Here is a 57,671-nt window from a genome sequence, read left to right on the forward strand (position 1 = left end):
GACCGCCGGGTCGCCGGCATGCAGTTCGCTGAACCGATCCTGGTCGCGTGCCCGATCCGTGTCAGTCAGAGGAACAGAATGTGCGGTGGCGTGATGCGTGGGCTTGATCACACGGACGCAGACGGTGATGCCACTCGTGGTGCGGATCATCTGCGAGATCGAATCACTCCTCAGGAGGTGCTCCAGTGATCCCTCGAACAGGGCCTCGAATCCGGTGCCCGGCGCCAGGTCGGCGAAATGCGAGCGTGCCACGGCATTCAGCGCGAGCAGCCGACCGTCACCATCCACCGCGGCAATGCCCTCGCCGAGAGTACCCAGGAGCTCCGGCCGGGCATGGAAATGCAGATAGATGGCCTCCGGGAACTCCGCCGCCAGCATCCGGTTCTCGATCATCCGGGCACCCATTCGAACGAGTCCGAGGGCATGCAGCTGACGCGCCGGCTGATCACCCGAGACGTCAAGCAGTCCGATGATTCCGCCGGCCGGATCACGGATGGGCGTTGCCGCACAGGTCAGGAATGTATTGCACTCAAGAAAGTGTTCCGGCCCATGAACGGAGGCACAGCGGCCTTCGGCCAGGGCAACGCCGATGGCGTTGGTGCCACGCGCCCCCTCGCCCCAGCACGCGCCGGGCGAGAGCGCCACCTGCTGGCTGCGCTCGCGGAAGCCCGGATCCCCCTGGCGCTCGAGAATCACGCCGTGGGCATCCGCCAGGAGGACCGCGCTGCCACTGCCGGCGATCTGCTGGTGAAGGTTTTCGAGCTCCGGGAGGGCAAATGCGATGAGCCGTTCGTTCTCGGCCCGGACGAGTCGCAGGGCGGCGGCATCGAGCACGGCGTCAGCGGCGCAGAGCCCCGGCGAGAGACCCGCACGCTGAACACGCTGCCAGGAGGCTGCAACCCCATCGGCGGCACCGGGCGGCGACAGGTCGCCCGCCAGCAGCTGGCGTCGGACATCCACCAACTCATCACGGCCGCTCAATGGCCGATCATCCATGGCCTCCTCCTCTGTCGCATTCTGCGACAGGTTGTCTCAACCCGGCACATTGGCCGGCGGACTCTGGCGGTCCGCTTACTGATCAGCATCGCCCCAAAAAACGCTCATGACAAGGGTAGGCGCGTTGGCAGGCCATGCTGGCCCGGATCTTGCCATACCGGAGGGTGTCGGCCCATTCATCGGTGCGACAACACGAACAACGGAGGAGAGAGCATGATCTACGCAAATCCCGGTAGCAGTGACGCCATCGTCAGCTTCAAGACCCAGTACGGCAACTTCATCGGTGGCGAGTGGAAGGCCCCGGTGGATGGCGAGTACTTCGAGAACCCCACACCGGTCACCGGCCAGACCTTCTGCAGCATCCCCCGCTCCAAGGCCGCCGACATCGAGCTCGCCCTGGACGCCGCCCACGCCGCCAAGGACGCCTGGGGAAAAACGCCGGTCGCTGAGCGCGCGGTCATTCTCAACCGCATCGCTGATCGCATGGAGGAGAATCTCGAGAAAATCGCGGTCGCCGAAGCCTGGGAAAATGGCAAGCCTGTGCGTGAAACGCTGGCCGCCGACATCCCGCTAGCCATTGATCACTTCCGCTACTTCGCTGGCGTGATCCGCGCCCAGGAAGGCACGCTCGGCGAGCTGGACAACGACACCGTGGCCTATCATATCCATGAGCCACTGGGCGTGGTCGGGCAGATCATCCCCTGGAACTTCCCGATCCTCATGGCGACCTGGAAAATCGCACCGGCGCTCGCCGCTGGCAACTGCATCGTTTTGAAGCCCGCCGAACAGACACCGGCCAGCATCCTGCTGCTGGTGGAGATGATCGCCGATCTGCTGCCGGCCGGCGTACTCAACGTGGTCAACGGCTTCGGCGCCGAGGCAGGCAAGGCCCTGGCCTCGAATCCGCGCATCGCCAAGGTCGCGTTCACCGGCGAGACCACCACCGGGCGGCTGATCATGCAGTACGCCTCGGAGAACCTGATCCCGGTCACCCTGGAGCTGGGCGGTAAGTCGCCCAACGTCTTCTTCGAGGACTGCTTTGCCGCGGACGACGGCTTCCGGGAGAAGTCGCTCGAGGGCTTTGCCATGTTCGCCCTTAACCAGGGCGAGGTCTGCACCTGCCCGTCGCGGGCGCTCGTACAGAAATCGTTCTACGGCGATTTCATGGACGCCGCCCTTGATCGCGTCAGCCGTATCAAGACCGGCAATCCGCTTGACACCGACACGATGGTGGGCGCTCAGGCGTCGCGTGATCAGCTCGAGAAAATCCTCGCCTACCTCGATATCGGTAAGCAGGAGGGCGCGAAGGTGCTGGCCGGTGGCGAGCAGCTTCACCCGGAGGGTGATCTGGCAGGCGGGTTCTATGTCCAGCCCACGGTTTTCGAGGGCCACAACCGCATGCGGGTCTTCCAGGAGGAGATCTTCGGGCCGGTCGTCTCGGTCACCGACTTCAGCGACATGGATGATGCACTGGCGATCGCCAATGACACGCTCTACGGCCTGGGCGCCGGGGTCTGGTCGCGCAGCGCGCATACCACCTACCGCATGGGCCGCGGCATCCAGGCCGGTCGCGTCTGGACCAACTGCTACCACCTCTACCCGGCGCATGCCGCGTTTGGCGGTTACAAGCACTCGGGTATCGGCCGCGAGAACCACCTCATGATGCTGGCGCACTACCAGCAGACCAAGAACCTGCTGGTCAGCTACAGCGAGGCACCGATGGGGCTGTTCTGAGTTCTGCACGCGCTAGGATAAGGCGTCGGCCGCGACAAGCGGCCGGCGTCTGCTCAACAGTCGGAGGAGAGTCTCATGGTGGAAAAAGAAGCCAAGGTCAGCGCCACACCGGCTGCGGAAGCGCTGGTCAGGGAGCTGCGGCAACGCCACGGCCCGCTGGTCTTTCACCAGTCGGGCGGCTGCTGTGACGGCAGTGCGCCGATGTGCTACCCCCGCGATGAATTTCGCATTGGCGCCCGGGACGTTCACCTGGGTGACATTGCCGGTGAGCCGTTCTACATCGGCGGCGATCAGTATGAACTATGGGCCCACACCAACCTGATCATCGATGTCGTCGAGGGAAGAGGCTCGGGCTTCTCGCTGGAGGCGCCCGAGGGCAAACGCTTCCTGACCCGCTCCGAGGTGTGTGGCGTGCCCGCTTCGCGCTAGCTGCCGGCGGCAAAGAAGGCGCGGATGCGTTCCACGGCCTCGGCGAGGCGGTCAGTGTCGGTGGTGTAGGCAAAACGCAGGTGGCGTTCCGGGGCAGTGCGCTCGAAGTCGAGTCCCGGGGTCACCGCGACGCCAGCCCGCTCCAGTAAATCCTCGGCCAGGGTAAAACTGTCATCGCACAGCGATGAGACATCGGCGTACAGATAGAAAGCGCCGGCGGGATCTCCCGGGATATGAAATCCCAGCGATCGAAGCGCTGGCAGGAGGAAGTCCCGGCGCTGACGGAACGCCTCGCGCCGGGATTCGAAGATCTCCAGCGCCCTGTCACTGAAGCAGGCAAGAGCGGCATGCTGCGCCGGTGTCGAAGCGCTGATGAACAGGTTCTGCATGAGCTTCTCCGCGACCGGCACCCATTCGGACGGAACCACCATCCAGCCCAGCCGCCATCCGGTCATGCCGAAATACTTCGAGAAGCTGTTGACCACCACCGCGTCCGGCGCATGCGCCACGGCCTGCGCCGGGTCCTCTCCATAGTGGAGGCCGTGGTAGATCTCGTCGACGATCAGACCGATGTGGCGGCGCCGCCCAAGCGCTGCAAGGCCCTGCAGGTCAGCCGCACTGGCCAGCGTGCCGGTCGGGTTGCCCGGCGAGCCAATCACCATGGCGGCCGTCGCATCATCGCAGGCTTCGGCCGCCAGACCCGGCGTGAGCTGGTAATCGGTCCCGGCATCCACCCGTACGGCTCGGGGCACAGCGTCCACCAGCTCGACAAAATTGCGATTGCAGGGGTAACCCGGGTCGGGCAACAGGACATTGCGGCCGGGATCGGCCAGCATGGCGAGTGCCACCACCAACGCGCCGCTCGCGCCCGGAGTGATCAGAATACGCCCGGCATCCACGTCCAGCCCGTAGCGTGACCGATAGTGGCCAGCGATGGCCTCCCGTAACGCCGGCAGACCCGCCGCCGGCAGATAACCGGTATGCCCGTGGGCCAGGGCCTGCTCACCGGCGAGTCGAACCGGCCCGGCGGTGGGAAAGTCCGGCTCGCCGATTTCCATGTGCACGATATCGCCGCCACGCGCCTCAAGCTCGCGGGCGCGGGCGAGCAGCGCCATGACATGAAACGGCTGAATGCGATGACTGCGGGCGGAAAGCGGCGGGAGCGACACGATGACCCTAAAGGTTGGCCCAGAAAACCGCAGTGTAGCAACCGTGGCAGCGGGATGACGCGGATGCGCTAACATGCCCACCATGAGCGGTGAGTCCTACATCGGGCGGTTTGCGCCGAGCCCCACGGGTCCGCTGCACCAGGGTTCGGTCATCGCGGCCCTGGCCAGCTACCTGGATGCCCGGGCCGCCGGCGGTACATGGCGGCTGCGGATCGATGACGTGGACAGCGGCCGTGCCCGTGACGATGCCGCAGCGGACATACTCCGTACGCTTGAGACACTCGGCCTGCACTGGGACGGCCCGGTCCAGTACCAGGCGCCGCGTCGTGACCACTACCAGGATGCCCTGGAGCGCCTGCGAGACGCTGGCCTGGCTTACCCCTGTGCATGTACCCGCCGCGAGATCGCTGCGGTCGCTTCGGTGGGCCCGGCCGGGATGATCTATCCGGGCACCTGCCGGGATGGCCTGCCGGCCGGGCGCGGCGCCCGTAGCTGGCGATTCGCCATGGCGCCCGGCGAACTGTCCTTCCACGATCGCCATGCAGGCGAGCAGTCACTGGAGCCCGCCTCCTGCATTGGCGATTTCGTCATTCGCCGGGGCGATGGCCTGCATGCCTACCATCTCGCCATGGCGGTCGATGACGGCGACCTTGGGGTCACTGACGTGGTCCGCGGCGGCGACCTGCTACCGGCAACCTTCCCGCAACTCGCCCTCCAGCGATCGCTTGACCTTCCGACACCCCGTTATCTGCATCTGCCGATCGCCGTCGGCCCCGGCGGCCATAAGCTGAGCAAGACCAATGGTGCTGCGCCGGCCGATCTGACCGATCCGGGGGGCACGCTCATGGACGCATTGACCTTTCTCGGTCAGGCGCCGCCAGCGGAAATCGCCGGCGCGCCGGTTGGGGAAGTGCTCGCCTGGGCAGTCGCCCATTGGCGGCCAGCGCATATCCCCCGATCTTCCGAGGTGCGGGTATAACGACAGCCGCGCGGCCTGTGATACCGTTGGTAACAGGTTGGGGAGGAGAGCAATGCCCAAACCGAGTGCGACCAACGGATCGGTCAGCCTTTTTCTGCTGGGCGTGGGGCTCGTTTTATTCGTCTCACCGCTCACGATCTGGTGGCTGGACCGAACACCGCCCTGGTACATGCCCTTCGTGGCATGGTTCGGATTCATCCTGCTGATCGCCCTCAGCATCGGCCGGCGGGGACGACATGACCTTTAGTCTCGCCGGGCTTTTCATCGCCGCGATCGCGTATCTGTCGCTGCTTTTTCTCATCGCCCATGCCAGCGAGCGGGGCTGGATTCCGGAGACCCTCGTCCGGCATCCAGCCGTCTATGTACTCTCGCTCGGTGTCTACGCCACCACCTGGAGTTACTACGGCAGCGTCGGGTTTGCGGCCAACGCCGGCCTCACCTACGCCACGATCTACATCGGGGTCACCCTCGCCTTCGCCCTGACGCCGGTACTGCTGATGCCACTCCTGCGGCTTACCCGCCGCCATCAGCTCACATCCATTGCCGATCTTTTCGCATTCCGTTTCGACAGCCGGGCCGCGGGGATTCTGGTGACGTTGATGCTGCTCACCGGCAGCCTCCCGTATCTGGCCCTGCAGATCCGGGCGGTGTCCGAATCCACGCAGGTGCTCAGTGGCGACTCCCCGCCCCATCTGGTGGCCGTGGTGTTCTGTGTCATGGTCACGGTATTCGCCATCATCTTCGGCGCGCGTCATGTCACGCCGCGCGAAAAACACAGTGGCCTGGTGGCTGCGATCGCTTTCGAATCGCTGGTCAAGCTTGCGGCGCTGCTGCTGGTGGCCTGGCTGGCCATCGAGCTTGCCTTTGGTGGGCCCGCCGGTCTCGGGGACTGGCTGGCGGACCACCCCGACCGGCTGGAGGCCTTCCATGCAGGCGCCGACGCCCCGGAGTGGACCGGTCTGATCTTCCTCGCCTTCGCCGCGGCATTTCTCCTGCCCCGGCAGTTTCACATGCTCTTCACCGAAAACCTCCAGGACCAGGGACTACGCACGGCGAGCTGGGGTTTCCCGCTCTTCCTGCTTCTGCTGGCGACGGCCATCCCGCCCATTCTGTGGGCCGGGCAGGCACTGGGGCTGTCGACGCCGGCGGATTACACCGTGCTCGGCGTTGCCGGCGAGAGCGGATCGGCGGCCGTGGTGCTGTTCACCTACCTCGGAGGCATCTCCGCGGCGAGCGCCATGATCATCGTCTCGACACTGGCGCTCTCCTCGATGTGCCTGAATCATCTGGTGCTGCCGGTGATGCGGATCACCGGTCGACAGGATCTCTACCAGACACTGCGCTGGACGCGGCGCGCGCTGATCGCGGCGGTCATCGCCGCGGGCTATTTCTTCTACCTGAGCCTCGAGCGGACCGAGGGGCTTGTCTCCTGGGGGCTGATTTCGTTTCTCGCCATGGCCCAGCTCGTCCCGGGTGTGCTGGCCGTACTCTACTGGCCCGGCGCGACTCGTCAGGGATTCGTCAGTGGCCTCGTGGCAGGTGGCGTCATCTGGGGCGTGGCAGGTCTGCTCCCGGCGCTCAGCACCATGGGTCCGATCCGCATCATTGGCCTGGATCTGAGCGTCGCCCAGTCGGCAGCCCATTTCGGCGCCCTCGCCTTCTGGTCTGTAGCCGCCAATACCCTGGTGTTCACCGCGGTTTCCCTGATCACCCGCCAGGATCCGCGCGAGAGCGAGGCGGCCTCTGCCTGCCGTGAGGTCAGCACCCGAATCCCCGCGGGTTCGGTGATTGCCGAGTCCCCGACACAGATGGTCGATCAGCTGGCGCCCGTGACCGGTCTGCCGGCCGCACGGGCCGAGGTCGCCAAGGGCCTCGAGGACCTGCAACTGGCCTGGACGGAAAACCGACCGGATCGGCTGCAGCAGTTACGCGAACAGATCCGGCGCAACCTGTCCGGCATGATGGGACCGGTTCTGGCGCGGGATATCGTCGACGAGTGCCTGCGGCTGGATGCCGACAGCCGGGGTGCCATTGCCCAGAACGTACGCATCATCGAAGAGCGGCTCGAACAGGCTCGGGGCGGATTCCGCGGAATCGCCGCGGAACTCGATGCCCTGCGGCGTTATCATCGCCAGATCCTCGAGGACCTGCCACTGGGAGTCGTGGCGGTGACGCCGGCCGGCCGGATCGCCCGCTGGAACCCGGCCATGCACCAGATGACAGCAATCAGCGCCGGTCGCGCACTGGGGCAAGCCGTTGCCGAGTTACCGGAACCCTGGGGTGAGTTACTCAAGGGCTTTGCCGACGAGGATGAAAGCCATGCCTACAAGCGGCCGGTGATGCTCGCCGGCGGCACGCGCTGGATGAGCCTGCACAAGGCCATGATCGGAGACCCGGCGGGTACCCTGAATGGTGACCGGCTGTTACTCATGGAGGATGTGACCGACGTCCAGCGCCTGGAGAACGAGCTGGCGCACAGCGAGCGGCTGGCCTCCATCGGCCGTCTGGCGGCCGGCGTCGCCCATGAGATCGGTAACCCCATCACCGGCATCGCCTGCCTGGCCCAGGAACTGCGCGAGGACCGGGCCGATGATCATGCCCGCCAGATACTCGAGCAGACCGAACGCATCAGCCATATCGTCCAGACACTGGTGGACTACGCGCATGCCGGTCGTGGCGAGGCCTCGACCCGACCCCAGGCCACGGCCCTGCGGCCGGTGGTGGAGGAAGCCGAGCGCCTGGTCCGGCTCAACCCCCGCTCCCGTGGGATCATTTTCAGCCCGGAGTTGCCGGGCGACGTTGCGGTCATGGCCGATCACCAGCGTCTCGTGCAGGTGCTGGTGAACCTCTACAGCAATGCCGTGGATGCCTGCGATCCCGGGGGGCGGATCGCCACGGCGGTCCGGCTGCAGCGCGACGCGGTCACCCTGCGTATTCTGGATACGGGGCACGGGATACCCTCTGGCATCCGCGACAGGGTGCTGGAGCCCTTCTTCACGACCAAGACCCTTGGCCACGGTACCGGCCTCGGTCTGGCGCTTGCCCAGAACATCATCACCAACTACGGCGGCAGTCTGCGCATCCAGCCACGACGCGGCCGCAGTGGCGGCACGGAGGTCATGATCCGCCTGCCACGCGCTCAGATCATCGACACGGAGGTTGAGCCAATCCATGGCTGAAGTACTCATCATCGAGGACGAGACCATCATCCGGGATGCCATCCAGCGCCATCTGTCGCGCCATGGCATGGGCGTGAGCACCGCCGAGTCGCTGGAGGAGGCACTGGACCAGGGCCCCCTCGCCAACCATGACCTTATTCTCGCGGATATTCGCCTGCCCGGGCGCAGCGGCATGGAGGTCATCGACGAGGCCGGGCCGGTCCCCGTGATCATCATGACCAGCTATGCCAGCATCCGCTCGGCGGTGGACGCCATGCGCCGCGGTGCCGTCGACTACATCGCCAAGCCGTTCGATAACGAGGAGCTCCGGCTGACCGTCGACCGGGCCCTGCGGGAGCATGCGCTGCAGCGTCAGAACGCTGCGCTGCGCGCCCAGGTCAATGCCGATTATCCGGTCAACGGCATCGTCGGTCGCAGCCCCGCGATGGGCCAGGTCTTCGAGCGTGTCGACCGCGTGGCGCCCACCAACACCACCGTCCTCATCCTGGGCGAATCGGGCACCGGCAAAGAGCTGGTGGCCCGCGCGCTGCACGAGCAGAGCAATCGCCGCGACGGTCCCCTCATCGCGGTGAATTGCGCCGCCATCCCGGAATCGCTGATCGAAGCGGAGCTGTTCGGCCATGAAAAAGGGGCGTTCACGGGCGCTGACGCCACTCGGGAGGGACTCGTCGAATCGGCAAGCGGCGGTACGCTGTTCCTCGACGAGATCGCTGAGCTCCCCGCCGCTGCCCAGGCACGGTTGCTGCGCGTGCTCCAGGAAGCGGAGATTCGGCGCGTGGGGGCATCCCACTCGCGGCAGGTCGACATCCGCCTGGTGGCAGCCACCCATCGCGACCTGCAGACACTGGTGAGCCGGGGACAATTCCGCGAAGACCTGTATTTCCGCATCAATGTCATGGAAATACGGTTGCCACCGCTACGTGAGCGCGGCGAGGATATACCGGAATTGGCTCGATTCCTGCTTGAAAAGGCGTGTCGACGTCTGAATCGTCCGGCGATGGAATTCAGTGAAGAAGCATTGAGGCAGATCATGGATCATGGCTGGCCAGGTAACGTCCGCGAGCTTGAGAATGTGATAGAACGCGCGGTGATCCTCGCTGATGGCGGAACTGTCACGACGGATGATCTGGCACTGCCGGGTCGGACGGCACCGGCCGATAACAATGCGCTGAACCTCTCGCTTGAGGATTACTTTCGGGAATTCGTGCGCACTCACGAGGGGGAACTCACCGAGACCGAACTTGCCCGACGCCTGGGCATCAGCCGCAAGGCGCTGTGGGAGAAACGCCAGCGGCTTGGAATCCAGCGTCGACGCCAAGCAGGATAGGGGGCGCGCCCCGATACAGGACGTTACATTCGGTAACCTAGGAGGAGAAAACGGCATGGCCGCAGAAAAACAGTATCCGGTACCGCCGGAGACCGCTGAGCACGCACTGCTCACCCGCGCAGAATACGATCGGATGTACCGGCAGTCGCTGGATGACCCGGACACGTTCTGGAGTGAACAGGCGGAGCAGTTCATCACCTGGTTCCGGAAATGGGACCGGGTGAGCAATAACGACCTCGGCAAGGGTCAGATCCGCTGGTTCGAGGGTGCCAGGCTGAACGTCAGCTACAACTGCCTGGATCGTCATCTGGAGACCCATGGTGACCGCAACGCCATCATCTGGGAGGGTGATGAGCCCGGCAACACCCGGCACATCACCTACCGCGAGCTCCATGAGGAAGTCTGCCGGCTCGCCAATGTGTTGAAGGATCGCGGCGTGTCGAGGGGTGACCGCGTGTCCATCTACATGCCGATGATCCCGGAAGCGGTGGTCGCCATGCTGGCCTGCACCCGTATCGGCGCGGTGCACTCCATCGTCTTCGGCGGCTTCTCGCCCCATGCACTGCGCGACCGGATCGAGGATGCCGACTGCCGGACGGTGATCACCGCCGACCAGGGCCTGCGCAGCGGTAAGCCCGTTCCCCTGAAGGAAAACGTGGAGAAGGCCATCGACGGGCTGGATACCGTCCACACCGTGGTCACGGTCCGTCATACGGGCAACGAGGTGAGCTGGAATCCCGATCGTGACATCTGGTACCAGGAGTCGCTCGCCGAGGCGTCACCGGTGTGTGAGCCCGAGGAGATGGATGCCGAGGATCCGCTCTTCATCCTGTATACCTCCGGCTCCACGGGCAAGCCGAAGGGCGTGCTCCACACCACCGGTGGCTACCTGCTCCAGGCATCGATGACCTTCAAGTACGTCTTCGACTACCACGATGGTGAGGTCTACTGGTGCACCGCCGATGTCGGCTGGGTCACCGGACACAGCTATATCGTCTACGGCCCGCTCTCCAACGCGGCCACCAGCCTGGTGTTCGAGGGCGTGCCGACCTACCCCGACGCCGGCCGCTTCTGGCAGGTCATCGACGATCACAACGTCAACATCTTCTACACCGCGCCAACGGCCATTCGCTCACTCATGGGCCAGGGCGAGGAGCTGGTGAAGAAGTACTCCCGGAAGAGCCTTCGCATCCTCGGCACCGTGGGCGAGCCCATCAACCCCGAGGCCTGGGAGTGGTACTACCGCGTAGTGGGCGACCAGCGCTGCCGCATCGTTGACACCTGGTGGCAGACGGAGACCGGCGCCATCATGATCTCGGCGCTGCCCGGCGCCATCGATCTGAAGCCGGGTTCAGCCACCCTGCCCTTCTTCGGTGTCGAACCGCAGCTGGTGGATAACGAGGGCAACATCCTCGAGGGCGCGACCGACGGCAACCTCTGTATCGCCCGTGCCTGGCCCAGCATGATGCGCACCATCTATGGCGACCATGAGCGCTTCATGAACACCTACCTCACCACTTACGCCGGTAAGTATTTCACCGGTGACGGCGCCCGCCGGGATGAGGATGGCTATTACTGGATCACCGGCCGCGTCGACGATGTGCTCAACGTCTCGGGACACCGTATGGGGACCGCGGAGATCGAGAGCGCGCTGGTGCTGCATGACGCCGTGGCCGAGGCCGCGGTGGTGGGTTATCCGCATGATCTCAAGGGCCAGGGCATCTATTGCTATGTCACGCTGGTCAAGGGCGTGGAGCCGAACGATGGGCTCCACAAAGAGCTCACCGACCTCGTGCGCAAGGAAATCGGTCCGATCGCCAAACCGGACGTGATTCAGTGGGCACCCGGTCTGCCCAAGACCCGATCCGGCAAGATCATGCGCCGCATCCTGCGCAAGGTGGCGACCAACGAGCTCGACAGCCTGGGGGATACCAGCACGCTGGCGGATCCCACGGTGGTGGATGAGCTCATCACCAACCGCGCCAATCAGTAGCGGATCCGATGACGGCGGCCGATTCGGCCGCCGTCGTTACCGTCCGTCACACTTCGACGTTACCCTTGGTAACGAATTCATGTCCAGGATCTGCACCGCGCGGGCAAGAGCCGGGACAATCGGGGATCTCGACGGCGACGCGGGATTGCACGATTCTTGCATCAGGTTAAGGCAGACGGACGCGGATTCGTCGTATAACAAGGCGGCAGGTCAATCGGACACTGCCACCGGTGTGACATCTGCAGGAGGAGCTAAAGCATGGCTTCAAGTAAGGAAGAGGCGGCAATCGCCTATTGGAAGGAGAACGTCAGACTGTTGATCACGCTGCTGATCATCTGGTTTGTCGTCTCCTACGGACTGGGTATCATTCTCGCCCCGGCACTCAACAGCATCGTAATCGCTGGTTACCCCCTCGGGTTCTGGTTCGCCCAGCAGGGCGCCATTTATGCGTTTATCGTCCTGATTTTCGTCTACGTGTTCAAAATGAATGCGCTGGATCGGAAATACGACGTGCACGAAGAATAACGAGGGGAATTCGACATGGATCTGGCACTCACTACCTATCTGATCGTCGGCGCCACCTTCGTGCTCTACATCGGTATCGCGATCTGGGCCAAGGCCGGCACCACCGGCGAATTCTATGTCGCGGGCAAAGGGGTCAACCCGATTGCCAACGGCATGGCCACCGCGGCGGACTGGATGTCCGCGGCTTCCTTCATCTCCATGGCCGGCCTCATCGCCTTCCTGGGCTATGACGCGTCGGTCTACCTGATGGGCTGGACCGGCGGCTACGTGCTCCTGGCCCTGCTCCTGGCGCCTTATCTGCGCAAGTTCGGGAAGTTCACGGTCCCCGAGTTCATCGGTGACCGCTTCTACTCCAAGACCGCCCGCGTCATCGCCGTCATCGCCCTGATCGTCGCCTCGATCACCTACGTGATCGGGCAGATGAAGGGCATCGGCGTCGCGTTCTCGCGGTTCCTAGAGACGAGCTACGAGATGGGGCTTTTCATCGGCATGGCGATCGTCTTCTTCTATGCCGTCATCGGCGGCATGAAGGGCATCACCTACACGCAGATCGCCCAGTACTGCGTCATGATCTTCGCCTATACCATTCCGGCGGTGTTCATCTCGCTGGCCATCACCGGCAATCCGCTGCCCCAGCTCGGACTGGGCGGTACCGTCTCGGATGGCACGTACCTGCTGAACAAGCTGGACAACATTCTGGTGGATCTCGGCTTCTCCCAGTACACGGCGATGAAGGGAAGCATGCTCAACATGTTCTTCCTGACCATGTCGCTGATGATCGGCACGGCGGGCCTGCCTCACGTCATCGTGCGTTTCTTCACGGTGCCGAGGGTGCGGGATGCCCGCCTGTCCGCTGGATGGACGCTGATCTTCATTGCCATCCTCTACACGACGGCCCCGGCAGTCGGCGCCATGTCCTTCTACAACCTGATCAATACGGTTCAGCCGGGCCCGATCGGGTCGGAAGACGGCAACCTCCTCTATGAGGATGTGCCGGGCTGGTTCTCGCGCTGGCAGGAGACCGGACTCCTCCAGTGGGAGGACAAGAACGATGACGGCCGTATCCAGTACTACGACTCGAATAACCCGGCCTTTGCCCCGACGGCTGCGGAGTACGGCTGGGAAGGCAACGAGCTGACCGTCGACCGCGACATCATGGTCATGGCCAACCCGGAGATCGCGCAGTTGCCCAACTGGGTGATCGCGCTAACGGTGGCCGGCGGCCTGGCAGCGGCGCTGTCTACGGCAGCAGGCCTTCTTATGGCAATCTCTTCGTCGATATCCCATGACTTGATCAAGGGTGTCATCAACCCGGGGATAAGTGAAAAGAGCGAGTTGTTAGCCGCTCGAATCGCCATGGGCTCAGCGGTCCTTGTAGCCGGCTACCTGGGTCTGAATCCACCAGGATTTGCGGCACAGGTCGTGGCACTGGCCTTCGGACTGGCGGCATCCTCGCTGTTCCCGGTCCTCATGCTCGGTATCTTCAGCCGCCGCATGAATAGTGCCGGGGCCATCGCGGGCATGCTCTCGGGCCTCACCTTCACCCTGATCTACGTGTTCACCTACAAGGGATGGTTCTTCATCCCGGGCACGAACACGCTGCCGGACACGCCGGAGCACTGGTTCATGGGTATTGGGCCACAGGCCATTGGCGCCATCGGCGCGTTGATCAACGTGGTTGTGGCCACCCTGGTATCCCGTGCGACGGCACCGCCGCCGAAGGATATCCAGGAGCTGGTGGAGAGCATCCGCGTGCCACGCGCGAGCTGAGACTGACGGTGCGGTGCGTCGATGGAATGACGCACCGAGCCGCTAAACTCGAAAGCCCCGGTCACCGTCAGGTGCCGGGGCTTTTTAATGGCGCGGCGGGGTCACTCGTTGGGACGCAGGGCCCGCCCTAGAGCTGAAAGCGCAGCTCGAGTTTTTTCTGTAGCCTACGGGCCTCGCGGAAGGCCTCCTTGAGAATCCGGCGATCCATCGGGTTGAGCTCATCAGGATCAAGCCGGTTGCCCATGGCCTCGCCCGCCGCTGCCTGACGCTGATGCTCCCGCATGCGCAGCAGCTGCACAAAGGCGAACGAGCGCTCGAAGGCCCCGGCATCCTCGGCACTGAGCACCCCGGCCTCTACAAGGCCACGGAAACGGGCCGGCGTATTGGATTCAACGATGCCGGCCTGCAGCGCCATGACCCGTGCCGCATCGACAAAGGGCGTCAGGCCCCGAACCTTGAGATCGAGCCGGTTGACGCCGTCATCGTCCTTGTCCGTTACGAAGTCGCGGAAGACGCCCAGCGGCGGTTTGATGGCGAGGCAGTTGCCCGCCAGGGTATGCAGGAAGACACTGTTACCGGCGGCGATTTCGACCACCCGCTGGTGAAGGGCCTCACCCGCGGCGAGATCGCCCCAGATCGGACGAAAATCGAAATAAATCGTGGAGTTGAGCAGGTTCTCCGGCGTGGCGCTGCCGACCATGCCGCGGAAGGTGTCCTCCCACTCGGCCAGGCTGAGGCAGAGATTGGGGTTGCTGGCCATGACATTGCCGGTGCAGAGCGTGAACCCGCAGGCATCCAGCACCTCATTGATACGCCAGGCCGTGGGCAGCAGGCGCTCCCGGACTGTCTCCGGCGACTCGGCACCCGGATCGAACAGGATGCCGTTATCCTGGTCCGTCACCCGCGTCTGCTCGCTGCGCCCCTCACTGCCGAAAGCGATCCAGGTGAATGGCACGCCAGGATCCCCCCGCTCTTCCAGCACCAGTTCAATGGCACGGGTGACCGTTCGGTCATTCAGGAGGGTGATGATCCGTGTGATCTGCTCCACGCCCGCGCCATGGGCCATCATGCTGTCAATCAGCGCGCCCACCTGGCTGCGGGCATGGACCAGGGCGTCAACGCCCTCGGCACCCGTGATCGAGCGGGTGAGGTGAACCAGATTGATGCGCTGGAGCGCGAAGATGTCCCGCTCGGATATCACGCCGGCAAGCCGTCCCGCATGATCGGTGATGATCATGTGCCGGATGCGATGCCGCGCCATCTCGACGATGGCCTCAAAGGCGTAGGTGTCGGTATCGAGGGTCAACGGATCGCCGGTCATGACCGTGCTGAGCGGCTCATCAAGGTCACTGCCCCCGGCCACCACGGCACGCAGGTCGTGCAGGGTAAAGATCCCCCTGGGACGGTTATCATCATCGGTGACCAGCACACTGCCCACCTTGCGCTCATGCATCGCCTCCACGGCCCCGCGTACCGGTGTACCCGGGGCGCAGGTCAGCGGGTCACCCTTCATGAGATCGCCAAGCGGCGTATCGAGGGTGGAATCGCCGCCTAGATTGCCGGCGGCATGCTGCTGGATATCCTGCTGGACCTGGTCGAGCAGGCTGCTCACGCCCCGCAGGCAGTAATCACGGAAAACGGCGCTCTCACTGATGAGATGCTCGAATGCCGAGCGCGCCAGCCGCAGACAGCGCACATTGGTGCCGGCCCGGTAGACCGTTCGCGTCGCCCGCTGACCGATCATCGCAGCCATGGGGAAGTTCTCGCCCGTCTCGAGCTGAAAGCGCTCCACGCCGGATTCGCCACCGCCCGGCCGCTCGGCATCGACCCGACCCTCAACGATCACATAGAAGTGCGGCGCCCGGCCCGCGGCCGGCTCGAGGATGACCGTCCCGGCGGTGTAGTCGCGGAGTTCGCAATGCTCGAGGAAGTATCGCTGGAGGCCTTTGGGTAGCCGGTCGAACGGGGCGTTATCCTTGAGGAACTCCCGGCCCACGGCCGTGGCATCGGTGCCCGCGTTGGCGCCAACCATGCGCGTCTCCTGGAAAAATCAGCCGCTTCGGTCGACAGAGTACCTCGACAAACCCCGACCGTAATAGCCTATACTGGAACTAAAACGAGGAGGAGGCAGCATCGCTGATGCTGGATTGTCATGTATAAGAATATTCTACTCGTGGATCACGAATCCAACCTCGCCACCGCCCTTCAGTTCCTGCTAGGCCATGCCGGATTCAATGTGACCCTGGCCGGCACCTATGCCGAGGCGGAGGCCGCTGCCGACAGGACGCGGCCAGACCTGGCGCTGATCGACGCCAGCCTGCCCGACCGCAGCGGCTACGATCTGTGCCAGGCCCTGGTGGCCCGACCGGGGCTACAGCATCTCCCTGTTCTCATGCTGACCACCCGCAGCCTGCAGGTAGAGCGCGAGAAGGCACTATCCCTGGGTGCCACCGACTTCGTCGTCAAGCCGTTCGATCCCGCGGCGATCCTGGGCCGGGTGCAGGAGCTGCTCCGAGAGGCTGCCTGAGGGTGCGGGCTTTCCGGCTCCCCCGGCTGCGAAAACGGCTCTGGCTGGCCATCGTCGGTCTGGCGACCCTGGAGCTGGTTGCCATCATTCTACTGGTACCGGTTCACCCCCTGCTGGCGGCCGTTGCCGGTGCACTGGGCACTCTGGGTGCCGGGTTCGTTATCGACCGACACATCGGTCGGCCCCTGGTGGCAACCGAACGTGGCGCCGGCATCATCGCTACTTCCAACCCCGGTCACCGCGTGGAGATAAACGGCAATCACTGGCTCGGCCGACTCCCGGAGACGGTTGAGAAGCTCGGTGGCGCTGTCGCCCGCAGCCGTCGGGAACTGGAAGAAGCGGCCGCCGCATGGACCACGCGAATCGAGGCCAGAAAGACCCGCCTGGAGACCATCCTCCGAGAGATCCGCGAAGGGGTGCTTGTCTGCGGACCCGACGGACGCATCAGCCTCTACAACCGAACCGCGCGCGAGCTCCTCAGTGCCGAGCCGGCGCTGGGCCTCGGCCGAAATATCAACGAGGTCCTCAACGAGGGGCCGCTGCGACACACGCTGCGCCTGCTCGAGCCGGGCGAGGGCGGGACCGAGGCAGCCGCCGATGCCGAGCTGGTCTGCGCAACGGCCAGTGGCGAGCGATTGCTGCGTTGCCGGGTGGCACGCCTTGTCACCGATGATCCCGATACCGCCGGCTTCGTGATGACATTACAGGATGTCTCACGCCAGACACGCTCTGCCCTGCGTCGCGAGCAGAGCCTGCGCGAAGCCGTGGAGGCCCTGCGCAACCCGTTGACGAGCCTCAACACCGCCAGTGAAAGTCTGCGACTGGCTCAGGCTGCCGACATGGCCGAGGACGCGGCGCGCTTCAGTGACATGGTCTGTGAAGAGACACAGCGACTGACCGCGGGCTTCAAGGCGCTCTCCACCGAGACCATGTCCGTCGTCACCGATAACTGGCGCCTGGAAGACGTTCATCTCGGCAGCCTGGTGGATGGCATCAAGCAGACCGGCGACAGCGCCGCCCTGCCACGCATTCAGTGTCGAGCCGACGTCTGGGTATCCGCCGAGCCGTATCTGCTCAGCCAGGTTGTTGAGGCCCTGATGGCGCGGCTCGTCACGGACCTCGGCGTATCGGCCGTCGCCCTGTCGGGACGCGAGGAAGGCAGCCTCGTCTATCTGGAAATGAACTGTCGGGTGACGTCGTTGCACCGGATCAGCTCGATGAATGGCTGGATGCCGGCCTCGAAGACGTGGGTGGGACCGTCACGCTGCGCGAGGTCCTGCAGCGACATGACACGACGGCATGGAGCCAGCCGGATCTGTCACGCACCGGTCGAGCGCTTCTGCGGCTGCCGCTGCCGGGCGCGCCAGAAAAGGTGCGCACCACCGAAATCGTCCCGGCGCGTCCGGAGTTCTATGATTTCGCTGTCGAGGATACGGAACCCGTTCGCCCGCTGGGCGCGGAGGCCGAAGCGAGCCTGGCAAGCCTGGATTACGTGGTCTTCGACTGTGAGACGACAGGGCTCGCCCCAAGCCAGGGCGACGAGATCGTTTCCATTGGGGCGGTCCGCATTCACCGTGGCCAGGTGATGCACGGCGAAACCTTTGAACTGCTGGCCAATCCGGGCCGACCCATTCCGGCGCTTGCGACAAGCATTCACGGCATCAGCGACGAGGACATCGCCGACGCCCCGCCGGTCGAGGAAGTCGTCCGGCGGTTCCATGCCTACGCGGGCGATGCCGTGCTGGTCGGTTTTAATATCGCCTTTGATATGCGCTTTCTGCGACTCAAGCAGCGCCGCTGCGATGTGCGGTTCGACAACCCCACACTGGATGCGCTGCTGCTCTCCATCCTGTTGCACGACCACACCGGCGAGCACACGATGGAGAGCGTAGCCGAACGGCTCGGCGTGGGTGTCGGCGGACGACATACGGCCTTGGGGGATTCACTGACGACGGCCGAGATATTCACCCGCCTCATCGAGCTGCTGCCGGGCGAATCCATCAGTACGCTTAGCGAAGCCATCAGCGCCCAGGAGCGGATGGTGGAATTCCGCCGCCAGCAACGCGCGTTCTGACAACCCACCCATCAAAAAGCCCCGGGGCATCCGCCACGGGGCTTTCCAGGCAGAGGCCGATCCGAGTCGGCCTGCGACGCGATGACGCCGGCGCTAGCTCTCGGCGCCCTCTTCTTCCAGCGCCTTGATGCTGAGCCGGATGCGGCCCTGGCGATCCACTTCGAGGACCTTGACCTGCACCATCTGGCCTTCCTTGAGCTCATCACTCACGCTCTCCACCCGACGGTTGGAGATCTGCGAGATGTGCACAAGACCATCGCGACCCGGCAGGATGTTGACGAAGGCGCCGAAGTCCATGAGCTTGATGACCTTGCCTTCGTAGACCTGACCGACTTCGACATCCGCCGTGAGGAGCTCAATGCGGCGCCTTGCCTCTTCGCCGGCTGCCTTGTCCACCGAACCAATCGTCACCGTGCCGTCATCGGTGATGTCGATGGTCGTACCGGTTTCTTCCGTCAGCTGGCGGATCGTAGCACCACCCTTGCCGATCACATCGCGGATCTTCTCGGGGTCGATGCGCAGCGTGATCAGCCTCGGGGCGTAGGCCGACATCTCCTCGCGGTGTTCGCCGATGACATCGTTCATGCGACCGAGGATATGCAACCGACCATCGCGCGCCTGCTCGAGCGCCCGCTCCATGATCTCGCGGGTGATACCGTTGATCTTGATGTCCATCTGCAGCGCCGTGACACCGCTGTCGGTGCCGGCCACCTTGAAGTCCATGTCACCCAGATGGTCCTCATCACCGAGGATATCGGTCAGGACAGCGAACTCGTCGCCTTCCTTGATAAGCCCCATGGCGATACCGGCCACAGGCGCCTTGATCGGCACACCGGCGTCCATCAGCGAGAGGCTGGTACCGCAGACCGAGGCCATGGAGCTTGAGCCATTCGACTCGGTGATCTCGGAGACCACGCGGACCACGTAGGGGCAGTCCTCCGGGGACGGCATGACCGCCTGAATGCCCCGCTTGGCCAGTTTGCCGTGGCCGATCTCCCGGCGCTTGGGCGTGCCCATGAAGCCCGTCTCACCCACGCAGTAAGGCGGGAAGTTGTAATGCAGCATAAAGGGCTCGCGGCGCTCGCCCTCGATGGCATCGATGATCTGGGCATCGCGGCCAGTCCCCAGGGTCGTGACGACAATCGCCTGCGTCTCGCCGCGGGTGAAGATCGCCGAACCGTGGGTGCGCGGTAGCGTGCCGACCTCGATGTCGATGGGCCGGACCGTCTGCTGATCACGGCCATCGATGCGCCGCTCGCCGCTCAGAATCCGGCCGCGGACGATCTTCTTCTCAAGGGTCTTGAAGGCCTCGCCAACCGCGTCGCCACTCCAGCCTTCGGTGCCTTCTTCGGCAGTGACAAGCTCGGCGTTGACCTGTTCGCGCACCACTCCGATGGCCTCCTGCCGGGCCTGCTTGTCGGCGATCCCGTAGGCCTCGGTGAGCGGATTTTCAGCCAGTTCACGGACTCGACCCGCGAGGGTTTCGTCAGCGGGCGCCGGCGCCCACTCCCAGCGCGGCTTGCCAGCCTCGGCAGTGAGCTCGTTAATGGCGGAAATAGCCGACTGCATCTGCTCGTGACCGTAGAGCACCGCATCGAGCATGGTCTGCTCGGACAGGCGGTCGGCCTCCGACTCCACCATGAGCACGGCCTGGTCGGTGCCGGCGACCACCAGATCGAGTTCGGAGTCCTCAAGCTGGCTGAACGTGGGGTTGAGGATGAACCCGCCTTCCCGATACCCGACCCGGGCGGCCCCGATGGGTCCCTCGAAGGGAATGCCGCTGATGGCCAGTGCCGCAGACGTGCCCAGCATCGCTGGAATGTCCGCATCGACTTCGGGATTCATGGAGATGACCGTCGCGATCACCTGGACCTCGTTGGAGAATCCGGCGGGAAAGAGCGGCCGGATCGGCCGATCGATCAGTCGCGAGACGAGTGTCTCCTTCTCGGAGGGCCGGCCTTCGCGCTTGAAAAATCCACCGGGGATCTTGCCGGCCGCGTAGGTACGCTCCTGGTAATTGACCGTGAGGGGCAGGAAGCTGCGCCCGGGCACCTCCTCACGCTTGCCCACCACGGTGACCAGCACGACGGTGTCGGCCATGTTGACGAGCACGGCGCCGGTGGCCTGGCGGGCGATCTTGCCCGTTTCGAGCGTTACGGTCTGTTCACCGAACTGGAAGGACTTCTTGACGGCGGTTGGAGTCACTGCAAATACACCCCTGGTCGGTTTCTGTTCGCCTTACTTGCGCAGGCCCAGTCTTTCGATAACGGACTGATAACGCTCAAGGCTCTTGCGGTGCAGGTAGTCCAGCAGCTGCCGGCGCTGATTGACCAGCTTGAGAAGACCGCGGCGGGAGTGATGATCCTGCTTATGGGTGGCGAAATGTTCGGTGAGATGCTGGATGCGGGCGGTCAGAAGGGCGATCTGGACCTCTGGGGACCCAGTATCCCCGTCGGAGCGTCCGTAATCACGGACGATCTCCTGCTTCTGCTGAGCGCTGAGTGACATCAATGACTCCTGGTTAACTCGCTGATTTAACAGAATGGGGCATTCTAGCCCCCGCTGCTTCGCTGAACAAGCAATCGCCGCGGCGCCACGGCGCCGTCGTCGTCCGCTCGACCGATACCGAGGAACGCTCCGGTATCGCTGTACACTCTCAATAGGGTCGCCGTCAGGGACTCGGGGGCGAGCGCTGTCGCCGGTGATACGGCCTGCCCCTGGCAGAAGGCCGGCGCTCCGCCTGCGGGGAGCACCGCGGCCGGATGATCGATAAGCGCCTGATCCGGCGGCAACAAGTGCTCATCCAACGCCTCGGGCCCGCTGGATGCTTTGTCCTCGAGATCCTCCAGCGCCCACATGACAGGCTCGCGGAAGGGCCCGAGGGCGGTGCGCCGCAGCGCCTCGACATGGGCGCCGCAGCCAAGGCATTCGCCGATATCCGAGACCAGGCTGCGGATATAGGTGCCCTTGGTGCAGTCCACGCGGAGTTCGATCCGATCCGGCGCGACCCATCGACCGGCGAGGCCGTGAATGATCACCCGCCGCGGCTCTCGATCCACAACGATGCCCTCGCGGGCGAGCTCATGCAGCCGGCGGCCCTGGTGCTTGAGCGCGGAGAACATGGGCGGAACCTGCTCAATCTCACCCCGGAAGCGCCCGAGCACCGAATCCAGCGCGTCGTCATCCAGATCGGGAACCGGCCGCTGCTCGAGGACCGTCCCATCGGCATCGGCACTGTCCGTGGTCACACCGAGGCGGGCCGTGGCCACATACTGCTTGTCGGCATCCAGCAGCCAGCCGCTGATCTTGGTGGCCTCGCCAAAACACAAGACCAGCAGCCCCGTGGCCAGGGGATCCAGGCTGCCGGTGTGGCCGGCCTTGCGGGCATCAAGCCAACGACTCACCCGACGCAGTGCGCGGTTGGAGGTCATGCCCGACGGTTTATCGAGCAGAAGGATCCCGTCTATCTGCCGGCCTTTCTTGCGCGCCATGCCGTCCGATCAATCAGTATCCGGCTCGGCTGCCCCATCATCGGGACGCACCTCGTCGATCAGCCGATTCAGACGGGCACCACGATCGAATACCGGATCGTAGTGAAAGCGCAGGGCGGGCACCGTCCTGAGCGAGAGGCGGCGGGCGAGCTGGCGGCGCAGGAAACCCGCAGCCCCGTTGAGGGCCTTCACCATTTCCCGCGACGCCGCCTCGTCCATGCCCAGCCCGGTGACATAGACCTCGGCATGGGCGAAATCGCGGCTCGCCCGCACCTCGGAGACGGTCACCGAACCGACCCGCGGGTCGCGGACCTCGTCACGAATCAGCTCGGCCAGCTCCTGCTGGATCTGATCCCCGACCCGGCGGGCGCGCGAAAAATCCTTCGGCATCGGCTACAGCGACCGCTCGATGGTCACGCGCTCATAGCATTCGATCTGGTCGCCGACCCGAACGTCGTTGTAGTTACGCACGCCGATACCGCACTCGGTACCGGACTGAACCTCGTTAACGTCGTCCTTGAACCGCCGCAACGACTCCAGATCGCCCTCAAAGACGACCACGTTGTCGCGCAGCACGCGGATCGGGTTACGCCGCCGGACCACGCCGTCCACCACCAGGCATCCGGCGATCTGGCCCAGCTGCGAGGACCGGAAGACATCGCGCACCTCAGCGGTGCCGATGATCTGCTCCTGCGTCTCCGGCTCCAGCATCCCGCTGATCGCACTTCTCAGCTGATCGATCGCGTCGTAGATGATGCTGTAGTAGTGCAGCTCGACCTCGTTTTCCTGGGCAAGCCGCCGTGCCTTGGCATCGGCACGGACGTTGAAACCGATCAGCAGCGCTTCAGAAGCCAGGGCCAGATTGACGTCAGACTCATTGATCGCACCAACGCCGGTGGCGACCGGGGTAATCCGGACTTCTTCATTGGAGAGGTTAGTGAGCGACTGCGTCAGCGCCTCCACGGACCCCTGGACATCGCCCTTGATGACCAGATTGACCGTCTTCACCTCCTGGTCCTGCATCTGCGAGAAGAGCTCGTCCATCCGGGCGGCCTTCTGCGCCTGCAGCCGTTTGTCGCGACTCTTCTCGCGGCGATGATCGGCCAGCTCCCGGGCCTTGCGCTCATCCTCGACCACCAGCACCTCGTCGCCGGCCTCCGGTAGCCCGGACAGGCCCAGGACAACAACCGGTGTCGACGGACCCGCCGTCTTCACTCGCTCGCCGCGCTCATCGAGCAGCGCCCGGACACGGCCGTATTCGGTTCCCGAGATGATCATGTCGCCCTGCTGAAGCACACCGTTCTGGACGAGAATGGTGGCGACCGGTCCACGGCCGCGGTCCAGGCTCGACTCAACCACGATGCCCGAGGCCGGGCAATCGCGGACGGCCTTGAGCTCGAGCAGCTCTGACTGCAGCGCCACCGCTTCCAGGAGCGCTTCCACGCCCTGGCCGGTCAGCGCCGAGCAGGGAATGAACTGGGTATCGCCGCCCCACTCTTCCGGAATGACTTCCCGTGCCGCCAGCTCGTTCTTGACCCGGTCCGGATCGGCATCCTCGCGGTCGATCTTGTTGACGGCCACCACAATGGGCACTCCGGCGGCCCGGGCGTGCTTGACCGCCTCTTCGGTCTGCGGCATGACGCCATCGTCGGCGGCCACCACGAGGATGACGACATCGGTGACCTGGGCGCCACGCGCCCGCATCGCCGTAAAGGCCTCATGGCCGGGCGTATCGAGGAAGGTCAGATCGCCCCCCTCGGTATTCACGCGATAGGCGCCGATGTGCTGAGTGATACCGCCTGCCTCGCCAGAAGCCACCTTGGCGCGGCGAATGAAATCCAACAGCGTGGTCTTGCCGTGGTCGACGTGACCCATGATGGTGACCACCGGCGAACGCGCCACCTCCTCACCAATCGGCTCTGCGGCCTGACCAAGCACTGCCTCTTCGAGGTCGTCCTCGCGCACAATGTGCGGGCGATGGCCCATCTCCTCGACGAGCAGAACAGCGGTATCCTGATCGATCGCCTGGTTGATGGTGGCCATCACGCCCTGCTTCATCATCTCCTTGATGAGATCGGCCGCCTTCACGCTCATGCGCTGCGCAAGTTCGCCCACCGTGATGGTTTCCGGCACCTGCACATCACGCACCACCGGCGCCGTCGGCTTCTCGAACTCCTGCTGCAGGGCGGAGCTGGCGGCGCCGGCCGCACCCCGACGTCGCGCCTGACGCCCCCCGGCCCCGGCCTTCTTGCGCGCCTTGCCCTTGCCGCGTGAAGCTTTGCGTGCGGCGCGCTCCTCGGCCTCGCGCTCGCGTTTGGCTTCGGCTTCGAGACGCTTGCGCTCCTTTTCGTCCTCGATTTCCTTCTTGCGTGCCGCCTCGGAATCCGCCTTCTGTTGTTCGGCCTCGATATCAGCAACCGTCTGCGCTTCGGCTTCGGCCTCCGGGGTCGCCGCGCCTTCCGACGCTGCTTCCTCGGCCACGGATTCCGCACCGGACGGCTCAGCCGCCGCAGCCTCTGCCTCCCGAGCGGCCGCTTCCTCGGCTTCCTGGCGCTGACGCTGGGCCTCGGCCTCGGCCGCCTGGCGACGGGCTTCTTCCGCCGCCTTCACATCGCGCTGCAAGGCGCGCTCAAGCACCTGGGCGTCCTGCTCCGCGGCCTCCGCCTCGACCACGCTCCGCTTGACGTAGGTGCGCTTCTTGCGCACCTCGACATTGACCGTCCGACCGGTCGCAGCCCGACTACCGCGGGCACTGCGCCGCTCCCCGCCACCGGCGGAAGGCATACGCAACTGGCTGTGGCTGCGCCGCTTGAGCGTAATCTGGGACGGCCCTTCCTCATCGGCCTCGTCCTTGCGCCCGTGAGTTGAGCGGATGTGATCGAGCAGAGCCGACTTATCCGACTCGGCAAACTCCGCATCCGGATCCTCGCAGGACAGCCCCGCCTCTCGCAGCTGAATCATCAGCCGGTCCAGGGGCACTCCGGTCTGCTCCGCAAAATCTCTGACCGTGCTCTGCGCCATATACAATTCCTCCGTCCCGGATCCTCCGGGCTTAGTCCTGGCCCTCGCCCTCCTCGGCGAACCAGGGCTCTCGAGCCTTCATGATCAGAGCGCCAGCGCGCTCTGCATCAAGACCCTCGATTTCAACCAGATCATCCACCGACTGCTCCGCGAGATCCTCCATGGTGCGGATACCCTGAGCAGCCAGATTCGCCGCCAGGCCCTCATCCATACCTTCCATGGCGAGCAGATCCTCAGCCGGGGCTTCCGCGGCGGCCGCCTCGGCCTCGCGCTCGGCCAGCACGTCGCGCGCGCGCTGGCGCAGCGCATTGACCAGGTCCTCGTCGAACCCTTCAATCTCCAGCAGCTCGACCACCGGCACGTACGCCACTTCCTCGAGGCTGGAGAATCCTTCCTCAACCAGCAACCCGGCCAGATCCTCGTCGGCATCCAGTTCACGAACGAACATGTCGACGAGCTCGGCCGCCTCGGCCTCGCTCTTAGCCTCCGCCTCGGCGGCGGTCATGACGTTGAGCTCCCAACCGGTCAGCTCACTCGCCAGGCGCACATTCTGACCGCCACGACCGATGGCCTGCGAAAGCTGCTCCTCGCCCACCGCGATATCCATGCTGTGCCGATCCTCGTCAACCACGATGGATTCCACCTCGGCCGGGGCCATGGCATTAATGACGAACTGCGCCGGATTCTCGTTCCAGAGAATGATGTCGATGCGCTCGCCAGAGAGTTCGTTGGACACGGCCTGAACCCGTGAGCCACGCATACCGACGCAGGCTCCTACCGGGTCGATGCGACTATCCAGTGCATTGACAGCGATTTTGGCACGAAGCCCGGGATCGCGCGCCGCGCCGAGAATCTCCAGCAGGTCCTGCCCCACCTCGGGCACCTCAAGCTTGAACAGCTCGACCAGGAACTCCGGGGCGGAGCGGCTGGAAAACAGCTGCGGCCCACGGGCCTCCTCCCGCACCTCGCGCAACCAGGCGCGCAGACGATCGCCGGGGCGCACCGCCTCGCGGGGAATCATATCCTCGCGGGGAATAAAGGCCTCGGCATTGCCACCGAGATCCAGGAATACGTTGCCGCGCTCAACACGCTTGACGATTCCCGTGATCAGCTCACCGACACGATCCCGGTAGGCTTCCACCACCTGGGCGCGCTCGGCGTCGCGGACCTTCTGGACGATCACCTGCTTGGCCGTCTGGGCGGCAATGCGGCCGAAATCCACCGACTCCATGGGCTCTTCGATGAACCCGCCGACCTCTATCGTCGGATCCGTCCCGCGTGCCTCGCTGATCGGGATCTGCTGGTCGGGAAATTCCAGCTCGTCATCATCCTCAACCACCTCCCAGCGTCGGAACGTCTCGTAATCGCCGGTGCGACGATCCACCGCGACACGCGCCGCGATCTCGCCTTCATGGCGCTTCTGCGTCGCCGAGGCGAGGGCCGCTTCGATCGCCTCGAAGATCACTTCCTGTTCGACGCCCTTCTCGTTGGCGATGGCGTCCACTACCAGCAGAATTTCCTTGCTCATCTTCTACCGTTCTCCGATTGCAATTCGCAGCCGCTCAAGGCTCCAGCTCAACGTGCGCGCGATCAATATCCGCCAGCGACACGACGGTCCGCTCACCCGACTCATCCACCACCACGCCGTCTTCTCTCAAGCCGATCAGCCGCCCATGTAGCTTGCGCCGCCCATTCATCAGCGTGCGCAGGCGGATGCGAATCCACTCGCCGACAAAACGCTCATAGTCCGATGTCTTGAAGATGGGACGATCGAGGCCGGGCGAAGAGACCTCAAGGAGATAATCGCCGGCGATCGGCTCTTCTACATCGAGCACACCGCTTACCTGGTGGCTGACGCGGGCGCAGTCGTCGACGTCGATCCCCTCGGGACCATCGATGAATACGCGCAGTACGCCCTGTTGTCGTCCCGGGTGGTATTCCACTCCGACGAACTCGTATCCGAGACCTTCGACGACGGGCTCCAGCAGATTGGTGACGCGTTCAGGCGCTTTCATGTCTATCTTGTCCGGTCCTGCCCGGAACAAAAAATGGGCCCGTGGCCCATTTCCATCGCCGGCTGCCGCGCAGGCGGCACCGGCAAAAAAAAAGGCCGCAAGCGGCCTTCTCGAAGATGCCTATTTGGTAGCGGGGGCAGGATTTGAACCTGCGACCTTCGGGTTATGAGCCCGACGAGCTACCGGACTGCTCCACCCCGCAACCGACAACGCACAGGATAGGGATCGAGCGGCTTTATTTCAAGGCCTTTATCGACGCTGCCGCTTCATCAGGCGACGCCGCAGGTCATGTCGGTAGACAAAGCCGGGCAAAGCAAAAGTGGCGAACAGCGACAACGCAATGACCCAGAACTCCCAGCCCTGAATCTGGAGCTGCCCCTGGGTCCGGTATTCCATGCCGGCGCCAACGAGGCCAACCACGAAGAAGAGGATCAGCCATTCCAGAAGCCGCACCCACTCCGGCTTGCCCCGGGATGGCGCCGGCCAGACGAAGGCGATGCGCTCGCTCGTCCAGGGCAGATTCGCCGCGAGCACTGCAATCAGCAACAGGACGATAATGGCGACGCCGGTCGTCATCGTTGACTCAGAGCCCGAATGCGGCCCGACAGATCTCGATCAACGTATCGGGGAACAGCCCGAGCAACAGCACAAGTCCCCCATTCGCCGCCACGACCACCCGGGGGCCTATCGGTGCCTCCAGCGGTGTGGGTGACTCCGCCCGGTCAAAGTAGACGGCCTTGAGAACCCGAAGATAATAAAAAGCCCCGATAACGGCGAAGATCACCGCGACTACAGCAAGCCAGATCATGCCGGAATCCACCAGCGCCTGCAGCACCAGCCACTTCGCGTAGAAACCCACGGTGCCCGGGATGCCCGTCATCGAGAACATCAACAGCAGCATGACCAGCGCGTAGCCGCTATGCCGGTCGTTCAGCCCGCGCATGTCATCGATCATCTCCGCCTCGAAGCCCTTCCGGGAGAGCAGGATGATCATTCCGAATCCGCCAGCCACCATGATGCCGTAGCTGATCGCGTAAAACAGCGCGGCGGCATAGCCCTCCTCAGTGCCGGCAATCAGACCGAGGAAGAGGAAACCGATATGAGAGATGGTGGAGTAGGCCAGCATCCGCTTGAAGTTGGTCTGCACCAGCGCGAAGAGATTACCCACGGCCAGCGAGCCGACGGCGAGGATAATCGCCATGACCTGCCACTGATCATGCAGCTGCCCCAGGCCGTCGGCGAGCAGACGCAGGAACAGAGCGAGCGCCGCAATCTTCGGCGCGCTGCCAAGGAACGCCGTCACCGCCGTCGGTGCGCCCTGGTAGACATCGGGAATCCACATATGGAAAGGGGCAGCGCCGAACTTGAAGGCGATACCAACCAGTGCGAAGGTCATCCCGAACGCCATCAGCAGCAGGTTATCGCCAGCCGCCGCCCTCGTCGCGATGTCATCGATCAACAGGCTGCCTGAGGCGCCGTAGATCATCGACATGCCGTAGAGGAGCATGCCGGAGGACAGCGCGCCGAGCACGAAGTACTTCATCGCCGCTTCGGCGCCGATCCGGCTGTCGCGGTCGAAGGCGACCATCGCATACAGACTCAGCGAGAGAAGCTCGAGGCCGACGTAGAGCACCAGCAGGCTGCTCGCGGACGCCATGACGAACATGCCCAGCGTCGCAATCAGCGCGAGCATGTAGAACTCGCCCTTGAGCAGATCGCGCTGACGCAGGTAATCCCGACTGTATCCCAGCGTGACCGCGGCAAGGCCGGCAATCGCCACTTTCAGCACAGCGGCCAGGCTGTCGCTGACATACATCCCATTGAAGGTGATCTCACGGTCGCCGCCCCAGTGCGTGGATACAGCCAGCCAGATCGCCACCAGCAGGGTGGCCTGGGTCAGGAAAAAGGCGATCCGGCCCTCCTGGCTGCGATCGAAAAGATCCGCAATGAGCACGACACAAACCATGACCCCGAGCCAGATCTCCGGGGCGGCCAGTGCGAATTGGGGCATCTCGAAATTCATCATCGTCCTCGGGCCAGGGTGCTAGAGGGTCGGCACCACGATTCGGAAGAGCGCATCCAGCGACGGCGCCATGACATCGATCAACGGTGCCGGATAGATGCCGAAAAAGAGCACCACCGCGGCGAGGCTTCCCAGCAGAAGGCGCTCGCGGGGGCTGACGTCCTGCAACTCGTCGACCGCCTCGCTTTTGACCTCTCCATAAACGACCCGCTTGATCATCCAGAGGCTGTAGGCCGCCCCAAGAATGAGGGTCAGCCCCGCGATCGCGGCATACCAGAATCCCGCCTGGAAACTGGCCAGAATCACCATGAACTCCCCCACGAATCCGGAGGTGCCGGGCAGACCTGCATTGGCCATGGCGAAGAGCACGAAGAACCCGGCAAATACCGGCATGCGGTTGGCAACACCGCCATAATCGGCGATCCGCCGAGTGTGCATACGGTCATAGAGGACACCCACGCACAGGAACATCGCCGCGGAGACGAAACCATGCGAGATCATCTGAACCATCCCGCCCTCAAGCGCCATGAGCGCACCGTCCCGGCTACCGCTACCGGCGAGGATGCGGAAGATCAGGAAGAACGCCAGGGTGACAAAGCCCATGTGCGCGATGGATGAGTAGGCAATGAGCTTCTTGAGATCCTCCTGGACCATCGCCACCAGCCCGATGTAGACCACGGCGATGAGGGACAGGCCGATCAGGAGCCAGTCCAGCGCCATGCTCGCCTCGGGCGTAATGGGCAGGCTGAAGCGGAGGAAACCATAGCCGCCGATCTTCAGGGTGATCGCCGCGAGGATGACCGAGCCCCCGGTCGGCGCCTCGACGTGGGCGTCCGGTAGCCAGGTATGCACCGGAAACATCGGTACCTTGACCGCAAAGGCCGCCAGGAACGCAAGGAAGACCAGCGTCTGTGTCGCCAGTGGAAGCTGCAGTCCATAGAAATCCTGGATCGCGAAGCTACCCGCCTCGGTGCGCAGATAGATCAGCGCAACCAGCATCATCACCGAACCAAGGAAGGTATACAGGAAGAACTTGAGGGTCGCGTAGATCCGGTTCGGGCCGCCCCAGATTCCGATGATCAGGAACATCGGAATCAGCATGGCCTCGAAGAACACGTAGAACAGGATGGCATCCAGCGCGCTGAACACGCCGATCATGATGCCCTCCATAATGAGGAATGCCGCAAGATACTGGGCCGGCTTGTAACGCACGACCTCCCAGGCCGCCACGACCACCAGCAGCGTGGAGAACGCGGTCAGCACGACCAGCGGCATGGAAATGCCGTCAACCCCCAGGTAGTAATCGATTCCGAACGCCTGGATCCAGGGGGTACGCTCAATAAACTGCATCCCCGCGACGCCGACCTCGAAGCCGACCCAGAGCGCCAGGGCAAGCACGAAGACCAGCGCTGCCACTGCCAGTGCCGACCAGCGGGCCCGATCGGCATCCGCCCTGCCGAGGACGAGCACACCCGCCCCGCCGACGATCGGCAACCAGATCAACAGGCTCAGTAAGGGCCAACCTTCAAACATGTTCAGAACCATCCCCGCCAGCTACCCACGAACACCGTCAGCAGCAGCAGGAGGCCGACGATCATCGCAAAGGCATAGTGATACAGATATCCGGACTGGGCACCGCGCAGCACCGCCGCCATTCGGCCGATGGTGCGCGCCGTCCCGTTGACGAGCACGCCGTCGATGATGCCCTGATCACCGCCCCGCCAGAGGATACGGCCGACGAGTCGACCGCCACCGGCGAACACGGTGTTGTAGAGGTCATCGAAACCGTACTTGCGCTGCAACACCCGAACCACCACCGCAAAGCGCGCGTTGATGGCGGGCAGCAGATCCGGGCGACGGAGATAGAGGAACCAGGCGGTCACGGCACCGGCCACGGCAAGCCAGAACGCCGGGTTGACCGCGGCATGGAGACCGAATGCGAATGGTCCGTGGAACTTCTCCGCCAGCTTAACGAGGACATCGTTGGCTGGCGCGACATGGATGGAGTCAGCAAAGAAACCGCCGAACAGAAGCGGCTGAATGGTGAAGTAGCCAATGAGCGCCGCCGGTACCGCCAGCGCCACGAGCGGCCATTCCATCACCGGCAGCACGTAGCGTGGCAGATGTTTCATATGCTCCTTGGCATGCGGATCAATGCGCTCTTCCCCCCAGAACACCATGAAATACAGCCGGAAGCTGTAGAGCGCCGTCACGAACACACTGAGCAGCACGGCCCAGTAGGCGAAAACCGCTCCGGCCCGATCGGAGAGGTGCACCGCCTCGATGATCGCATCCTTGGAGTAGTAACCGGAGAAGAACGGCGTGCCCACCAGCGAGAGCGTCGCCAGCAGCATGGTGATATGCGTGATGGGCATGTAGCGGCGCATGTTGCCCATCCGGCGCATGTCCTGCTCATGATGCAGCGCCACGATAATCGCGCCTGCGCCCAGGAACAGCAGCGCCTTGAAGAAGGCGTGGGTCATGACGTGGAACACGCCCGCCGCGTACGCCGAGGCGCCGAGGCCGACGAACATGTAACCGAGCTGCGACAGCGTTGAGTAGGCGATCACCCGCTTGATATCGTTCTGGACCAGACCGACCAGCCCCATGAAGAATGCGGTGATCGCTCCCAGCACCAGCACCACCGAGAGGGCCGTATCGGAGAGTTCGAACAGCGGCGACATGCGCGCCACGAGGAAGATGCCCGCGGTGACCATGGTGGCGGCATGAATGAGCGCCGAGATCGGTGTCGGACCCTCCATGGAGTCCGGCAGCCAGACATGGAGTGGCACCTGCGCCGATTTACCCATGGCGCCAATGAACAGCAGGATGGCGGCGACCGTGGCCACCAGTGCTTCCGTACCAAACAGCGTCATGGTCTGGTCGGGTGCCGCCGCGGCGGCCGTGAAGACCTCGGCGTAGTCCAGGCTGCCGTAGTACATCAGTACCGCGGCAATGCCCAGCAGAAAACCAAAGTCGCCCACCCGGTTGACGAGGAAGGCCTTCAGGTTGGCGAAGATGGCCGTTTCCTTGCGATACCAGAAGCCGATCAGCAGATAAGAGACCAGCCCCACCGCTTCCCAGCCGAAGAACAGCTGCAGAAAGTTGTTCGCCATGACCAGCATCAGCATGGCGAAGGTGAACAGGTTGAGGTAGCTGAAGAAGCGCTGGTAGCCGGCGTCGTCGTGCATGTAACCAATGGTGTAGACATGGACCGCCAGCGAGACACTGGTCACGACCACCATCATCAACGCGGTCAGCCGGTCGACCAGGAAGCCGACCTCCATGTTCAGTCCGCCGACGACGGCCCACTGGTAGATGGTCTCGTTGTATGGCCCGACACCGCCCCAGAGATGCTGATAGAAAACCCAGAGGGACAGCAGTGCCGATACCGCCACGGCGCCCACCGTGATGCGATGGGCATTGGCCCGCCCGATCCGGGCACCGGCAAGCCCCGACACGGCGGCACCGAACAGGGGCGCGAGGACAATGAGTAGATAGATCGTCTTCATCTCCTATCCCCGCATACTGTCCAGATCGCCCACATTGATGGTGTTCCGGTTGCGGAACAGCACCACGAGAATGGCGAGGCCGATGGCCGATTCCGCCGCAGCAACCGTGAGTATGAAGAACACGAAAACCTGACCGTGGATGTCGCCGAGGAAATGCGAGAAGGCGATGAAGTTGAAGTTCACCGCAAGCAGGATCAGCTCGATGGACATGAGCAGGACGATGGCATTCTTTCGGTTGAGAAAGATGCCCGCCATGCCGATGGAAAACAGCAGTGCGCTGAGAACCAGATAGTCGGAGAGCGCTAACATGAATGCCCCGGTTGTTGTTATGAGTCGGTTTCGCGTTCGCTCGGCATCTGCACAAGGCGCAGGCGGTCGGCCTTGCGGGTGCGGACCTGTGCCGAGATATCCTGGTGCTTGGTTCCCGCTCGACGGCGATGCGTGAGCATGATCGCGGCGATGATGGCCAGTAGCAGGACGATCGCCGCGAGCTCGAACGGATAGACGTAAACCGTGTAGAGGACACTGCCCAGCAGTCGTATGTTGTTCGACTCAGCGGCGCCCCCTGCCGCCTCCGCGGGTGGCCCGCCGATATCGACCACGCCGGCACCGATCACCAGCAGCATCTCCAGCACCATGACGAGGCCCACCAACGCGCCAATGGGCAGATAGCGCGCGAAGCCCTCCCGCATCACCGACAGATTGATATCAAGCATCATCACCACGAACAGGAACAGCACCATGACCGCGCCGACGTAGACCAGAATCAGCGCAATGCCCAGGAACTCCGCTTCCGCCAGCAGCCATAGCGCCGCACTGGTGAAAAACGCCAGCACCAGCGCGAGTGCCGAGTGCACCGGATTACGCGAGGTAATCACCAGTGTCGCCGCGAGCAGCAGGATCGCTGCGAAGACGTAGAAGATGACTTTTTCGATCACGTGCTGCCCCCAGCCCCCTGCGCTTACCGGTACGGCGCGTCTGCTGCCCGATCCTCGGCCAGCTGCGCCTCGTACTTCTCGCCCAGCGCCAGGAGCTCATCCTTGGGAATGATCTGCTCACCACGCCGCTCGAAATGATATTCGTGGATCCGCGTCTCGACGATCGAGTCCACCGGGCAGGACTCCTCGCAGAAACCGCAGTAGATGCACTTGAACAGGTCGATGTCGTATCGCGTGGTGCGGCGGGTGCCGTCCTCGCGTTGCTCCGACTCGATGGTGATCGCGAGCGCGGGACAGACCGCCTCGCAGAGTTTGCAGGCGATGCAGCGCTCCTCGCCATTGGGATAGCGACGCAGCGCATGAAGCCCGCGGAAGCGCGGCGACTGCGGCGCCTTCTCTTCCGGATACTCAAGCGTGTATTTCGACTCGAACAGATGCCGCCCGGTAAGCCGCATACCCTTGAGCAGCTCGGTGAGCATGAACGTGCCGAAGAATTCCTTAACTGCCTGCATCGTCAATTACCTGCTCATGAAAACCATGGTCCGATTTCGGCCAGAATCATGCCTGCCACGACAATCAGCCATACCACTGTAACGGGGATCAGCACCTTCCAGCCGAGGCGCATGATCTGGTCATAGCGATATCGAGGGAAAGTGCCCCGGAACCAGATGTAGAGAAACAGGAAAAAACAGACCTTGAGTGCGAACCAGACGAGCCCCGGCACCCAGCTGAACAGCGGGCCCAGAAGCGGGATCCCGTGAAATGGCGAATACCAACCACCAAGGAACATGATCGCCGCCAGACCGGAGATCAGGATCATGTTCGCGTACTCGGCGAGGAAGAAAATCGCAAACGCCATGCCCGAGTATTCGACGTGGAAGCCGGCGACGATCTCGGATTCACCTTCCGCCACGTCGAATGGCAATCGGTTGGTCTCTGCCACCCCGGAAATCCAATAGACGATGAACAGCGGCAGCAGCGGCAGCCAGAACCAGTTCCAGATCGGCCCTTCCTGGGCCCGGACGATGTCGCCCATGTTGAGGCTGCCAGCGGCCATCAAGACGCCCACTAGCGCAAAACCCATGGCGATTTCGTAGGAAACCACCTGCGCCCCGGCCCGAAGTGCACCGAGGAGCGCATATTTCGAGTTGGAGGCCCAGCCCGCCAGGATGATCCCGTAGACGCCCATCGACGTCATCGCCAGGACGTAGAGCAGGCCGGCGTTGATGTCGGCGATCACCAGCCCATCGCCCACTGGCAGGACCGCCCATGCCGCGAGCGCGGGCATGATCGAGAGCATGGGCGCCAGCACAAAGAGGAAGCGGTTGGCGTTCTGCGGCAGCACGACTTCCTTCATGAGCAGCTTGAGCGCGTCGGCGATGGGCTGCAGCAGCCCGTGCCATCCAACCCGGTTCGGACCGCGGCGCAGCTGCATGGAACTGATGACCTTGCGCTCGGCGTAGGTCATGTAGGCCACCGCCACGAACAGCGGCACGATGAGTGCCACGATCTTGGCCACGATCCAGCTGAGTTCGATCAATGCGCTCATGCACTGTCTCCGGAGGCGCTGACTTCCACCGGCCCGATCAGCGCGCCGAGTCCCTCGCTGCCTGCAACACCCGCGGGGATCCACACACTGCCCGCCGGCACCGCCTCGCTGAGCTCGAGCGGCATGGAACGGGTGACGCCCCCCTGGGTGACGCGCACCTGCCCGGTGGAGTCCAGCCGCAGGCGCGCCGCATCACTCGGGTTCATGGTTGCCGTGACCGGCGCGGCATGGTCGGTGGCCTGCAGCGAGTCGGCATGGCGGGTGAGCGGATCGACTCCGAACATCGCCGCCTGCCCGATCCGCATCAGCTCCGTCTCGGTGATCGGCGAGGCCTTCACGGGGTTCGTGGGTCGACCGGCGACAACCTCACCGGCGATCGACTGGACCTCATGATGAATCTCATCCGGTGCCTGATACTCGAAGCCGTCGAGCTCAAGCACGTTGGCGAGCACACGCAGGAGCCGCCAGGCGGGCCTTGCCTCACCCTGCGGCTGACCGACTCCGGCGAAGGTCTGCCAGCGCCCCTCGGCGTTGACCAGCGTTCCCGCCGTCTCCCCCAGTGCCGCGATGGGCAGCAGGACGTCGGCGTTCTGCCGCAGCGCCGGCGAATCATGAGTCGCCAGTGCGATCACCGTCTCCGCCGCGCCCAATGCCCTGGTGGCCGCCGCCGCATCAATCAGATCGTGCTCCGGCTCGATGCCCATGAGCAGGTAGGCCTTGCGCGGGTCCGCCACCATGGCGGCCGCGTCCAGCCCGGCCGCAGCCGCGCCATCGACACGGCGCCCGGGCAATGCCCCGGCGAGCCACGCGCCCGCCGCATTGGCGCCATTGGTGAGCTCGCCATAGGCGGCTCCCGTCATTCCAGTGATCACAGCCGCCAGGTGACGCAGCTCCGCCCCCGCGGGATGCGCCTCGGCCAGGCCGCCAAGCAGCACGGCACACCGTCCTTCTCCGCAGAGGCCGGCCGCGATGGCTTGCGCCTCGGCCCCGGGCGCCTCGTCGCCGAGCCAACCGGCAATCTCTTCCGGCTCGTCGACCCCCTTGCCTCGGGCAACCGCTCGGGCGACAGCGGCGAGTGCCGCCGGCATCTGTGCTGCCGTTACCACCTGCTCGGCCGCCAGATCGATATTCCAGTCAAACGCGCGGGGGTTGAGCGCCATGATCCGGCCACCGGCTTTCGCCGCCTTGCGCAGGCGGTGGTTGATCAGCGGCTGCTCATGGCGGGGGTATGCGCCGATGACGAGCGCGGCATCAAGCTGCTCAAGGTCGGCCACCGGCATCTGCAGGCCCGGGTATCCCGTGGCTTCGACGCCGTCGCGGAAATCAGCCCGACGCAGCCGGCTGTCGATGTTGTCACTACCAAGTGCCCGCATGATCCGCCCGAGGAGGTACATTTCCTCCAGGGTGGAGGATGGCGAGAGCAATGCCCCGAGGGCCTCCGGGCCGTGCTGGTCAACGACCTCGCGCAGCGCGTTGGCAACTTTCTCGATAGCGGTCTGCCAGTCGACACTGTGCCATTCGCCATTCTCCCGAATCTGCGGCGAGAGGAGGCGCTCGGCGCTGTAGACGCCCTCGTAGGAGAATCGGTCCCGATCGCTGATCCAGCACTCGTTGACCGCCTCATTGTCCCGCGGGACGACCCGCTTGATCGTACCCCGGACCTGATGGAGATCGATGTTGGAGCCGAGGCAGTCATGCGGCGCAATGCTCGCATGGCTGAGCATTTCCCAGGCCCGGGCGGTGAAGCGGTACGGCCGCGAGGTCAGCGCACCCACCGGACACAGATCGATGATGTTGCCGGAGAGCTCGGAGTGCACGCCGCTGCCCACCAGCGTACTGATCTCGGTGTGTTCACCGCGGTACATGGCGCCGAGCTCCGAGGTGCCGGCGATCTCGTCGAGGAAACGGACACAGCGCGTGCAGTGAATGCAGCGGGTCATCTCGGTGGCCACCAACGGGCCCAGGTTCTCGTCCTTGACCACCCGCTTACGCTCCACGAAACGCGACACGCTCCGCCCATATCCAAGGGCGAGGTCCTGCAGTTCGCACTCCCCGCCCTGATCACAGATCGGGCAGTCGAGCGGGTGGTTGATGAGCAGGAATTCCATGACACCGCGCTGCGCCTTGAGGGCGCGCTCGGAGGTCGTCCGCACCACCATGCCATCGGCCACCGCCGTGATGCAGGCAGGCAGCGGCTTTGGCGCCGGCCGGCCGTTCATCTCGACATCCACCAGACACATGCGGCAGTTCGCCGGTGCGGAGAGTTTGCTGTGATAGCAGAATCGCGGGATGTCGATGCCGTGCTCGTCGGCGACTGCGATCAGCGAAGCGCCCTTCGGCGCCTCGATTTCCTGCCCGTCAATGGTGACGCTCACCGTCTCCGGGTTCTGGGTCTCGACTTCTGCGCTCATGCCGCTGCCTCGACGATGGATCGCTTGTGTTCGATGTAATACTCGAACTCGTGGCGCCAGTGCTTGAGCACGCCCTGCACCGGCCAGGCCGCCGCCTCACCGAAGGCACAGATGGTATGCCCGGCGATCTGGCCCGCCGCGGAATCCAGCAACTCCAGATCTTCCGGGCGACCATGGCCTTCATAGATGCGCTTGATCACCCGGTACATCCAGCCTGTGCCCTCGCGGCAGGGCGTGCACTGCCCGCAGGACTCGGCGTAGTAGAAGCGGCTGATGCGCAGCAGCGCCTGAACCATATCCGTCGTCTCATCCATGATAACTACGCCGCCCGAGCCGAGCGCAGAGCCCGCCTCCATCAATGCGTCATAGTCCATGGTGAGCTCCATCATCTGATCGCCCGGGATCATCGGCATTGACGAACCGCCGGGGATCACTGCCTTGAGCCTGCGGCCCTTCCAGACGCCGCCCGCCATTTCCAGGAGGTCGCGGAACGGGGTACCCAGCGAGATCTCGAAGTTGCCCGGCTTCTCGACATGGCCGGAGACGGAGAAGATTTTCATCCCGCCGTTGTTCGGCTTGCCCAGCTCGAGGAACCAGTCCGCACCATTGCGAATGATCGCCGGGACGGAAGCGATCGTCTCGGTATTGTTGATCGTCGTGGGCCGACCGTAGACACCCGCCTGGGCCGGGAATGGCGGCTTGTTGCGCGGCATCCCCTTCTTGCCCTCGAGGGACTCCATCAGCGCCGATTCCTCGCCGCAGATGTAGGCGCCGGCGCCGATGTAGTTCTGGATCTCGTAATCAAACCCGGAGCCGAGGATATCCTTGCCCAGATACCCTGCCTCGCGCGCCTCCCGGACCGCCTGCTCCATGCGGGAGAAGGGCTCTTTCATGAACTCGCCGCGCATGTAGTTAAACCCGGTGGTGGCACCCATCGCGTACCCGGCGATGATCATTCCCTCGACCAGCGCATGCGGGTTGTAGCGCAGGATGTCACGGTCCTTGCAGGTACCCGGTTCCGACTCGTCGGAGTTGCACAGGAGGTACTTCGGACCCGGGGCATTGCGCGGCATGAAGCTCCATTTCATTCCCGCCGGGAAGCCGGCACCACCCCGCCCGCGCAGATTGGCCGATTTGATCGTCTCGATGATGTCCTCCTGGCTCATGCCATCCCGGAGGACTTTTTCCAGCGCCTGGTAACCACCGGTCGCCCGATAGTTCTCAAGGGTCCAGGGCTCATCGAATTGCAGGGTCGTGTAGCAGACGTTGGTCATGACTACTCCAGCTCGTCGAGAATTCGGTCGATTTTCTCGGGCGTGAGGTCGGTGTAATACTCCTCGTCCACGAGCATCATGGGCGCGCCGGCGCAGGCCGCCAGGCACTCTTCCTCTCGCTTGAGGGTAATGCGCCCGTCAGCGGTGGTCTCGCCCAGGCTGATTCCCAGCTTTTTCTCCACATGCTCGACGATCTCGTCGGAGCCGCGGAGCATGCAGGAAATGTTGGTACAGATATTGACCTTGTGGCGGCCGGTGGGCTTGACGTCGAACATGCCATAGAAGGTGGCCACCTCGTAGACCCGTGCCGGCGGCATGCCGAGATAGTCAGCCACTGCATCCATCCGAGCCGGTGGCAGCCATCCTCCACTGTTGTGCTGAACTACGTGAAGCGCCGGAATCACCGCGGAGCGACGCCCTTCCGCATTGTCGGGGAAGCGACCGAGCCACTGATCGATTTCCTCGCGCTCGGCATCCGTCAGTCCGGCCTCAACCTGGTTTTCGGCGCTGCTCACCGATCCACCTCCCCGAATACGATATCCATGGTTCCCATCACCGTCACCACATCGGCCAGCATATGACCGCGGACCATTTCGTCCATGGCCGCCATGTGTGCGAACCCCGGGGCGCGCAGTTTGAGCCGATACGGCTTATTGGCGCCGTCGGAGACGATGTAGGCGCCGAACTCGCCCTTGGGTGCCTCGATCGAGGCATAGACCTCGCCCGGTGGCGTGCAGTAACCCTCGGTGAAGAGCTTGAAGTGATGAATCAGCGATTCCATGTCATCCTTCATTTCCTCACGACTCGGCGGCACGACCTTGTGGTCGCTGAGCATCACCGGCCCGCCGTTGCGACGCAGCCATTCGATGCACTGCCGGATGATGCGGACCGACTGCCGGAGCTCTTCCATGCGGACCAGGTAGCGATCGTAGCAATCCCCGCTAGTGCCCACTGGAATGTCGAAGTCCATCCGGTCATAGACCTCGTAGGGCTGCTTGCGTCGCAGATCCCATTCAATTCCCGAGCCACGGAGCATCGGACCAGTGAAGCCGAGCTGAAGCGCCCGCTCCGGCGATACGATCGCCACGTCCACCAGGCGCTGCTTCCAGATCCGGTTATCGGTGAGCAGCGTCTCGATTTCCTCGATCGTGCCCACAAAACGGTCGCAGAAGGCCTCGATGAAGTCGAGCATGCTGCCTTCGCGATCGGCGTTCATGCGCTTGAGTTCCTTGTCGTTGCGGAACTCCGACTCGCGGTATTTCGGCATGCGCTCCGGCAGGTCGCGGTAGACGCCACCAGGCCGGTAGTAGGTCGCGTGCATACGCGCGCCGCTGACCGCCTCATAGCAGTCCATCAGTTCCTCACGCTCCTTGAACGCGTAGAGGAACACCGTCATGGCGCCCACATCGAGACCATGGGCCCCGATCCAGAGCAGATGATTCAGGATCCGGGTGATTTCGTCGAACATCACGCGGATGTACTGCGCCCGCTCCGGTGGCTTGATGCCGAGCAGTTTCTCAATGGCGAGCACGTAGGCATGCTCGTTACACATCATTGAGACGTAATCCAGCCGATCCATGTAGCCGATGCTCTGATTGAACGGCTTGGTCTCGGCGAGTTTTTCCGTGGCGCGGTGCAGGAGGCCAATATGCGGGTCGGCATGCCGCACGACCTCGCCATCCATCTCCAGCACCAGTCGCAGCACGCCATGGGCCGCCGGATGCTGCGGCCCGAAATTGACCGTGTAGCTACTGATCTCAGGCATCAGATGCCTCCTGCGTCGCCGGATCGGTATAGCGGTTGTCGTCACGGATCACCCGCGGCACCAGGACACGCGGCTCGATCGAGACGGGCTCATAGACCACGCGCCCCCGGTTCTCGTCGTAACGCACTTCGACATTGCCGATCAGCGGGAAATCCTTGCGGAAGGGATGCCCGACAAATCCGTAATCGGTCAGTATGCGGCGCAGATCCGGATGGCCGTTGAACAGGATGCCGAAGAGATCAAAAGCCTCCCGCTCCTGCCAGTTGGCCGATGCCCAGAGGGGCACGATGGAGTCGAGCATGGGCAGATCGTCATCGGCTGCGTAGCAGCGGACACGGACGCGATGGTTGTGCCGCACGGAGAGCAGCTGATAGACCGCAGCGAAACGACGGCCAGTGTTGCTCTCGATGGGCTGCACGCCATAGATCCCGGTCAGACCCAGACGGCCCGTGGTAAAGCCGTCTACCCCCCGGCTGAAGCCGGTATTGGTCGCTTCATCGGTGATCCACTCGTCCTGACCGTAGGCGGCGTAATCCACCCCGGCGATATCCAGAAGCTGGTCAAACGCCAGCAGCTCACTGTCGCGCAGCTGCTCCAGCGCCCGGTAGAGGTGATCGGGCGCCACCTCGACTTCGGCTTCCCCGTACTCGCAGCGGCTGTCGACGATCCATTCACCCAGGGCGGAACGCACCTGCTCCAAGACTTTCTCTGGCGACCTGGCCATGGCCGAGCTCCTCAGCGCGCGATGGTGTTGGTACGCCGAATCTTGTTCTGCAGCTGAACCACTCCGTAGAGCAATGCTTCGGCGGTGGGCGGACAGCCCGGGACGTAGATATCGACTGGCACGATGCGGTCACAGCCACGGGTCACGGAGTACGAGTAATGGTAGTACCCCCCGCCGTTGGCGCAGGAGCCCATGGAGATGACCCATTTCGGATCCGGCATCTGGTCATAGACGCGACGCAGGGCGGGCGCCATTTTATTGACCAGAGTCCCAGCGACGATCATGACATCGGACTGCCGCGGCGACGGACGGAAGATCAGACCCATGCGGTCCATGTCGTACCGCGCCGCCCCGGCATGCATCATCTCAACGGCACAGCAGGCAAGACCGAAGGTCATGGGCCAGAGCGACCCGGTACGCGCCCAGTTGATGAGCTTGTCGGCCGAGGTGGTGACAAAACCCTTCTCGAGAACGCCCTCTATTCCCATTCCAGCGCCCCCTTCTTCCACTCGTAGAGAAACCCGACCAGCAGAACGCCGATGAAGATGGCCATTGCCCCGAACCCGAACAGCCCGATGTCATCGAGCACGATGGCCCAGGGGAAAAGGAACGCGATCTCCAGGTCGAAGATAATGAACAGAATGGCCACGAGGTAATACCGCACGTCGAACTGCATGCGCGAGTCCTCGAAGGCCTCGAAGCCGCACTCGTACGGAGTGAGCTTTTCATGATCCGGACGGCGTGGCGCCAGGATGAAGCCGGCCGCCAGTGGCGCAACGCCTATCAGCATCGCCAGGACGATGAAAACCAGGACCGGTAGATAGCTCTCGACCATAGGCGGACGACACCCTGTAATCGGAAACGATTGACTGGACTGAAATGGTGCGGATGGCCGGACTCGAACCGGCACGGCTTGCGCCACTGCCCCCTCAAGACAGCGTGTCTACCAGTTCCACCACATCCGCGTCACGGTAGCCCTTTTACCTCTCCGATATTAACAGTGCCGCCGTTTGGCGACAACGACAATCGCCCCCGATTGCACCCCGAAGGCCTAAGCTTCCGCCTACTCCGGAGCCGGCGCTGGTGCCGCCGAGCCGCTCGCGTCGTCCTGCTCTCCAGCCGGTGCCGGCGCAGAATCCAGCACCGACTCCGAGCTCTGCGACGCCTGCTCCACGACACTGCCGCCGCTGTTGAACGTGCCCGCCATGATCGCCAGCGTCAGGCTGGTCACGAAAAAGCCAACCCCCAGCACCCCAGTCAGCCGCCCCAGGAACGAGGCGGAGCCGCGGGCACCGAAAACCGTGCTCGACGCACCACTGCCGAAGGCGGCACCGGCATCGGCGCCCTTGCCATGCTGCAGCAGAACCACGCCGATGAGCACCAGCGCCAGGGCGAGGTGGATAACCAGCACAATCGTGTACATCACAAATCCGATCTAACTGTCTGCGGGGGTTCAGCCCCGCGCTGCCGCGGCACAGATGGCCACGAAATCTTCTGCATCAAGCGAGGCGCCGCCGATCAGCCCCCCATCCACATCCGGCTGGGCGAGCAGGTCGGCCGCGTTGGCCGGCTTCATGCTCCCGCCGTAGAGCAACCGCATCTCGTCGGCCAGCGCCGGCTGGCGCTCAGCCAGGATTTCCCGGATGAAGGCATGAACGCCCTGAGCCTGCTCCGCGGTGGCGGTGCGCCCGGTGCCAATCGCCCAGACCGGCTCGTAGGCGATCACCCCACCCCCCAGACCGGCGGCCGACTCGAGCCGGTCGACCACGCCGTTGATCTGTTCGGCCACGACGGCCTGAGTACGCCCCGCATCGCGCTCCTCGAGGGTCTCGCCAACACATAGGATCGGCCGCAGGCGCGCCTTGAGCGCTTGTGCGTAACGGGCGGCAATGGCTGCATCATCCTCGCCGTAGAACTGGCGACGTTCGGAATGCCCCAGAATGACGTAGCTCACGCCGAGATCGGCGAGCATATCCGCCGCAATCTCCCCGGTGCGCGCGCCCTGCTCGGCGTCGGCGCAATTCTGGGCGCCGAGTCGGACGCCTTCTTTGAGCCGATCGCCAACCATCGGGAGGTGGACAAACGGCGGGCACATCACTGTTTCAATGCCATCGAGCCCGGCCGCGCGCTCTACGACGGCATCCGCGAGCGCCATCGCGTCTGCGCTCAGGCCATTCATCTTCCAGTTGCCGGCAATCAGTGGCGTGCGCATATCCCTACTTCCCCACGCAAAGCCTAAGGAGGTTACTGATGGACGCCGCGGGAATCAATCGTTGACCGCGGGTTCGGCCGGACGATGGCCGCAGCATGCACGGACCTGTTCGGCGAGTTCGATGGCCAGTTCCTCAACACGCACCCGGTCATCGCCCTCGACCATCACCCGTAATACCGGCTCGGTGCCTGAGGGGCGCAGAAGCACCCGACCCGCACCCGCGAGGCGTGCCTCGAGATCGCCGACGGCGGCTGTGATGCGCTGGTCCGATAGCGGGTCGCTGCCGGGCTGGATCGGGACGTTGACCATATGCTGGGGCAGAAGCGCCATACCATCCGCGAGATCGGACAGCGGCCGCCCGGAGTCCATGGCCGCGCCCAACGCCTGGAGCGCCGAGACGACGCCGTCGCCGGTCGTTGTCCGGTCCAGGCAGACGATATGCCCGGACGACTCACCGCCGAGCATCCCGTTTCGCGCGCGCAGGAGCTCGAGCACATAGCGATCCCCGACCCGGGCACGCTGGAAATCGATCCCGCGGCCTTCCAGTGCCAGCTCCAGACCGAAATTGCTCATCTGGGTACCCACCACCGGCCCCTCCAGCAGGCCCTGATCGTGACGGTGGCGTGCGATGATCCACAGCAACTGATCGCCGTCGAGCACCGCGCCGCGATGGTCGACCATAATGACGCGGTCGCCGTCGCCGTCCAGCGCAATGCCTGCGTCCGCGCCCGTCTCGACGACCAGGCGTTGCAGCGCCTCCGGATGGGTGGAGCCGCAGTCGACATTGATGTTCAGCCCGTCAGGCTGCGCTCCGTGTCGAATCACCGTGGCACCGAGCTCTTCAAAAACGGCCGGGGCGACCTGGTAGCCGGCGCCATTGGCGCAATCGACGACCAGTGTTAAGCCGTGCAGGCTCAACCCCGCGCCCAGGGAATGCTTGCAGAACTCGATATAACGCCCCGGCGCATCCAGAAGACGACTGGCCTTGCCGAGCGCCGCGGAGGCCACCGTCTCAAGCGGCCGGTCGAGCTCCCGTTCAATGGCCTCTTCCACCGCATCATCGAGCTTGAAGCCGTCGGCCGAGAAGAATTTGATGCCGTTGTCATGATGACTGTTGTGAGACGCGCTAATGACGATCCCCGCATTGGCGCGCAGTGTGCGGGTGAGATAGGCAATACCCGGCGTGGGCATGGGACCGAGCAGTCGAATATCGACGCCGGCGGCGGAGAGACCCGCCTCAAGGGCCGACTCGAACATGTAGTTGGAAAGCCGGGTGTCCTTGCCAATGAGCACTTCGCCGGAGCCATCACGATGCCCGATCACCCGGCCGGCGGCCCAGCCAAGCTTGAGCACGAAATCCGCCGTAATCGGCGGCACACCCACCTGGCCCCGAATCCCGTCGGTGCCGAAATAGCGCCTGCTCATGTCTCGGTCCCTCCAGCCTGCACGTACTCCGCCAAGCGTACGGCATCCACGGTTTCGGCCACATCATGCGCACGGATGATTCGCGCGCCGTTCCAGGTGGCGATGGCTGCCGCCGCCACGCTCCCCGCGAGGCGCTCCGGCAGCGCTCGGCCGAGCACTCTACCCACCAGGGACTTGCGGGACAGCCCGGCCAGCACCGGCACGCCCAGGTCGCAGATTTCCGCCAGCCCGGCGAGCAGTCGCGCATTGTGCGGATCGGTTTTCCCAAAGCCGAACCCCGGGTCGAGAATGATCCGGTCACGGGGGATACCAGCACCCTCAGCATCGGCGATACGCTCGGCGAGGAAATCCCGGACCTCGACCACGACCGAGTCGTAACGCGGGTCGTCCTGCATGGTTTCCGGCACGCCCTGCATATGCATCAGACAGACCGGCAGACCGGTCGATCGCGCGGCCTCGAGGGCGCCGGGCCGGCGCAGCGCCATGACGTCATTGATCAGGCCCGCCCCCGCGGCCGCTGCCTCCACCATCAGCTCAGGCTTCGATGTATCCACAGACAGCGGTACGGAAACCGCGTCATGCAGCGCCTCAAGCACGGGGATCACGCGCTGGCGTTCCTCTTCGACGGAAATGCCCCTGGATCCCGGCCGGGTGGACTCGCCGCCCACATCAATGATGGCGGCGCCGTCAGCCACCATCGATCGGGCATGATCGATCGCGGCCTCCGCCCCAACAAAACGACCCCCGTCCGAAAAGGAATCGGGGGTCACGTTGAGAATGCCCATGACCTGGGGACGGCCGAGGTTCAGGGGCCGCCCCCCGCAGTCCAGCATCCCTGCCATATCGGGCCTAGTGCTCGCTGGCGGGCTTGCCCACGTCGCCGCCCTGCTCGTCACCCGAGGCAGCATCGTCCGCCGTACCGGACTCGCCACTGGTGGCGGTACCGGACGGCCGGCCGTTTTCCTGCGGCGGCCGCGGCGGACGTCCGTTCATGATGTCATCGATCTGCTCACGATCGATGGTCTCGAACTTCATCAGGGCATCGGCCATGGCGTGCAGGACATCCGTATTCTCCTCCAGCACACGCTTAGCCTCGGAATAGTTCTCCTCGACAATCCGCCGCACCTCTTCATCGATGGAGTGCGCCGTTTCGTCGGAGATCGTCTTGTGCTGGGTGACCTGGTGGCCAAGGAACACTTCGCCCTCGTCCTCGCCATAAGCGAGCGGCCCCATCTTGTCCGAGAGCCCCCACTTGGTGACCATGTTGCGGGCGATCTCCGTCACACGCTGAATGTCGTTCTGCGCCCCCGTGGTGACCCGCTCGGCGCCGAAGATCATCTCCTCGGCGATCCGCCCGCCAAACAGCCCGCAGATGGAGCTGTTCAGCCGCTGCTTGGTGTAGCTGTAGCGGTCTTCCTCGGGCAGGAACATCGTCACGCCGAGGGCTCGGCCGCGCGGGATGATGGTGACCTTGTGCACCGGATCATGCTCCGGGACCTTGAGACCGACGATGGCATGACCCGCCTCGTGGTAAGCGGTCAGACGCTTCTCGTCCTCGGTCATGACCATGGACTTGCGCTCGGCGCCCATGAGGATCTTGTCCTTGGCGTCCTCGAAGTCACGCTGGTCCACGACGCGCTTGTTGCGCCGTGCCGCGAAAAGCGCCGCCTCGTTGACCAGGTTCGCCAGATCGGCACCGGAGAAACCGGGGCAGCCTCGGGCAATGATCCGTGCATCGACATCGTCGGCGAGGGGCGTCTTGTTCATGTGCACGCGCAGGATCTGCTCGCGGCCGCGGACGTCGGGCAGCGGCACCACCACCTGGCGGTCGAAGCGGCCGGGACGTAGCAGGGCCGGATCCAGAACGTCAGGCCGGTTGGTGGCGGCGATGACGATGATGCCCTCACTGCCCTCGAAACCGTCCATCTCCACCAGCATCTGGTTGAGCGTCTGCTCACGCTCGTCGTGACCGCCACCGAGTCCGGCGCCACGCTGCCGGCCGACGGCATCGAGCTCGTCAATGAAGATAATGCAGGGCGCCTGCTTTTTGGCCTGGGCGAACATGTCCCGCACGCGGGATGCACCCACGCCAACGAACATCTCTACGAAATCGGACCCGGAGATACTGAAGAACGGCACCCGCGCCTCGCCGGCGATGGCCTTGGCCAGCAGCGTCTTACCCGTTCCGGGCGGCCCGACCATGAGCACGCCGCGCGGGATCGTGCCGCCCAGGCGCTGGAACTTGGAGGGGTCACGCAGGAACTCCACCAGTTCAACAACGTCCTGCTTGGCCTCCTCGACACCGGCGACATCCTTGAACGTCACCTTGACCTGCTCGTCGGACATCATCTTGGCGCGGCTCTTGCCGAAGGACATGGCGCCACGGCCGCCGCCACCACCCTGCATCTGTCGCATGAAGTAGATCCACACGCCGATGAGAAGCAGGAACGGGAACCAGGAGATCAGGATCTGCAGCAGCATGCTGCGCCCTTCCGGCTCCTCGGCACGGATCTGGACGCCACTGTCCATGAGCTGGCCAATCAGCGCGTTATTATCCGTCTCCGGACTGTAGGTGCTGAAATTCGATCCGTCGGAGCGCGTCCCGCGGATCACCGGCCCCTTCATCGTGACCGAATCTATCCGGCCGCTGTCGACCTCACTCAGAAATTGTGAGTAAGGCACTTCCTGGGCAGTGGTGCCCTGGTTCTGGAAGTTGCTGAACACGGACATCAGCACGACGGCGATGACCACCCAGAGAATCAGGTTCTTGGCCATGTCGTTCAAGACGGCTTACCTCAAATCATCGTTTGACTGTGCACCCTACACTGCCCGAAAGCCACGGGCCAGCAGGTAGACTTCGCGACTTCTGTCGCGCGAGGCGCGGGGCTTGCGGCTCTGCACCCGATCGAAGCGCCGGCGCATCTCGCCGAGCAGTTCATCGAAACCCTGCCCCTGAAAGGCTTTGACCAGCAGCGCGCCACCGGGTTTCAGACGATCGCCGCAAAAATCCAGCGCCAGCTCCGCAAGCAGCATTGAGCGCGGCTGGTCAATCGCCTTCTGCCCCGAGAGATTGGGGGCCATATCAGAAAGTACAAGGTCGACGGCCTGACCCTCCAGCGCGGCATCCAGCTGAGCCAGACCTTCATCGGCGACGAAATCCGCCTGTAAGGCGGTCACACCGGGAGGCGGCGCCATCTCCAGCAGGTCGATGGCAATCACCCGCCCGCCCTCACCGACCCGCTGGGCGGCATATTCGCTCCAGCCACCGGGTGCGGCGCCCAGGTCGACGACGCACTGGCCGGTGGCCAGCAATCGATCACGCTCGTCGATCTCCTCGAGCTTGAACACCGCCCGGGATCGCAGACCGCGCCGCTGCGCCTCGCGCACGTACGGGTCATTGAAATGTTCGTCCAACCAGCGACGGCTGCCGCGACTGCGGGCCATGCCTCAGTCCTCTCCAGCTCCGGTGCTCGGATCTTGAGCATCGACCCCACGAATCACGCCCCGCGTCCGCCAGGCAAGCCAGCCGCCGGCCACAAAACCAGTCATCGCCAGCAGCCCCAGCTCCAGCCAGTGGCTGGCATCCAGTCGCCAGATCACCAGCAGCACACCAACGACCAGGCCGAGAACCACGGCCAGCTCGAGCTTGACCGCATCCAGCCGATCAAGACCGCTACTCGTATCGGACCTCGACGATTTCATAGGCGCGCTGTCCTCCGGGGGCCTGAACGTCGACGACCTCCCCCTCTTCCTTGCCGATCAGGGCGCGGGCGATGGGCGACTGGACCGAGATCCGACCCGCCTTGATATCCGCCTCGTCCTCGCCAACGATCTGGTAGGTCTTCTCGGTGCCGTCCTCTTCGTCCGCCAGCACCACCGTGACACCGAACACCACCTTGCCCGTGGCAGGCAAAGTGGTGACATCGATGACCTGGGCATTGGAGAGCTTGGATTCGATCTCGGCGATCCGGCCCTCGATAAAGCCCTGCTGTTCGCGGGCGGCATGGTACTCGGCGTTCTCCTTGAGATCGCCATGCGCCCTTGCCTCGGCGATCGCGTTGATTACCCGCGGTCGATCCTCGGTCTTGAGCCGATTGAGCTCGTCCCGCAGCTGTTCGGCACCGCGTACGGTCAACGGTGTCTTGCTCATGCCCTGGCCTCCTTGTGCAGGTCCTGAAGCGAGCGCACATCCTCCGACTCGAGATAATCCAGCGCCTGGCCGGTCGCCCGAGCACCCGCGATCGTGGTCGTATAGCAGATCTTGTGATGCAGTGCTTCACGGCGGATGGAGAAGGAGTCGGCGATGGCCTGGCGGCCTTCCGTGGTATTGATGATCAAGTCGATCTCGCCGTTCTTGATGGCATCCACGATATGCGGACGCCCCTCGACCACCTTGTTGATCAGATCACAGTCGATACCGGCCTGGTGCAGTACGGCGGCGGTGCCACTGGTGGCCACCAGCTCAAACCCCTTGCGCGACAGGTCACGGGCAATGGCCGCCACGGCCGGCTTGTCGGCGTCACGGACGCTGATGAACACGCGCCCGCCACGTGGCAGCTCAACGCCAGCGGCAAGCTGAGACTTGGCATACGCCTCGCCGAAGACCGGCCCGATGCCCATGACTTCGCCGGTGGATTTCATTTCCGGGCCGAGGATCGGATCAACCCCGGGGAATTTGATGAACGGAAACACCGCTTCCTTGACCGAATAGCTCGGCGGGATCCGCTCCCGCGTACAGCCCTGGTCGGCCAGCGTCCGCCCGACCATGCACCGGGCGGCGATCTTGGCCAGCGGCAGACCCGTCGCCTTGGAGACGAACGGCACCGTCCGCGAGGCCCGTGGGTTGACCTCGAGGACGAAGATTTCGTCGCCCTTGATGGCAAACTGCGCGTTCATCAGGCCGACGACACCGAGGCGCAGCGCCATCTCGCGCATCTGGTCGCGCAAGCGATCGCCAACCTGTGGAGCCAGGCTGTACGGCGGCAGCGAACAGGCGGAATCGCCCGAATGCACGCCGGCCTGCTCGATATGCTCCATGATTCCGCCAATCAGGACGTCGTGACCATCGCAGATGGCATCCACATCCACCTCGATGGCGTCGTCGAGGAAGCGGTCGAGCAATACCGGAGACTCATTGGAGACCTTCACCGCCTCATTCATGTACTGGGCGAGTTCCGATTCCTGATAGACGATTTCCATGGCGCGGCCACCCAGCACATAGGAGGGGCGAACCACCAGGGGATAGCCGATCTCGCCGGCCAGCCGGAAGGCCTCGTCGGCGCTGCTCGCCGTGCGGTTGGGGGGCTGCTGCAGGCCGGCGTCGTTGATCAGGCCCTGGAAGCGCTGACGATCCTCGGCGAGATCGATGGAATCGGGCGTCGTCCCGATGATGGGCGCGCCAAAAGCCTCCAGATCCCGGGCCAGTTTGAGCGGAGTCTGGCCGCCGTACTGGATGACGATGCCATCGGGCTGCTCCGTCTTGACGATCTCGAGGACGTCTTCGAGCGTGAGGGGCTCGAAGTAGAGGCGATCGGAGGTGTCGTAGTCGGTGGACACCGTCTCCGGGTTGCAGTTGACCATGATGGTCTCGTAGCCATCGTCCCGCAGGGCGAGGGCAGCATGCACGCAGCAGTAATCGAATTCGATGCCCTGACCGATGCGGTTCGGACCGCCGCCGAGGATCATGATCTTCCTGCGATCCGTCGGCGCGGCCTCGTCCTCTTCATCGTAGGTCGAGTACATGTAGGCCGTAGCCGTCGCAAACTCCGCCGCGCAGGAGTCGACCCGCTTGTAGACCGGCCGGATACCCTCGGCATGTCGCCGCGCCCGCACGGCATGCTCATCCACCCCGAGCAGACGCGCCAGCCGCGCATCGGAGAACCCGCCGCGTTTGAGCTCATGCAGGCGCCCGGCGTCGAGGTCCTCCAGCGCCGCTCCGGCAAGCGCCTGCTCGCGTTCCACCAGATCGCCGATCTGCGCAAGGAACCATGGATCAATCCAGGTGTGGCCGAACAGGCTGTCGAGGTCGAGACCGGCACGGAACCCGTCCGCCACCCAGAGCAGGCGCTCGGGCCCCGGCTGGCGCAGCTCCTGAACCACCCGCTCAAGCGCCTCCGGCCCCGGCGCAACCCGCGGATCCAAACCCTCAAGCCCGTTCTCGAGGCCGCGCAAGGCCTTCTGGAGTGACTCCTGGAAGTTACGGCCAATGGCCATGACTTCGCCGACGGACTTCATCTGCGTGGTCAGCACCGGCTTGGTGCGCATGAACTTCTCGAATGTGAACCGCGGAATCTTGGTGACCACGTAATCGATGCTCGGCTCGAAGGAGGCCGGCGTCCGCCCGCCGGTGATCTCGTTGCGCAACTCGTCGAGCGTATAGCCGACCGCCAGCTTGGCGGCGACCTTGGCGATGGGGAAGCCGGTCGCCTTGGAGGCCAGCGCCGAGGAGCGCGACACCCGGGGGTTCATCTCGATGACCACCAGGCGCCCGTTGTCCGGGTTGACGGCGAATTGCACGTTGGAGCCGCCGGTCTCCACCCCGATCTCGCGCAGGACCGCCAGAGAGGCGTCGCGCATGATCTGGTATTCCTTGTCGGTGAGCGTCTGCGCCGGCGCCACCGTGATGGAGTCACCGGTATGCACGCCCATCGGATCCAGGTTCTCGATGGCGCAGATGATGATCGAGTTATCGGCTCGATCACGCACCACCTCCATCTCGAATTCCTTCCAGCCCAGCACCGACTCCTCGATGAGCAGCTCATTGGTGGGCGATAGATCCAGGCCGCGCTCGCAGATCTCGGCGAATTCCTCGGCGTTGTAGGCAATGCCACCACCACTGCCGCCCAAGGTGAATGACGGCCGGATGATGGTGGGGAATCCGATCTCCCGCTGGGCGGCGTTGGCCTCTTCCATGCTGTGAGCGATGCGGGCGGCGGGGGTGTCCAGCCCGATTCGGGCCATGGCCTGGCGAAAGGCATCGCGATCTTCCGCCATGTCGATGGCGGCCTTGGTCGCGCCGATCATTTCGACACCATGGCGCTCGAGCACGCCGTGACGGTCAAGATCGAGCGCACAGTTGAGCGCGGTCTGCCCGCCCATGGTGGGCAGCACGACATCGGGACGTTCGCGCTCGATGATGCTGGCCACCGTCTGCCACTGAATGGGCTCAATGTAGACCGCATCGGCCATCTCCGGATCCGTCATGATCGTGGCGGGATTGGAGTTGACCAGAATGACGCGATACCCCTCCTCACGCAGGGCCTTGCAGGCCTGTGCGCCGGAGTAGTCGAACTCGCAGGCCTGACCGATGACGATCGGCCCGGCGCCGATGATCAGGATGCTCTGGATGTCGGTGCGCTTGGGCATGTTGGTTAAACCACCTGGTGGATCAGGCCGCCGACTGGCGGGCGGCCATCAAGTCGACGAAGCGGGAGAAAAGCGGGGCGACGTCATGCGGCCCCGGGCTGGCCTCCGGGTGGCCTTGAAAACTGAACGCCGGACCATCCGTGAGATGAATGCCCTGGAGCGTGCCATCGAACAGCGACCGGTTCATGACGCGGACATTGTCCGGCAGGGTCTCTGCGTCAATGGCAAAGCCATGATTCTGGCTCGAGATCATCACCCGGCCACTGTCACTATCCAGCACCGGATGATTGGCGCCATGGTGCCCGAACTTCATTTTAAGACTGCCCGCACCGGCAGCGAGCCCGAGCAGCTGATGCCCGAGGCAGATACCGAACACCGGCATGCGCTCCGCCAGGAAGCGCCGCGTCGCCTCGATGGCGTAGGTCAGCGGCTCGGGGTCCCCCGGACCGTTCGATAGGAAAACGCCATCCGGCTGCATCGCCAGCACCTCGTCGGCTGGCGTCCGGGCCGGCACCACCGTCACACGACAGCCGCTGTCGACCAGCATCCGCAGGATGTTGCGCTTGACCCCGAAATCATAGGCCACCACATGCCAGGGCAGGTCCGCGTCCGGCCGGGGCTCGCCCTCCCGCTCACCACGCTCGAGCGCCCAGGTGCCCAGACGCCACTCATAGCGCTCCGAGGTGGACACGGACTGGACGAGATCGCGGCCGGTCAGTGACGGATGGGCACGGGCGACCGCCACCGCCTCATCGGCATCCGGCCGGTCTCCGGCGATGATGCAACCGTTCTGGGCGCCCTTCTCGCGGAGCCTTCGAGTCAGCCGGCGGGTATCGATGTCGCATATACCGACGATGCCGTGGCGGGCCAGGTACGCCGGCAGGGTTTCCTCGGCACGCCAGTTGCTCATGCGGACCGGCGCATCGCGGATGATCAGCCCGGAGAGCTGGGGCCCATCGGACTCCTCGTCCAGTCGATTCGCACCCGTATTGCCGACATGCGGGTAGGTCAGCGTGACCATCTGGCCGAAGTAGGAAGGATCGGTGCAGATTTCCTGGTATCCGGTCATCGCCGTGTTAAAGCAGACTTCACCGGCCGTCTGGCCGCTGGCGCCCAATGACCGTCCCTTGAAAACCGAACCATCTTCGAGTGCCAGAATTGCCGTGTCGGTCACGCATCCACCCCATCTGCTCGCAAAAACGGGAGGGTTCCGCAGAAGCCCTCCCGTCGGCTGTCTTAGCCCAGAAAGTTTACGCCCGAGCGCGCTCGGGTGTCCAATGGCGGAGTGCAAGCGCCGTGGCCGGTCAGCCGCTTGCACGGCGCCGCCCAAAGCGGCTACCGTTGTCGCTTTTGATCGCTGTCCGGCGATCCACCATACCGGTTTGCACGAAATGAATGCGCTTTCCCTGCGCCAGCTGAACAAGACGTATCCTGGCGGCGTCACCGCGTTGCGGGATATCAACCTGGAAGTCATGCCCGGCGACTTTTTCGGTCTTCTCGGGCCGAACGGTGCCGGCAAGACCACCATCATCGGGATTGTCGCGTCCCTCGTCCGACCGACTTCCGGCCATGTCAGCGTTTTCGGCCATGACATCATCCGCGATCCCTGGGAGGCGAAGTCGAACATCGGCCTGGTCCCGCAGGAGTTCAATTTCAATCAGTTCGAGACGGTCAGCCAGATCGTCATCAATCAGGCAGGCTACTACGGCATTGACCGTCATACCGCTCAAGAGCGGGCCGAGCGGTATCTGCGCGAACTCGATCTGTGGGGCAAGCGCAATGCCACGTCACGATCGCTTTCCGGTGGCATGAAACGGCGGCTGATGATCGCTCGGGCCCTCATTCATGAACCGCGCCTGCTCATCCTCGACGAGCCGACCGCCGGGGTCGACATCGAGTTACGTCGCTCCATGTGGGCGTTCCTGCGCCAGATGAATGAGCGGGGCACGACGATCATCCTGACCACCCACTATCTCGAAGAGGCCGAGTCGCTGTGCCGCAGCATCGGCATCATCGATGGGGGGCGGATCATCGAGAACACCGACGTGCGCTCACTGCTCGCCAAGCTGAAGAGCCAGAGCTTCCTGCTGGACATCGCCTCTCCGGTCGGCAGCCTGCCCGATTTCCGGGATTTCTATGTGGTGCCGGTGGATGAGCGCACCATCGAGGTGGAGGTGCGTGGCGACCAAACGCTGACCGACCTTTTCAGCCAGTTGAACGCGACGGGCGTTCAGGTCACCAGCATGAAGAACAAAGCCAACCGTCTCGAAGAGCTCTTCGTCCGTATGCTCGGCGATCGCAAGAACGACGCCCAGCCAGAGACCGCTTGATATGGCAGCACTGTACCCCGCCTACCCCCGGCAGACACTGACTGCACTGCAGACCCTGGCCTGGAAAGAGACCCATCGCTATCTGCGGATCTGGGTGCAGACGCTGGTGCCGCCGGCGATCACCATGACGCTGTATTTCATCATCTTCGGCAGCCTGATCGGCTCGCGCGTCGGCCCGATGGACGGCTACAGCTTCATGGAGTACATCGCACCGGGCATCATCATGATGTCGGTGATCACCAACTCCTATACGAATGTCGTTTCGTCCTTCTTTGGCGCGAAGTTCCAGCGCCATATCGAAGAGCTGCTGGTATCGCCCACGCCGAATTACGTCATCCTTGCAGGCTACGTGGCCGGTGGTGTTGGCCGGGGACTGTTAACCGGCCTGATCGTGACGATCATCGCGACCTTTTTCGCCGACCTGCACATCCACAACATCCCGGTCACTATCTCGGTGGTTTTTCTGACTGCGGTGCTGTTCTCTATCGGCGGCTTCATTAATGGCGTTTTCGCCAAGAAGTTCGATGACATCGCCATCGTGCCGACTTTCATCCTGACGCCACTGACTTACCTTGGCGGTGTTTTCTACTCAATCTCCATGCTGCCCGATTTCTGGCAGACCCTGTCGATGGCCAATCCAATCCTGTATATGGTCAACGCCTTTCGTTATGGCATCCTCGGCAGCTCGGACATTCCCCTGGCGACAGCCTACACGCTGGTGATCGGCTTCATCGCCGCCGGCACGACACTCAGCCTATGGCTGCTGCGCCGCGGCACGGGCCTGCGCAGCTGACAGAGCAACGAGAATGAATCTGGAACGTACGCCGCTTCTGACCGATCTCTACGAACTGACCATGCTCCAGACCTATTACGAGCATGACATGACGGAGGAGGCGGTGTTTGAGCTGTTCATGCGGGAGTCCTCGCAACGCGGCTTTTTCGTCGCCGCGGGACTGCAGCAGGGCCTCGAGTGGCTGGAGCAGATGCAATTCAAGCCGCAGGAGCTTGAGTGGATGCGACAGACGGGGCTCTTCTCCGACGCGTTTGTCGACCGGATGGCAGACTTCCGGTTTACTGGCCGGGTGCTGGCACTCGAGGAGGGCTCGGTGTTCTTCGCTGAGGAGCCACTCGTCCAGATCGTCGCGCCGCTGCCCGAGGCGCAGTTCATCGAATCGCGGCTGATGAACATCCTCCACTACCAGACGCTGATCGCCAGCAAGGCGGCGCGCTGTCGGCTCGCCGCCGGCGAGACGCCGGTCATCGATTTTGGCATGCGCCGTGCGCATGGTGGGGAGGCAGGCACCTGGGCCGCTCGGACATGCTATCTGGCCGGCTTTGCTGCGACCGCCACCTGCCTGGCGAGCGCCCGCTACGGGATCCCGCCCACCGGGACGATGGCCCATGCTTTCGTGCTGGCCCACGACAGCGAAATCGAGGCATTCGAGCGCTTTGCCCGGAGTCACCCGGACAACGTGGTGCTACTCATTGACACCTATAACGTCCGCCGCGGGGCCGAACGCGTGGTGGAAGTTGCCGGCCGCCTCGCCGACGAAGGAATTACTGTCCACGGCGTGCGGATCGACAGCGGCGATCTCGCGGCCAACGCCCGCATGACGCGGGAAATTCTTGATCGCGGTGGACTTGGGGATACGCGGATTCTGGTGAGCGGCGGGCTTGACGAGTACCGCATCGAATCGCTTCTTTCCGAGGATGTCCCCATTGATGGCGTGGGTGTCGGATCCAATGTCGATACTTCGGCCGATGTCCCTTTCCTCGATTCGGCCTACAAACTGCATTATTTCCGGGACAAGCCACGTGGCAAGCACTCCGCGGGCAAGACGGACCTCCCCGGGCGCAAACAGATATTCCGGCAATTCGACTGCGCCGGTGTGATGACCGGGGATACCCTCGGACTCATGAGCGAGTCGCTCGCGGGGGAGCCGATGCTGAAGGAGGTCATGGCGTCAGGCCGCCAGGTTGCCGATGCGGGGGCGACAGACCTCAACCAGGCCCGCCAGCGCTGCGCTACACAGCTGTCCCTGCTTCCGGCCGATGTGCGGACGCTCCGGGCGCCCGATCGATATCCCGTGGCGCTCTCCGCGGGTCTTGAGAGGCTGCGCGCAGAGCTCGCGGCCCGCCACTAGACCAGTGACGGGCCGCTAACGCGGGACGTTCAGTCGATCCGGAGTTCCTCCAGGGAGCGACCGCTCGCCTCCCATTCCTTCACCCAGCCCGGCTTGCGACCACGGCCTGACCAGGTCTTGCCCGAATCGCTGGGGTGCTGGAAGCGAACCTTGCCCTTGGCGCGTGCCTTGGCGGGCTGTCCACCGACCAGATCGCTCAGGGTAAAGCCATAGCGCTCGGCTACCTGCTTGAGTTCCTGCTGGGCTTTCTTTGCATCTTCCTTGCGCCGACCCTGTACTTCGCGGTCGATGTCTTTCTTTAGCTGATTTAGCTCTTCGGTGGTGTAATTAGAAAGATCCATGGGTTCCCCTTCAAATACTGATTGATCGCCTTTCCTCACACACCAATATAATCCATCATGCAACAGAATACAGCCCGATTGACGACCTTTCTTGATGTTTAACGGAGTATCCCAGGGTCTGTTAATCACGGAGTAATGATATAATTAAGCCTTTTGAATAAGAGGCCATGCAATGCCGTCTGCCCTCTCCGCAACACCGGCCGTCCTGACCGTTGAGCTGGACCCCTCGGGAATCATGCAGACGCGGCCCCCGGAGCCACTGAGCCGCGACAGCGCCGAATTGCTCGCCGCGCCAATCGCCGATGACCTGCGGCGAATCATTGGCGAGGAAATCGCTGAGGCGGGGCTGGTCATGCCGGCTGCGCTGTACGACCTCACAGAAATACTCCGGCCAGGGCTGCCCATGGTCGAGGCGTTACTGGATATCTA

52 protein-coding genes and 2 tRNA genes (2 of these 54 only partly in view) are annotated in these 57,671 nt (G+C 63.9%); 16 read left to right on the top strand and 38 right to left on the bottom strand.

Annotated elements, in window-relative coordinates; all coding sequences use genetic code 11:
- Positions 1-996, bottom strand: the 5' portion of a protein-coding gene (locus V6X30_RS05120) for a sigma-54-dependent Fis family transcriptional regulator (protein WP_367983568.1). 888 nt of this gene lie to the left of the window's left edge; 996 of the gene's 1,884 nt are visible here — the first part of the coding sequence; it begins with the start codon at positions 994-996; the stop codon falls past the left edge of the window.
- 213 nt (positions 997-1,209) lie between these two features.
- Here V6X30_RS05120 and exaC point away from each other — a divergent pair, with 213 nt between their 5' ends.
- Complete coding sequence (gene exaC, locus V6X30_RS05125; RefSeq protein WP_367983569.1) at positions 1,210-2,730, top strand: acetaldehyde dehydrogenase ExaC; 1,521 nt, start codon at positions 1,210-1,212, stop codon at positions 2,728-2,730.
- A 75-nt stretch (positions 2,731-2,805) separates the two neighbouring features.
- Positions 2,806-3,159 carry a DUF779 domain-containing protein gene (locus V6X30_RS05130; RefSeq protein ID WP_367983570.1) on the top strand — a complete coding sequence of 118 codons (354 nt, stop codon included), beginning with the start codon at positions 2,806-2,808 and terminating at the stop codon, positions 3,157-3,159.
- On the opposite strand, the gene V6X30_RS05135 is transcribed toward V6X30_RS05130, so the two are convergent.
- The gene (locus V6X30_RS05135; protein WP_367983571.1) at positions 3,156-4,328 is read right to left on the bottom strand and encodes a pyridoxal phosphate-dependent aminotransferase; all 1,173 of its coding nucleotides are present in this window, start codon (positions 4,326-4,328) and stop codon (positions 3,156-3,158) included. The two genes, V6X30_RS05130 and V6X30_RS05135, sit on opposite strands and share 4 nt — an antisense overlap.
- 73 nt (positions 4,329-4,401) lie before the next feature.
- On the opposite strand from V6X30_RS05135, the gene gluQRS reads away from it, so the two are divergent.
- From gluQRS to V6X30_RS05170, 7 genes are all read left to right on the top strand, one after another.
- The gene (gene gluQRS / locus V6X30_RS05140; protein ID WP_367983572.1) at positions 4,402-5,307 is read left to right on the top strand and encodes a tRNA glutamyl-Q(34) synthetase GluQRS; all 906 of its coding nucleotides are present in this window, start codon (positions 4,402-4,404) and stop codon (positions 5,305-5,307) included.
- 52 nt (positions 5,308-5,359) lie between these two features.
- The gene (locus V6X30_RS05145) at positions 5,360-5,554 is read left to right on the top strand and encodes a hypothetical protein (protein ID WP_367983573.1); all 195 of its coding nucleotides are present in this window, start codon (positions 5,360-5,362) and stop codon (positions 5,552-5,554) included.
- Positions 5,544-8,486, top strand: coding sequence for an ATP-binding protein (locus tag V6X30_RS05150; RefSeq protein ID WP_367983574.1), 2,943 nt, complete (start codon positions 5,544-5,546; stop codon positions 8,484-8,486). Before V6X30_RS05145 ends, V6X30_RS05150 begins: the two co-directional genes overlap by 11 nt.
- Complete coding sequence (locus tag V6X30_RS05155; RefSeq protein WP_367983575.1) at positions 8,479-9,813, top strand: sigma-54-dependent transcriptional regulator; 1,335 nt, start codon at positions 8,479-8,481, stop codon at positions 9,811-9,813. Before V6X30_RS05150 ends, V6X30_RS05155 begins: the two co-directional genes overlap by 8 nt.
- A 55-nt stretch (positions 9,814-9,868) precedes the next feature.
- A complete protein-coding gene (gene acs / locus V6X30_RS05160; protein WP_367983576.1) occupies positions 9,869-11,806 on the top strand; it encodes an acetate--CoA ligase in 1,938 nt (645 codons plus the stop codon).
- Positions 11,807-12,064: 258 nt separating this feature from the next.
- Complete coding sequence (locus V6X30_RS05165; protein WP_367966918.1) at positions 12,065-12,331, top strand: DUF4212 domain-containing protein; 267 nt, start codon at positions 12,065-12,067, stop codon at positions 12,329-12,331.
- Positions 12,332-12,346: 15 nt separating this feature from the next.
- On the top strand, positions 12,347-14,101 hold the full coding sequence (locus V6X30_RS05170; RefSeq protein ID WP_367983577.1) for a sodium:solute symporter family protein: 1,755 nt from the start codon (positions 12,347-12,349) through the stop codon (positions 14,099-14,101).
- A 127-nt stretch (positions 14,102-14,228) separates the two neighbouring features.
- Here V6X30_RS05170 and V6X30_RS05175 read toward each other — a convergent pair whose 3' ends face one another.
- Positions 14,229-16,133 carry a putative nucleotidyltransferase substrate binding domain-containing protein gene (locus tag V6X30_RS05175; RefSeq protein ID WP_367983578.1) on the bottom strand — a complete coding sequence of 635 codons (1,905 nt, stop codon included), beginning with the start codon at positions 16,131-16,133 and terminating at the stop codon, positions 14,229-14,231.
- A 120-nt stretch (positions 16,134-16,253) separates the two neighbouring features.
- Between V6X30_RS05175 and V6X30_RS05180 the strand changes: the two genes are divergently transcribed.
- Genes V6X30_RS05180 through V6X30_RS05190 form a run of 3 tightly spaced genes read left to right on the top strand, consistent with a single transcriptional unit; the run spans position 16,254 to position 18,702 of the window.
- Positions 16,254-16,628, top strand: a complete 375-nt coding sequence (locus V6X30_RS05180; RefSeq protein WP_367983579.1) for a response regulator transcription factor — start codon at positions 16,254-16,256, stop codon at positions 16,626-16,628.
- A 2-nt stretch (positions 16,629-16,630) separates the two neighbouring features.
- The gene (locus V6X30_RS05185) at positions 16,631-18,214 is read left to right on the top strand and encodes a PAS domain-containing protein (RefSeq protein WP_367983580.1); all 1,584 of its coding nucleotides are present in this window, start codon (positions 16,631-16,633) and stop codon (positions 18,212-18,214) included.
- The gene (locus V6X30_RS05190; RefSeq protein ID WP_367983581.1) at positions 18,121-18,702 is read left to right on the top strand and encodes a 3'-5' exonuclease; all 582 of its coding nucleotides are present in this window, start codon (positions 18,121-18,123) and stop codon (positions 18,700-18,702) included. The genes V6X30_RS05185 and V6X30_RS05190 overlap by 94 nt, the downstream gene beginning before the upstream one ends.
- A 93-nt stretch (positions 18,703-18,795) precedes the next feature.
- Here the strand turns inward: V6X30_RS05190 and pnp are convergent, their stop codons facing one another.
- The 34 genes from pnp to carA all read right to left on the bottom strand — a co-directional run bounded on the left by pnp (position 18,796) and on the right by carA (position 53,601).
- Positions 18,796-20,907, bottom strand: coding sequence for a polyribonucleotide nucleotidyltransferase (pnp, locus tag V6X30_RS05195; protein ID WP_367983582.1), 2,112 nt, complete (start codon positions 20,905-20,907; stop codon positions 18,796-18,798).
- A gap of 33 nt (positions 20,908-20,940) precedes the next feature.
- The gene (rpsO, locus tag V6X30_RS05200; protein WP_367966924.1) at positions 20,941-21,210 is read right to left on the bottom strand and encodes a 30S ribosomal protein S15; all 270 of its coding nucleotides are present in this window, start codon (positions 21,208-21,210) and stop codon (positions 20,941-20,943) included.
- 44 nt (positions 21,211-21,254) lie between these two features.
- Positions 21,255-22,193 carry a tRNA pseudouridine(55) synthase TruB gene (truB, locus tag V6X30_RS05205; RefSeq protein ID WP_367983583.1) on the bottom strand — a complete coding sequence of 313 codons (939 nt, stop codon included), beginning with the start codon at positions 22,191-22,193 and terminating at the stop codon, positions 21,255-21,257.
- Positions 22,194-22,202: 9 nt separating this feature from the next.
- The gene (rbfA, locus tag V6X30_RS05210) at positions 22,203-22,583 is read right to left on the bottom strand and encodes a 30S ribosome-binding factor RbfA (RefSeq protein ID WP_367983584.1); all 381 of its coding nucleotides are present in this window, start codon (positions 22,581-22,583) and stop codon (positions 22,203-22,205) included.
- Positions 22,584-22,586: 3 nt separating this feature from the next.
- Entirely contained in the window at positions 22,587-25,214 is a 2,628-nt protein-coding gene (infB, locus tag V6X30_RS05215; RefSeq protein WP_367983585.1) for a translation initiation factor IF-2, read from the bottom strand.
- 31 nt (positions 25,215-25,245) lie between these two features.
- Complete coding sequence (gene nusA, locus V6X30_RS05220; RefSeq protein ID WP_367983586.1) at positions 25,246-26,742, bottom strand: transcription termination factor NusA; 1,497 nt, start codon at positions 26,740-26,742, stop codon at positions 25,246-25,248.
- Between the two features lie 34 nt (positions 26,743-26,776).
- A complete protein-coding gene (gene rimP, locus V6X30_RS05225) occupies positions 26,777-27,229 on the bottom strand; it encodes a ribosome maturation factor RimP (RefSeq protein ID WP_367983587.1) in 453 nt (150 codons plus the stop codon).
- A gap of 125 nt (positions 27,230-27,354) precedes the next feature.
- Positions 27,355-27,431: transfer RNA gene (locus V6X30_RS05230), tRNA-Met, on the bottom strand.
- Positions 27,432-27,478: 47 nt separating this feature from the next.
- Positions 27,479-27,805, bottom strand: a complete 327-nt coding sequence (locus V6X30_RS05235; RefSeq protein ID WP_367983588.1) for a DUF2818 family protein — start codon at positions 27,803-27,805, stop codon at positions 27,479-27,481.
- A gap of 7 nt (positions 27,806-27,812) precedes the next feature.
- Positions 27,813-29,252 carry an NADH-quinone oxidoreductase subunit NuoN gene (gene nuoN / locus V6X30_RS05240; protein ID WP_367983589.1) on the bottom strand — a complete coding sequence of 480 codons (1,440 nt, stop codon included), beginning with the start codon at positions 29,250-29,252 and terminating at the stop codon, positions 27,813-27,815.
- A gap of 21 nt (positions 29,253-29,273) precedes the next feature.
- On the bottom strand, positions 29,274-30,785 hold the full coding sequence (locus tag V6X30_RS05245; RefSeq protein WP_367983590.1) for an NADH-quinone oxidoreductase subunit M: 1,512 nt from the start codon (positions 30,783-30,785) through the stop codon (positions 29,274-29,276).
- Positions 30,786-30,787: 2 nt separating this feature from the next.
- Positions 30,788-32,764: an NADH-quinone oxidoreductase subunit L gene (nuoL, locus tag V6X30_RS05250; RefSeq protein ID WP_367983591.1), complete on the bottom strand. Its 1,977-nt coding sequence runs from the start codon at positions 32,762-32,764 to the stop codon at positions 30,788-30,790.
- Between the two features lie 3 nt (positions 32,765-32,767).
- Positions 32,768-33,073 (bottom strand): NADH-quinone oxidoreductase subunit NuoK, encoded by a 306-nt coding sequence (gene nuoK / locus V6X30_RS05255; RefSeq protein ID WP_367966933.1) that lies wholly within the window; start codon positions 33,071-33,073, stop codon positions 32,768-32,770.
- 17 nt (positions 33,074-33,090) lie between these two features.
- Entirely contained in the window at positions 33,091-33,699 is a 609-nt protein-coding gene (locus tag V6X30_RS05260) for an NADH-quinone oxidoreductase subunit J (protein ID WP_367984540.1), read from the bottom strand.
- A 26-nt stretch (positions 33,700-33,725) separates the two neighbouring features.
- Positions 33,726-34,214 (bottom strand): NADH-quinone oxidoreductase subunit NuoI, encoded by a 489-nt coding sequence (gene nuoI / locus V6X30_RS05265; protein ID WP_367983592.1) that lies wholly within the window; start codon positions 34,212-34,214, stop codon positions 33,726-33,728.
- A 14-nt stretch (positions 34,215-34,228) separates the two neighbouring features.
- On the bottom strand, positions 34,229-35,251 hold the full coding sequence (gene nuoH, locus V6X30_RS05270) for an NADH-quinone oxidoreductase subunit NuoH (RefSeq protein WP_367983593.1): 1,023 nt from the start codon (positions 35,249-35,251) through the stop codon (positions 34,229-34,231).
- The gene (gene nuoG, locus V6X30_RS05275) at positions 35,248-37,662 is read right to left on the bottom strand and encodes an NADH-quinone oxidoreductase subunit NuoG (RefSeq protein WP_367983594.1); all 2,415 of its coding nucleotides are present in this window, start codon (positions 37,660-37,662) and stop codon (positions 35,248-35,250) included. Before nuoG ends, nuoH begins: the two co-directional genes overlap by 4 nt.
- Entirely contained in the window at positions 37,659-38,936 is a 1,278-nt protein-coding gene (gene nuoF, locus V6X30_RS05280) for an NADH-quinone oxidoreductase subunit NuoF (protein WP_367983595.1), read from the bottom strand. Before nuoF ends, nuoG begins: the two co-directional genes overlap by 4 nt.
- A 2-nt stretch (positions 38,937-38,938) precedes the next feature.
- Positions 38,939-39,451 (bottom strand): NADH-quinone oxidoreductase subunit NuoE, encoded by a 513-nt coding sequence (gene nuoE, locus V6X30_RS05285; RefSeq protein WP_367983596.1) that lies wholly within the window; start codon positions 39,449-39,451, stop codon positions 38,939-38,941.
- Entirely contained in the window at positions 39,448-40,701 is a 1,254-nt protein-coding gene (locus V6X30_RS05290; RefSeq protein ID WP_367983597.1) for an NADH-quinone oxidoreductase subunit D, read from the bottom strand. The genes nuoE and V6X30_RS05290 overlap by 4 nt, the downstream gene beginning before the upstream one ends.
- Entirely contained in the window at positions 40,694-41,425 is a 732-nt protein-coding gene (locus tag V6X30_RS05295; protein ID WP_367983598.1) for an NADH-quinone oxidoreductase subunit C, read from the bottom strand. The genes V6X30_RS05290 and V6X30_RS05295 overlap by 8 nt, the downstream gene beginning before the upstream one ends.
- 11 nt (positions 41,426-41,436) lie before the next feature.
- Complete coding sequence (locus tag V6X30_RS05300) at positions 41,437-41,913, bottom strand: NuoB/complex I 20 kDa subunit family protein (protein ID WP_367966941.1); 477 nt, start codon at positions 41,911-41,913, stop codon at positions 41,437-41,439.
- On the bottom strand, positions 41,904-42,260 hold the full coding sequence (locus tag V6X30_RS05305) for an NADH-quinone oxidoreductase subunit A (RefSeq protein ID WP_367983599.1): 357 nt from the start codon (positions 42,258-42,260) through the stop codon (positions 41,904-41,906). Before V6X30_RS05305 ends, V6X30_RS05300 begins: the two co-directional genes overlap by 10 nt.
- Before the next feature lie 45 nt (positions 42,261-42,305).
- A tRNA-Leu gene (locus V6X30_RS05310) sits at positions 42,306-42,390 on the bottom strand.
- A gap of 98 nt (positions 42,391-42,488) precedes the next feature.
- Positions 42,489-42,851: a preprotein translocase subunit SecG gene (secG, locus tag V6X30_RS05315; protein WP_408022356.1), complete on the bottom strand. Its 363-nt coding sequence runs from the start codon at positions 42,849-42,851 to the stop codon at positions 42,489-42,491.
- A 27-nt stretch (positions 42,852-42,878) separates the two neighbouring features.
- The gene (tpiA, locus tag V6X30_RS05320; protein WP_367983601.1) at positions 42,879-43,637 is read right to left on the bottom strand and encodes a triose-phosphate isomerase; all 759 of its coding nucleotides are present in this window, start codon (positions 43,635-43,637) and stop codon (positions 42,879-42,881) included.
- Positions 43,638-43,691: 54 nt separating this feature from the next.
- Positions 43,692-45,062 carry a phosphoglucosamine mutase gene (gene glmM / locus V6X30_RS05325; RefSeq protein WP_367983602.1) on the bottom strand — a complete coding sequence of 457 codons (1,371 nt, stop codon included), beginning with the start codon at positions 45,060-45,062 and terminating at the stop codon, positions 43,692-43,694.
- A complete protein-coding gene (gene folP, locus V6X30_RS05330; RefSeq protein WP_367983603.1) occupies positions 45,059-45,895 on the bottom strand; it encodes a dihydropteroate synthase in 837 nt (278 codons plus the stop codon). The genes glmM and folP overlap by 4 nt, the downstream gene beginning before the upstream one ends.
- Positions 45,896-45,911: 16 nt before the next feature.
- A complete protein-coding gene (gene ftsH / locus V6X30_RS05335) occupies positions 45,912-47,837 on the bottom strand; it encodes an ATP-dependent zinc metalloprotease FtsH (RefSeq protein WP_367984541.1) in 1,926 nt (641 codons plus the stop codon).
- Positions 47,838-47,882: 45 nt separating this feature from the next.
- Complete coding sequence (rlmE, locus tag V6X30_RS05340; protein WP_367983604.1) at positions 47,883-48,506, bottom strand: 23S rRNA (uridine(2552)-2'-O)-methyltransferase RlmE; 624 nt, start codon at positions 48,504-48,506, stop codon at positions 47,883-47,885.
- Positions 48,507-48,509: 3 nt separating this feature from the next.
- The gene (locus tag V6X30_RS05345; RefSeq protein ID WP_367983605.1) at positions 48,510-48,764 is read right to left on the bottom strand and encodes a hypothetical protein; all 255 of its coding nucleotides are present in this window, start codon (positions 48,762-48,764) and stop codon (positions 48,510-48,512) included.
- On the bottom strand, positions 48,736-49,212 hold the full coding sequence (greA, locus tag V6X30_RS05350; protein WP_367983606.1) for a transcription elongation factor GreA: 477 nt from the start codon (positions 49,210-49,212) through the stop codon (positions 48,736-48,738). Before greA ends, V6X30_RS05345 begins: the two co-directional genes overlap by 29 nt.
- Positions 49,209-52,427: a carbamoyl-phosphate synthase large subunit gene (carB, locus tag V6X30_RS05355; protein ID WP_367983607.1), complete on the bottom strand. Its 3,219-nt coding sequence runs from the start codon at positions 52,425-52,427 to the stop codon at positions 49,209-49,211. The genes greA and carB overlap by 4 nt, the downstream gene beginning before the upstream one ends.
- Before the next feature lie 22 nt (positions 52,428-52,449).
- Positions 52,450-53,601 carry a glutamine-hydrolyzing carbamoyl-phosphate synthase small subunit gene (gene carA, locus V6X30_RS05360; RefSeq protein WP_367983608.1) on the bottom strand — a complete coding sequence of 384 codons (1,152 nt, stop codon included), beginning with the start codon at positions 53,599-53,601 and terminating at the stop codon, positions 52,450-52,452.
- A gap of 217 nt (positions 53,602-53,818) precedes the next feature.
- Here carA and V6X30_RS05365 point away from each other — a divergent pair, with 217 nt between their 5' ends.
- The 3 genes from V6X30_RS05365 to V6X30_RS05375 are packed head-to-tail and all read left to right on the top strand — an operon-like array spanning position 53,819 to position 56,901.
- Positions 53,819-54,757 carry an ABC transporter ATP-binding protein gene (locus V6X30_RS05365; RefSeq protein WP_367984542.1) on the top strand — a complete coding sequence of 313 codons (939 nt, stop codon included), beginning with the start codon at positions 53,819-53,821 and terminating at the stop codon, positions 54,755-54,757.
- Between the two features lies 1 nt (position 54,758).
- Positions 54,759-55,550, top strand: a complete 792-nt coding sequence (locus tag V6X30_RS05370) for an ABC transporter permease (RefSeq protein WP_367983609.1) — start codon at positions 54,759-54,761, stop codon at positions 55,548-55,550.
- Positions 55,551-55,563: 13 nt separating this feature from the next.
- Positions 55,564-56,901: a nicotinate phosphoribosyltransferase gene (locus tag V6X30_RS05375; protein ID WP_367983610.1), complete on the top strand. Its 1,338-nt coding sequence runs from the start codon at positions 55,564-55,566 to the stop codon at positions 56,899-56,901.
- 29 nt (positions 56,902-56,930) lie between these two features.
- On the opposite strand, the gene V6X30_RS05380 is transcribed toward V6X30_RS05375, so the two are convergent.
- Positions 56,931-57,242 (bottom strand): H-NS histone family protein, encoded by a 312-nt coding sequence (locus V6X30_RS05380; RefSeq protein WP_367983611.1) that lies wholly within the window; start codon positions 57,240-57,242, stop codon positions 56,931-56,933.
- 235 nt (positions 57,243-57,477) lie between these two features.
- Here V6X30_RS05380 and V6X30_RS05385 point away from each other — a divergent pair, with 235 nt between their 5' ends.
- A protein-coding gene (locus V6X30_RS05385; protein ID WP_367983612.1) for a hypothetical protein crosses the window boundary here: on the top strand, positions 57,478-57,671 show its 5' portion. It continues 979 nt past the right edge of the window; 194 of the gene's 1,173 nt are visible here — the first part of the coding sequence; the start codon lies at positions 57,478-57,480; the stop codon falls past the right edge of the window.

Origin of the sequence: Spiribacter sp. 1M189 (genome assembly GCF_040838345.1) — a bacterium.
In the GTDB taxonomy this organism is placed as follows: Bacteria; Pseudomonadota; Gammaproteobacteria; order Nitrococcales; family Nitrococcaceae; genus Spiribacter; species Spiribacter insolitus.

Excerpts from the sequence above, each read along its gene's own strand:
- exaC (WP_367983569.1), top strand. The coding sequence starts at position 1,210 with ATGATCTACGCAAATCCCGGTAGCAGTGACGCCATCGTCAGCTTCAAG.
- V6X30_RS05130 (WP_367983570.1), top strand. The coding sequence starts at position 2,806 with ATGGTGGAAAAAGAAGCCAAGGTCAGCGCCACACCGGCTGCGGAAGCG.
- gluQRS (WP_367983572.1), top strand. The coding sequence starts at position 4,402 with ATGCCCACCATGAGCGGTGAGTCCTACATCGGGCGGTTTGCGCCGAGC.
- V6X30_RS05145 (WP_367983573.1), top strand. The coding sequence starts at position 5,360 with ATGCCCAAACCGAGTGCGACCAACGGATCGGTCAGCCTTTTTCTGCTG.
- V6X30_RS05150 (WP_367983574.1), top strand. The coding sequence starts at position 5,544 with ATGACCTTTAGTCTCGCCGGGCTTTTCATCGCCGCGATCGCGTATCTG.
- V6X30_RS05155 (WP_367983575.1), top strand. The coding sequence starts at position 8,479 with ATGGCTGAAGTACTCATCATCGAGGACGAGACCATCATCCGGGATGCC.
- acs (WP_367983576.1), top strand. The coding sequence starts at position 9,869 with ATGGCCGCAGAAAAACAGTATCCGGTACCGCCGGAGACCGCTGAGCAC.
- V6X30_RS05165 (WP_367966918.1), top strand. The coding sequence starts at position 12,065 with ATGGCTTCAAGTAAGGAAGAGGCGGCAATCGCCTATTGGAAGGAGAAC.
- V6X30_RS05170 (WP_367983577.1), top strand. The coding sequence starts at position 12,347 with ATGGATCTGGCACTCACTACCTATCTGATCGTCGGCGCCACCTTCGTG.
- V6X30_RS05175 (WP_367983578.1), bottom strand. The coding sequence starts at position 16,133 with ATGGTTGGCGCCAACGCGGGCACCGATGCCACGGCCGTGGGCCGGGAG.
- V6X30_RS05180 (WP_367983579.1), top strand. The coding sequence starts at position 16,254 with ATGTATAAGAATATTCTACTCGTGGATCACGAATCCAACCTCGCCACC.
- rpsO (WP_367966924.1), bottom strand. The coding sequence starts at position 21,210 with ATGTCACTCAGCGCTCAGCAGAAGCAGGAGATCGTCCGTGATTACGGA.
- truB (WP_367983583.1), bottom strand. The coding sequence starts at position 22,193 with ATGGCGCGCAAGAAAGGCCGGCAGATAGACGGGATCCTTCTGCTCGAT.
- rbfA (WP_367983584.1), bottom strand. The coding sequence starts at position 22,583 with ATGCCGAAGGATTTTTCGCGCGCCCGCCGGGTCGGGGATCAGATCCAG.
- infB (WP_367983585.1), bottom strand. The coding sequence starts at position 25,214 with ATGGCGCAGAGCACGGTCAGAGATTTTGCGGAGCAGACCGGAGTGCCC.
- nusA (WP_367983586.1), bottom strand. The coding sequence starts at position 26,742 with ATGAGCAAGGAAATTCTGCTGGTAGTGGACGCCATCGCCAACGAGAAG.
- rimP (WP_367983587.1), bottom strand. The coding sequence starts at position 27,229 with ATGAAAGCGCCTGAACGCGTCACCAATCTGCTGGAGCCCGTCGTCGAA.
- V6X30_RS05235 (WP_367983588.1), bottom strand. The coding sequence starts at position 27,805 with ATGACGACCGGCGTCGCCATTATCGTCCTGTTGCTGATTGCAGTGCTC.
- nuoN (WP_367983589.1), bottom strand. The coding sequence starts at position 29,252 with ATGAATTTCGAGATGCCCCAATTCGCACTGGCCGCCCCGGAGATCTGG.
- V6X30_RS05245 (WP_367983590.1), bottom strand. The coding sequence starts at position 30,785 with ATGTTTGAAGGTTGGCCCTTACTGAGCCTGTTGATCTGGTTGCCGATC.
- nuoL (WP_367983591.1), bottom strand. The coding sequence starts at position 32,764 with ATGAAGACGATCTATCTACTCATTGTCCTCGCGCCCCTGTTCGGTGCC.
- nuoK (WP_367966933.1), bottom strand. The coding sequence starts at position 33,073 with ATGTTAGCGCTCTCCGACTATCTGGTTCTCAGCGCACTGCTGTTTTCC.
- nuoI (WP_367983592.1), bottom strand. The coding sequence starts at position 34,214 with ATGCAGGCAGTTAAGGAATTCTTCGGCACGTTCATGCTCACCGAGCTG.
- nuoH (WP_367983593.1), bottom strand. The coding sequence starts at position 35,251 with ATGAGCGCATTGATCGAACTCAGCTGGATCGTGGCCAAGATCGTGGCA.
- nuoG (WP_367983594.1), bottom strand. The coding sequence starts at position 37,662 with ATGAGCGCAGAAGTCGAGACCCAGAACCCGGAGACGGTGAGCGTCACC.
- nuoF (WP_367983595.1), bottom strand. The coding sequence starts at position 38,936 with ATGACCAACGTCTGCTACACGACCCTGCAATTCGATGAGCCCTGGACC.
- V6X30_RS05290 (WP_367983597.1), bottom strand. The coding sequence starts at position 40,701 with ATGCCTGAGATCAGTAGCTACACGGTCAATTTCGGGCCGCAGCATCCG.
- V6X30_RS05295 (WP_367983598.1), bottom strand. The coding sequence starts at position 41,425 with ATGGCCAGGTCGCCAGAGAAAGTCTTGGAGCAGGTGCGTTCCGCCCTG.
- V6X30_RS05300 (WP_367966941.1), bottom strand. The coding sequence starts at position 41,913 with ATGGGAATAGAGGGCGTTCTCGAGAAGGGTTTTGTCACCACCTCGGCC.
- V6X30_RS05305 (WP_367983599.1), bottom strand. The coding sequence starts at position 42,260 with ATGGTCGAGAGCTATCTACCGGTCCTGGTTTTCATCGTCCTGGCGATG.
- tpiA (WP_367983601.1), bottom strand. The coding sequence starts at position 43,637 with ATGCGCACGCCACTGATTGCCGGCAACTGGAAGATGAATGGCCTGAGC.
- glmM (WP_367983602.1), bottom strand. The coding sequence starts at position 45,062 with ATGAGCAGGCGCTATTTCGGCACCGACGGGATTCGGGGCCAGGTGGGT.
- folP (WP_367983603.1), bottom strand. The coding sequence starts at position 45,895 with ATGCTGGACTGCGGGGGGCGGCCCCTGAACCTCGGCCGTCCCCAGGTC.
- ftsH (WP_367984541.1), bottom strand. The coding sequence starts at position 47,837 with ATGGCCAAGAACCTGATTCTCTGGGTGGTCATCGCCGTCGTGCTGATG.
- rlmE (WP_367983604.1), bottom strand. The coding sequence starts at position 48,506 with ATGGCCCGCAGTCGCGGCAGCCGTCGCTGGTTGGACGAACATTTCAAT.
- V6X30_RS05345 (WP_367983605.1), bottom strand. The coding sequence starts at position 48,764 with ATGAAATCGTCGAGGTCCGATACGAGTAGCGGTCTTGATCGGCTGGAT.
- greA (WP_367983606.1), bottom strand. The coding sequence starts at position 49,212 with ATGAGCAAGACACCGTTGACCGTACGCGGTGCCGAACAGCTGCGGGAC.
- carB (WP_367983607.1), bottom strand. The coding sequence starts at position 52,427 with ATGCCCAAGCGCACCGACATCCAGAGCATCCTGATCATCGGCGCCGGG.
- V6X30_RS05365 (WP_367984542.1), top strand. The coding sequence starts at position 53,819 with ATGAATGCGCTTTCCCTGCGCCAGCTGAACAAGACGTATCCTGGCGGC.
- V6X30_RS05370 (WP_367983609.1), top strand. The coding sequence starts at position 54,759 with ATGGCAGCACTGTACCCCGCCTACCCCCGGCAGACACTGACTGCACTG.
- V6X30_RS05375 (WP_367983610.1), top strand. The coding sequence starts at position 55,564 with ATGAATCTGGAACGTACGCCGCTTCTGACCGATCTCTACGAACTGACC.
- V6X30_RS05380 (WP_367983611.1), bottom strand. The coding sequence starts at position 57,242 with ATGGATCTTTCTAATTACACCACCGAAGAGCTAAATCAGCTAAAGAAA.